Source organism: Haematobacter sp. (assembly GCF_032102465.1).
GTDB lineage: Bacteria > Pseudomonadota > Alphaproteobacteria > Rhodobacterales > Rhodobacteraceae > Haematobacter.
The window spans coordinates 149,955-206,471 of sequence record NZ_DAMDHB010000001.1 but is presented as its reverse complement, the minus strand read 5'-3'; the positions used below and the strand labels follow the sequence as shown (position 1 = coordinate 206,471).

The 56,517-nt window shown below is 65.1% G+C and carries 52 protein-coding genes (2 of these 52 running past the window's edge); 31 read left to right on the top strand and 21 right to left on the bottom strand.

What is annotated here, in order from left to right; all coding sequences use genetic code 11:
- Positions 1-725, bottom strand: partial view of a hypothetical protein gene (locus RT513_RS01000; protein ID WP_290689562.1) — the beginning only. The gene continues 814 nt to the left of window position 1, outside the view; 725 of the gene's 1,539 nt are visible here — the first part of the coding sequence; the start codon lies at positions 723-725; its stop codon lies off the left edge, out of view.
- Positions 715-852 (bottom strand): hypothetical protein, encoded by a 138-nt coding sequence (locus tag RT513_RS00995; protein WP_179209093.1) that lies wholly within the window; start codon positions 850-852, stop codon positions 715-717. The genes RT513_RS01000 and RT513_RS00995 overlap by 11 nt, the downstream gene beginning before the upstream one ends.
- 168 nt (positions 853-1,020) lie before the next feature.
- On the opposite strand from RT513_RS00995, the gene RT513_RS00990 reads away from it, so the two are divergent.
- Positions 1,021-1,569, top strand: a complete 549-nt coding sequence (locus tag RT513_RS00990; protein WP_290689560.1) for a shikimate kinase — start codon at positions 1,021-1,023, stop codon at positions 1,567-1,569.
- Positions 1,566-2,675 (top strand): 3-dehydroquinate synthase, encoded by a 1,110-nt coding sequence (aroB, locus tag RT513_RS00985; RefSeq protein ID WP_290689559.1) that lies wholly within the window; start codon positions 1,566-1,568, stop codon positions 2,673-2,675. Before RT513_RS00990 ends, aroB begins: the two co-directional genes overlap by 4 nt.
- A 109-nt stretch (positions 2,676-2,784) precedes the next feature.
- Here the strand turns inward: aroB and RT513_RS00980 are convergent, their stop codons facing one another.
- A complete protein-coding gene (locus tag RT513_RS00980) occupies positions 2,785-3,354 on the bottom strand; it encodes a YcbK family protein (RefSeq protein ID WP_290689557.1) in 570 nt (189 codons plus the stop codon).
- Between the two features lie 302 nt (positions 3,355-3,656).
- On the opposite strand from RT513_RS00980, the gene RT513_RS00975 reads away from it, so the two are divergent.
- The 4 genes from RT513_RS00975 to RT513_RS00960 are packed head-to-tail and all read left to right on the top strand — an operon-like array spanning position 3,657 to position 7,983.
- Positions 3,657-5,351, top strand: coding sequence for a murein L,D-transpeptidase (locus RT513_RS00975; protein WP_290689556.1), 1,695 nt, complete (start codon positions 3,657-3,659; stop codon positions 5,349-5,351).
- A gap of 38 nt (positions 5,352-5,389) precedes the next feature.
- Positions 5,390-6,481 carry a UDP-3-O-(3-hydroxymyristoyl)glucosamine N-acyltransferase gene (lpxD, locus tag RT513_RS00970; protein ID WP_088213881.1) on the top strand — a complete coding sequence of 364 codons (1,092 nt, stop codon included), beginning with the start codon at positions 5,390-5,392 and terminating at the stop codon, positions 6,479-6,481.
- 27 nt (positions 6,482-6,508) lie between these two features.
- Complete coding sequence (locus RT513_RS00965; protein ID WP_088213880.1) at positions 6,509-6,778, top strand: phosphopantetheine-binding protein; 270 nt, start codon at positions 6,509-6,511, stop codon at positions 6,776-6,778.
- The gene (locus RT513_RS00960) at positions 6,775-7,983 is read left to right on the top strand and encodes a beta-ketoacyl-[acyl-carrier-protein] synthase family protein (protein WP_290689554.1); all 1,209 of its coding nucleotides are present in this window, start codon (positions 6,775-6,777) and stop codon (positions 7,981-7,983) included. Before RT513_RS00965 ends, RT513_RS00960 begins: the two co-directional genes overlap by 4 nt.
- Positions 7,984-8,048: 65 nt before the next feature.
- On the opposite strand, the gene RT513_RS00955 is transcribed toward RT513_RS00960, so the two are convergent.
- On the bottom strand, positions 8,049-8,684 hold the full coding sequence (locus RT513_RS00955; RefSeq protein WP_088213878.1) for an invasion associated locus B family protein: 636 nt from the start codon (positions 8,682-8,684) through the stop codon (positions 8,049-8,051).
- A gap of 358 nt (positions 8,685-9,042) precedes the next feature.
- Between RT513_RS00955 and RT513_RS00950 the strand changes: the two genes are divergently transcribed.
- Positions 9,043-10,569 carry a helicase HerA-like domain-containing protein gene (locus tag RT513_RS00950; protein WP_290689553.1) on the top strand — a complete coding sequence of 509 codons (1,527 nt, stop codon included), beginning with the start codon at positions 9,043-9,045 and terminating at the stop codon, positions 10,567-10,569.
- 10 nt (positions 10,570-10,579) lie between these two features.
- Here the strand turns inward: RT513_RS00950 and RT513_RS00945 are convergent, their stop codons facing one another.
- From RT513_RS00945 to RT513_RS00930, 4 genes are all read right to left on the bottom strand, one after another.
- The gene (locus RT513_RS00945) at positions 10,580-11,416 is read right to left on the bottom strand and encodes an arginyltransferase (protein WP_088213876.1); all 837 of its coding nucleotides are present in this window, start codon (positions 11,414-11,416) and stop codon (positions 10,580-10,582) included.
- Between the two features lie 173 nt (positions 11,417-11,589).
- Entirely contained in the window at positions 11,590-12,054 is a 465-nt protein-coding gene (locus RT513_RS00940) for an RDD family protein (protein ID WP_290689551.1), read from the bottom strand.
- 110 nt (positions 12,055-12,164) lie between these two features.
- Positions 12,165-12,587: a DUF2852 domain-containing protein gene (locus tag RT513_RS00935; RefSeq protein WP_088213875.1), complete on the bottom strand. Its 423-nt coding sequence runs from the start codon at positions 12,585-12,587 to the stop codon at positions 12,165-12,167.
- A gap of 115 nt (positions 12,588-12,702) precedes the next feature.
- Positions 12,703-13,173, bottom strand: coding sequence for a YbaK/EbsC family protein (locus tag RT513_RS00930; RefSeq protein WP_290689550.1), 471 nt, complete (start codon positions 13,171-13,173; stop codon positions 12,703-12,705).
- Between the two features lie 93 nt (positions 13,174-13,266).
- On the opposite strand from RT513_RS00930, the gene RT513_RS00925 reads away from it, so the two are divergent.
- Together RT513_RS00925 and mazG are read left to right on the top strand one after the other, a co-directional pair.
- Complete coding sequence (locus RT513_RS00925; RefSeq protein WP_290689549.1) at positions 13,267-16,044, top strand: glutamine-synthetase adenylyltransferase; 2,778 nt, start codon at positions 13,267-13,269, stop codon at positions 16,042-16,044.
- A 54-nt stretch (positions 16,045-16,098) separates the two neighbouring features.
- Complete coding sequence (gene mazG / locus RT513_RS00920; RefSeq protein WP_088213872.1) at positions 16,099-16,923, top strand: nucleoside triphosphate pyrophosphohydrolase; 825 nt, start codon at positions 16,099-16,101, stop codon at positions 16,921-16,923.
- Positions 16,924-16,976: 53 nt separating this feature from the next.
- On the opposite strand, the gene RT513_RS00915 is transcribed toward mazG, so the two are convergent.
- Positions 16,977-18,359, bottom strand: coding sequence for a M20/M25/M40 family metallo-hydrolase (locus tag RT513_RS00915; RefSeq protein ID WP_290689547.1), 1,383 nt, complete (start codon positions 18,357-18,359; stop codon positions 16,977-16,979).
- 98 nt (positions 18,360-18,457) lie between these two features.
- Here RT513_RS00915 and RT513_RS00910 point away from each other — a divergent pair, with 98 nt between their 5' ends.
- From RT513_RS00910 to ispG, 4 genes are all read left to right on the top strand, one after another.
- Positions 18,458-19,036, top strand: a complete 579-nt coding sequence (locus RT513_RS00910) for a 5-aminolevulic acid synthase (RefSeq protein ID WP_290689546.1) — start codon at positions 18,458-18,460, stop codon at positions 19,034-19,036.
- Between the two features lie 160 nt (positions 19,037-19,196).
- Positions 19,197-20,420, top strand: a complete 1,224-nt coding sequence (gene hemA / locus RT513_RS00905; protein WP_290689545.1) for a 5-aminolevulinate synthase — start codon at positions 19,197-19,199, stop codon at positions 20,418-20,420.
- A 120-nt stretch (positions 20,421-20,540) separates the two neighbouring features.
- Positions 20,541-21,737 carry a helix-turn-helix domain-containing protein gene (locus tag RT513_RS00900; protein WP_179209092.1) on the top strand — a complete coding sequence of 399 codons (1,197 nt, stop codon included), beginning with the start codon at positions 20,541-20,543 and terminating at the stop codon, positions 21,735-21,737.
- Between the two features lie 50 nt (positions 21,738-21,787).
- Complete coding sequence (gene ispG / locus RT513_RS00895) at positions 21,788-22,930, top strand: flavodoxin-dependent (E)-4-hydroxy-3-methylbut-2-enyl-diphosphate synthase (protein WP_290689543.1); 1,143 nt, start codon at positions 21,788-21,790, stop codon at positions 22,928-22,930.
- Between the two features lie 51 nt (positions 22,931-22,981).
- Here the strand turns inward: ispG and RT513_RS00890 are convergent, their stop codons facing one another.
- Complete coding sequence (locus RT513_RS00890) at positions 22,982-23,737, bottom strand: DsbA family protein (RefSeq protein ID WP_088213867.1); 756 nt, start codon at positions 23,735-23,737, stop codon at positions 22,982-22,984.
- Between the two features lie 128 nt (positions 23,738-23,865).
- On the opposite strand from RT513_RS00890, the gene RT513_RS00885 reads away from it, so the two are divergent.
- The 4 genes from RT513_RS00885 to prfB all read left to right on the top strand — a co-directional run bounded on the left by RT513_RS00885 (position 23,866) and on the right by prfB (position 30,097).
- Complete coding sequence (locus tag RT513_RS00885; RefSeq protein WP_290689542.1) at positions 23,866-25,035, top strand: pyridoxal phosphate-dependent aminotransferase; 1,170 nt, start codon at positions 23,866-23,868, stop codon at positions 25,033-25,035.
- 43 nt (positions 25,036-25,078) lie between these two features.
- On the top strand, positions 25,079-26,257 hold the full coding sequence (locus RT513_RS00880) for an N-acetylmuramoyl-L-alanine amidase (protein WP_290689540.1): 1,179 nt from the start codon (positions 25,079-25,081) through the stop codon (positions 26,255-26,257).
- 118 nt (positions 26,258-26,375) lie between these two features.
- A complete protein-coding gene (locus tag RT513_RS00875) occupies positions 26,376-28,895 on the top strand; it encodes a penicillin-binding protein 1A (protein WP_290689538.1) in 2,520 nt (839 codons plus the stop codon).
- A 74-nt stretch (positions 28,896-28,969) separates the two neighbouring features.
- Positions 28,970-30,097 (top strand): peptide chain release factor 2, encoded by a 1,128-nt coding sequence (gene prfB, locus RT513_RS00870; protein WP_088213863.1) that lies wholly within the window; start codon positions 28,970-28,972, stop codon positions 30,095-30,097.
- 75 nt (positions 30,098-30,172) lie between these two features.
- On the opposite strand, the gene RT513_RS00865 is transcribed toward prfB, so the two are convergent.
- From RT513_RS00865 to trpS, 3 genes are all read right to left on the bottom strand, one after another.
- Positions 30,173-30,523: a RidA family protein gene (locus tag RT513_RS00865; protein ID WP_088213862.1), complete on the bottom strand. Its 351-nt coding sequence runs from the start codon at positions 30,521-30,523 to the stop codon at positions 30,173-30,175.
- 585 nt (positions 30,524-31,108) lie between these two features.
- On the bottom strand, positions 31,109-31,495 hold the full coding sequence (locus tag RT513_RS00860) for an ectoine synthase (protein ID WP_088213861.1): 387 nt from the start codon (positions 31,493-31,495) through the stop codon (positions 31,109-31,111).
- The gene (gene trpS / locus RT513_RS00855) at positions 31,492-32,532 is read right to left on the bottom strand and encodes a tryptophan--tRNA ligase (RefSeq protein WP_290689535.1); all 1,041 of its coding nucleotides are present in this window, start codon (positions 32,530-32,532) and stop codon (positions 31,492-31,494) included. The genes RT513_RS00860 and trpS overlap by 4 nt, the downstream gene beginning before the upstream one ends.
- A gap of 75 nt (positions 32,533-32,607) precedes the next feature.
- On the opposite strand from trpS, the gene RT513_RS00850 reads away from it, so the two are divergent.
- Entirely contained in the window at positions 32,608-33,291 is a 684-nt protein-coding gene (locus RT513_RS00850) for a rhomboid family intramembrane serine protease (RefSeq protein ID WP_088213859.1), read from the top strand.
- Here the strand turns inward: RT513_RS00850 and murJ are convergent.
- Genes murJ through RT513_RS00835 form a run of 3 tightly spaced genes read right to left on the bottom strand, consistent with a single transcriptional unit; the run spans position 33,282 to position 38,803 of the window.
- Entirely contained in the window at positions 33,282-34,826 is a 1,545-nt protein-coding gene (gene murJ / locus RT513_RS00845; RefSeq protein ID WP_290689532.1) for a murein biosynthesis integral membrane protein MurJ, read from the bottom strand. The genes RT513_RS00850 and murJ overlap by 10 nt on opposite strands.
- Before the next feature lies 1 nt (position 34,827).
- A complete protein-coding gene (locus tag RT513_RS00840) occupies positions 34,828-37,641 on the bottom strand; it encodes a [protein-PII] uridylyltransferase (protein WP_290689530.1) in 2,814 nt (937 codons plus the stop codon).
- Positions 37,607-38,803 (bottom strand): penicillin-binding protein activator, encoded by a 1,197-nt coding sequence (locus RT513_RS00835; protein WP_088213856.1) that lies wholly within the window; start codon positions 38,801-38,803, stop codon positions 37,607-37,609. The genes RT513_RS00840 and RT513_RS00835 overlap by 35 nt, the downstream gene beginning before the upstream one ends.
- 114 nt (positions 38,804-38,917) lie before the next feature.
- Between RT513_RS00835 and rsmI the strand changes: the two genes are divergently transcribed.
- The 5 genes from rsmI (at position 38,918) to RT513_RS00810 (ending at position 41,877) form a co-directional block, all read left to right on the top strand.
- Positions 38,918-39,790 (top strand): 16S rRNA (cytidine(1402)-2'-O)-methyltransferase, encoded by an 873-nt coding sequence (gene rsmI / locus RT513_RS00830; protein WP_290689527.1) that lies wholly within the window; start codon positions 38,918-38,920, stop codon positions 39,788-39,790.
- A gap of 1 nt (position 39,791) precedes the next feature.
- A complete protein-coding gene (locus RT513_RS00825) occupies positions 39,792-40,145 on the top strand; it encodes a YraN family protein (RefSeq protein ID WP_088213854.1) in 354 nt (117 codons plus the stop codon).
- A gap of 66 nt (positions 40,146-40,211) precedes the next feature.
- The gene (gene gshB, locus RT513_RS00820) at positions 40,212-41,156 is read left to right on the top strand and encodes a glutathione synthase (RefSeq protein ID WP_290689525.1); all 945 of its coding nucleotides are present in this window, start codon (positions 40,212-40,214) and stop codon (positions 41,154-41,156) included.
- Between the two features lie 78 nt (positions 41,157-41,234).
- A complete protein-coding gene (locus RT513_RS00815) occupies positions 41,235-41,525 on the top strand; it encodes a hypothetical protein (protein WP_088213852.1) in 291 nt (96 codons plus the stop codon).
- Positions 41,526-41,616: 91 nt separating this feature from the next.
- Positions 41,617-41,877, top strand: coding sequence for a GlsB/YeaQ/YmgE family stress response membrane protein (locus RT513_RS00810; RefSeq protein WP_088213851.1), 261 nt, complete (start codon positions 41,617-41,619; stop codon positions 41,875-41,877).
- A 47-nt stretch (positions 41,878-41,924) separates the two neighbouring features.
- On the opposite strand, the gene recJ is transcribed toward RT513_RS00810, so the two are convergent.
- The 4 genes from recJ to RT513_RS00790 form a co-directional block, all read right to left on the bottom strand.
- Positions 41,925-43,682, bottom strand: coding sequence for a single-stranded-DNA-specific exonuclease RecJ (gene recJ / locus RT513_RS00805; protein ID WP_290689519.1), 1,758 nt, complete (start codon positions 43,680-43,682; stop codon positions 41,925-41,927).
- Complete coding sequence (gene glpX / locus RT513_RS00800; protein ID WP_088213850.1) at positions 43,679-44,641, bottom strand: class II fructose-bisphosphatase; 963 nt, start codon at positions 44,639-44,641, stop codon at positions 43,679-43,681. Before glpX ends, recJ begins: the two co-directional genes overlap by 4 nt.
- A 124-nt stretch (positions 44,642-44,765) precedes the next feature.
- On the bottom strand, positions 44,766-46,052 hold the full coding sequence (locus tag RT513_RS00795; protein ID WP_290689516.1) for a homoserine dehydrogenase: 1,287 nt from the start codon (positions 46,050-46,052) through the stop codon (positions 44,766-44,768).
- Positions 46,053-46,172: 120 nt separating this feature from the next.
- A complete protein-coding gene (locus RT513_RS00790) occupies positions 46,173-46,436 on the bottom strand; it encodes a hypothetical protein (protein ID WP_290689514.1) in 264 nt (87 codons plus the stop codon).
- Positions 46,437-46,680: 244 nt separating this feature from the next.
- On the opposite strand from RT513_RS00790, the gene RT513_RS00785 reads away from it, so the two are divergent.
- Positions 46,681-47,289, top strand: a complete 609-nt coding sequence (locus RT513_RS00785) for a TetR/AcrR family transcriptional regulator (protein ID WP_290689512.1) — start codon at positions 46,681-46,683, stop codon at positions 47,287-47,289.
- Between the two features lie 18 nt (positions 47,290-47,307).
- Here RT513_RS00785 and RT513_RS00780 read toward each other — a convergent pair whose 3' ends face one another.
- Positions 47,308-48,738 carry a Glu/Leu/Phe/Val family dehydrogenase gene (locus tag RT513_RS00780; protein ID WP_088213846.1) on the bottom strand — a complete coding sequence of 477 codons (1,431 nt, stop codon included), beginning with the start codon at positions 48,736-48,738 and terminating at the stop codon, positions 47,308-47,310.
- 220 nt (positions 48,739-48,958) lie between these two features.
- Between RT513_RS00780 and dnaG the strand changes: the two genes are divergently transcribed.
- The 7 genes from dnaG to ribD form a co-directional block, all read left to right on the top strand.
- Entirely contained in the window at positions 48,959-50,899 is a 1,941-nt protein-coding gene (dnaG, locus tag RT513_RS00775) for a DNA primase (protein WP_290689510.1), read from the top strand.
- A gap of 70 nt (positions 50,900-50,969) precedes the next feature.
- Complete coding sequence (gene rpoD / locus RT513_RS00770; RefSeq protein WP_290689508.1) at positions 50,970-52,967, top strand: RNA polymerase sigma factor RpoD; 1,998 nt, start codon at positions 50,970-50,972, stop codon at positions 52,965-52,967.
- Positions 52,968-53,066: 99 nt separating this feature from the next.
- Complete coding sequence (locus RT513_RS00765) at positions 53,067-53,453, top strand: hypothetical protein (protein ID WP_290689506.1); 387 nt, start codon at positions 53,067-53,069, stop codon at positions 53,451-53,453.
- A gap of 63 nt (positions 53,454-53,516) precedes the next feature.
- Positions 53,517-55,010, top strand: a complete 1,494-nt coding sequence (gene rmuC, locus RT513_RS00760; protein WP_290689504.1) for a DNA recombination protein RmuC — start codon at positions 53,517-53,519, stop codon at positions 55,008-55,010.
- Entirely contained in the window at positions 55,010-55,417 is a 408-nt protein-coding gene (locus RT513_RS00755) for a secondary thiamine-phosphate synthase enzyme YjbQ (RefSeq protein ID WP_290689502.1), read from the top strand. The genes rmuC and RT513_RS00755 overlap by 1 nt, the downstream gene beginning before the upstream one ends.
- Before the next feature lie 119 nt (positions 55,418-55,536).
- Positions 55,537-56,004 (top strand): transcriptional regulator NrdR, encoded by a 468-nt coding sequence (gene nrdR, locus RT513_RS00750; RefSeq protein WP_035706100.1) that lies wholly within the window; start codon positions 55,537-55,539, stop codon positions 56,002-56,004.
- Positions 56,001-56,517 carry the 5' portion of a bifunctional diaminohydroxyphosphoribosylaminopyrimidine deaminase/5-amino-6-(5-phosphoribosylamino)uracil reductase RibD gene (gene ribD / locus RT513_RS00745; protein ID WP_290689499.1) on the top strand. 596 nt of this gene lie beyond the right edge of the window, so 517 of the gene's 1,113 nt are visible here — the first part of the coding sequence; its start codon is at positions 56,001-56,003; its stop codon lies off the right edge, out of view. The genes nrdR and ribD overlap by 4 nt, the downstream gene beginning before the upstream one ends.

The following is a 56,517-nucleotide window of genomic DNA, read 5'->3' as shown; positions in this document are numbered from 1 at the left end:
TCCGCCATTTCCGGCTCGAGGAAACGGGTCAGCAGCTCTCCGTCATAGGCGTCGATCTCCCCCAGCGCGAGGCCCGCCTGCAACGTGGTCATCGCTGCGGCCCAGTCCTCCCCGCGACCGAGGCAGAAGACACGCGCGGCCAGCCCCGGCGCGAGCGAAGGGTGGCTCAGCATCTCCGGGCAGGTACGGTCCTCCTGTCCTGCCAGCAACGAAAGGTAGAACCAGCGGCGGAAGCTCTGCGGCGTATCGGCGCCTTCGCGGTCGAGCAAGGCCAGCGCCTGCTCCGTCGCGCCAAGGTCCATCAGCTTGTCGATCCGGGCAAGGAACAGCGCCGCGTTGCCATCGGAATCGACCGGCGGGTTCAGCTCGGCCAGAAGGATGCGGAACAACGTCTCATTCGCGGCCGGCAGCGCATCGACCGGCTGGGCCGCGATCAACCGCGCGAGTTCGGCGGAGGGTGTGATCCCCCAGAAATCCCGCGGCAGTTCCGCCCGATCCGCATCGACCAGACCGGCGGCGTCGGCATTGGTGCCCGGCAGCGGCGCGACGCCGATCTCCACCGGAGCCGCGGGCCGGGGCTGATCGGTCACGGGCGGAGCCGGCGGACGCGAGACGCTCTGGGAGAGCCAGTCGATCGCCGAGAGCGGCTGCTCTGCCCGGGCGGGAAGCGCTGCCGTCAGGGCAAGCATGGCGATGAGCGGCAGGCGCCGTATCTCAATCGACATTCAGCGTCACCGGCTGTGTGACCTGTGCCTGCAACGGGGTCAGCGATCCCGGCAGGTAGGACCAGCCGACGAGGCCGAGAAAGCCGAGGATGAGGATGACCGCGACGGTCTTCAGAAGGATGGTCATGGGATTCTGTTCCTGCTCTCGTCCGGCGCCGATCCGGGGGCGGATCCGGCTATGCGCCCGGTCTTATGCCGGGTTGGTGCGGATTATAACTGGCTTTCCGCGCGAGTTCACGCCATTCAGGCGCAAAGATTTCGTGAGGCGGAATACGGGAACGCGGAAGGCGGGGGAGTGACCTGGCGGCTCAACAAGACGGTGGTGCTCGTCGGCATGATGGGCGCGGGGAAGACGGCGGTCGGCCAGTCTCTGGCGCGTGCGCTCGGGGTCCGGTTCCGCGATTCGGACGAGGAGATCGTGAAAGCGGCCGACCGGACCATCGCGGAGATATTCGAGCGTGACGGGGAGCCGTTCTTTCGCAGGAAGGAATCGCAGGTGATCGGCCGTCTCATAGATGAACGCCCGGCGGGTGTGCTTTCCACAGGGGGCGGGGCCTTTCTGTCGGAGGAGAATCGCCGGGTGATTGCGGAGCGCGCCGTGTCGGTCTGGCTGAAGGCGGACGCCGATCTGCTCTGGTCGCGCGTGCGGCATCGGACGCATCGTCCGCTGCTGCGGACCGCTGATCCGCGGGCCACCTTGGGTGAGATGCATCGCGCGCGCGAGCCGCATTACGCACAGGCGGAGCTGATGGTGGAAAGCGTGCAGGGCCGCTCCATCGAGGACATGACCGGACGGTTGATCGAAGCGCTTGCGACCCGTCCCGACGTTTTGCAGAGGAAATGATGGAAACCGTTCACGTCGATCTCGGTGATCGCGCCTATGAGGTGCGAATCGGAGGCGGTCTCATCGCTCGCGCGGGGGAGGAGATCTGGGATCTCCTCCGTCGCCCCCGCGTGGCGGTCATCACGGACGAAAACGTGGCGGCGCTGCATCTGGAGGCGCTGGGGCAGGGCTTGGCCAAAGCCGGGATCGAGATGACCTCGCTCATACTCCCTCCCGGCGAATCGACCAAGGGCTGGCCGCAGTTCACCCGCGCCGTGGAGTGGCTGCTTGAGGCGAAGGTGGAGCGGCGGGACATCGTCATCGCGCTTGGCGGTGGGGTCATCGGCGATCTGGCGGGCTTCGCCGCCGCCGTGCTGCGCCGGGGCGTGCGTTTCGTGCAGATCCCGACGTCGCTGCTGGCGCAGGTGGACAGCTCGGTGGGCGGCAAGACCGGGATCAACACGGTGCAGGGCAAGAACCTTGTCGGCGCCTTCCACCAGCCGAGCCTCGTCCTTGCCGATACCGGTGCGCTGGCGACGCTGCCTCCGCGGGACTTTCTGGCCGGCTATGGCGAGGTGGTGAAATACGGCCTTCTCGGCGATCCGATCTTCTTTGACTGGCTGGAGGTGGAGGGCACCCGTCTCGCCGCCGGTGATCGCGCCCTCCGGCAAAAGGCGGTCGTCCGGTCGGTGGAGATGAAAGCCCGCATCGTGGAGCGTGACGAGACGGAGGAGGGTGACCGTGCGCTGCTGAACCTCGGGCATACCTTCGCCCACGCGCTCGAGGCCGCGACCGGTTATTCCGACCGGCTGCTGCATGGAGAGGCGGTGGCCATCGGCTGTGCGCTGGCCTTCGACCTGTCTGCGCGGCTCGGCCTTTGCGCGCAGGAGCTGCCGGGGCGGGTGCGCGCCCATCTTCAGGCGATGGGGATGAAGGCTTCGATGTCCGACATTCCGGGTGAGTTGCCGAGGGCCGAACGGCTGGTCACTCTCATGGGGCAGGACAAGAAGGTGGTGGATGGTCGGCTGCGGTTCATCCTCGCTCACGATATCGGGCGGGCTTTCGTTGCCGACGATATAGATCCCGCGGTGGTCACGCGCCTCATCGCCGACGAACTGCCGCGCTGAACAGGGCGGGGCAGAGCGCAACAACGGGTGAGCCGAACAGGCGTCGAAAAAGACGATGCCGGCGCACCCGTGGGGCCGCCGGCGCATCGTTCTGTCGACAGGATCGGTGTCAGGCGCCCCAGGTGCGTACCGTTCCGCAATCCATATGGACGAAGTTGGAGCGGGAGTAGGTGCCGACGCCGCCAGCCGCACAGGCTTTCGCCGCGCGCGCCATCTGGGAGACGGAACGGGACTTGAGCCGCAGGTCCGCCGCCATTCCCTTGAGATGAAGGGAGTTCTTTGCCACGCCGCTGCTCTGCCGCCGCAACATGTTGTTGGTCTGCGGCGACCGGTAGCCGGAGAGCAGCATGTAGGGCTCTGACACGTCCATCAGCCGATGCGACGCGGCCATGATGTCCACGTTGCGCGGGTCGATGGTGATCTTCTGGTTGTTACGCCAGTCGCGCATGAAATGCGTGATTTCCGCCAGCGCTTCGGCAACATACTGACCCTCGACCCAGTAGATCGTGTCGATGCTTTCCCCGGTGCGGCCGGAATACATGCTGATTCGCCGCACGTCGCCCGCGCCCCGCAAAAAGCCGAAGGCGTTGGCGTAAGTAGGCGCCGCGACCAGCGTGGTCGCCGCGAAGACGCGCATAAGGCCGCGCCGCGAAATGCCTTTCGGCTCGATGTCGCTCATTGCCTGTCCCGTCGCTCGTTGTTGAATACCGCGGTCTTGCGCCGCTGCCGCCGGTCGTTGCCAGCCAGCGTTTTATGGCATCATCCGTGCTATCGACCAAGCTGTAGTTCCGCGAGCATGGGCGAGTTTTTCAACCATCGGCGGAATGCCGCCGGAATCCTCCCGTCGGTCGGCCAGAGGGCGCGCGGGGTCTGGCCTATGGCTTTTCCGTGACAGGTGCGGGGTTGGACGGGGCAGGCGGTGGACAGCGGCCGCGATTTCCCCGCATGTGGTTTCAAGAGCCGTATAACGAGGGGCCAGCCATGAACCGCGCAACCTGCTTCGCCCTGGTTCGCAGGGGGGCGTCGGGCCGCTCCGCGATGGTCGCGCTTTGGTTGTGCGCCGCGCTCTCGCCCGCATTCGCCCAGGAGGCAATGGTCACGCCCGTAGTCCTGCCCGGAGCGCCGGTGGCGATGTCGCCGCTCGAGCCTCCGGCTGAACTGCTGCCCGTGCCCTCGACCGTCTTTGCCCGCACCCTGTCCGATGCATTGGCGGGGGATGAGACGCTTGTCGGTTTCTACGCGCGGCGGGACTGGGCCCCGGTCTGGACGGGGGGAGAGGATGCACCGCGGCGGGCCGCCCTCTTCGACGCGCTGGCGGAGGCCGGGGCGCAGGGCCTGCCGGAGCGGCGCTATGATGCCGAAGGGCTGGTGCGGCAGTTCCACGAAGTGTTGGGCGAGCGTGACCGGGGTCTGCTTGAGGCCGCGATGACCCGCGCCTTCCTGTCCTATGCACGGGATGTGAACAGCGGGGTGCTGACGCCCGCGCGGATCGACCCCGGCATCGTCCGGCAGGTGCGCCGCCCCGAGGTGCTGGACCTGATGGAGGGGATCGCCGCAGAGGCACCCGCGCGGTTCCTTGCTTCGCTCCCGCCGCACAGTGCCGAATATGCCGCGCTGCTCCGGGAAAAAGCTCGTCTGGAGGCGATGCTTTTCCACCCATCCGGTCCCGTCATCACCGCGGATGTGCTGAAGCCCGGGCAGGCTGGGCCGGATGTCGTTGCGCTGGCGCACCGGTTGACGGTCCTGGGTTATCCGGCGGGCGACGGGCAGAGCTATGACGCGAGCCTTCGGGCGGCGGTGAAGCGCTTTCAGCAGGACCGCGGCCTCAACGCCGATGGTGTTGCCGGACGGGTCACGTTGCAGGAACTCAACCGGAATTCCACCGGCAAGCTTTCAGCCGTTCTCGCCGCGTTGGAGCGTGAAAGATGGTCGAACTTCGACCGGGGGCGGCGGCATATCTGGGTCAATATCGCCGACTTTCAGGTGAAGATCGTTGAGAATGGCCGCGTGACCTTCTCCACCCGTTCCGTGGTCGGCAAGGCCGAGCCGGATCATGAAACGCCGGAATTCTCCGACATGATGCAATTCATGGTGGTCAATCCGCGCTGGAACGTGCCGCGCTCCATCTCCATCAGGGAATATCTGCCGAAGTTGCAGAAGAACCCCAACGCTGTTGCGCATCTGGACGTGGTGGACAGGGCGGGCAATGTGATCCCGCGGGACGCCGTGGACTTCACCCAGTTCACACCCCAGAACTTCCCCTACCGCATCCGGCAAGCGCCGGGAGATGACAATGCGCTGGGATTGGTGAAGTTCATGTTCCCCAACAGGTATAACATCTATCTGCATGATACGCCTTCGAAATCCTTGTTCGGCAAGGATGTCAGGGCCTTTTCCCACGGTTGCATCCGGCTGGCCGATCCTTTCGACTTCGCCTATGCGCTTCTCTCCGTGCAGGAGAGCGACCCGGAGGGCCGGTTTCAGCGTGTGCTGGCCACCGGCAAGGAGACGACCATCCGCCTGAAGGAGCCCGTACCCATCCATCTCGACTATCGGACCGCCTTTTCGGATGAACAGGGCCACATCGTCTATCGCGCCGATGTTTACGGGCGGGATGGAAAGATCGCCGCGGCTCTGGAAAAGGCCGGGGTGGCACTGCCGGGCGTTCAGGGTTAGATCCCCACCGGGCGACCGGCGCCCGGGGAGACTTGCGCATGGACCACACCGTCACGGAAATCGCGGCTGCGCTGGACGCGCGGGTTGAGGGCGACGGGGAAATCCGTATCTCCGGCGTCGCCGAGCCGCAGGAGGCGCGGGCAGATCAGCTGGCCGTCGCGATGGACCCGAAATACGCCGACGGGCTGGTAAAGGGTCACGCGCGGGCCGCGATCCTCTGGGCGGATGCGGATTGGGAATCGCTGGGGCTCGACGCGGCGATTTTCGTCACGCGCCCGCGCTATGCTATGTCGCGGCTCACTGGCTATCTCGACCCCGGCCCGGGGATCGAGCCGGGCATCCACCCGCTTGCCTATGTTCACCCCGAGGCGGAGATCGGGGCTGACGCGGCCATCGGCCCGTTTGCATATATCGGGCGCGGGGTGCGTATCGGCGCGCGGGCGCGGATTGCCCCGCAGGTCTTTGTGGGTGAAGGCAGCACCATCGGGGATGATGCCCTGCTGCAGGCGGGTGTCCGGATCGCGCATCGGGTCACCATCGGCGACCGTTTCATCGGCAATCCGGGTTGCGTGATCGGCGGCGACGGTTTTTCCTTCGTCACGCCCGAGAAATCGGGAGTGGAGGAAGTACGCGAGACGCCCGGCCATCGCGGAGAGATCCATGCCCAGAAATGGACGCGCATCAGCTCCGTCGGCGGGGTGGAAATCGGCGATGACGTGGAGGTCGGCTGCAACGCCTGCGTGGATCGCGGCACCATCCGCGCCACGCGTGTCGGCAATGGCACGAAGATCGACAACCTCGTTCAGGTCGGCCACAATTGCCAGATCGGTGAGGATTGCCTGCTCTGCGGCATGGTGGGCGTGGCGGGATCGGTGAAGATCGGCAACCGTGTCGTGCTTGGCGGGGGCGTGGGCGTCAACGACAACATCTTCATCGGAGACGACGTGATCGCGGGCGGTGCCGCGCGGATCTTCACTAATGCGCCTGCGGGGCGCGTGCTGATGGGTACTCCGGCCGTCAAGATGGAGACGCAGCTCGAGATCAACAAGGCCGTCCGCCGGCTCCCCAGAATGGCTCAACAGTTTGCAGACCTTCAAAAACGGGTTTCAAAGCTGGACGGCAGCGAGTAGAAATTCCCGGCTTTGAGGAGGATGCGCATGTCTGACAATGTTCAGGATACGGTCGTCGCTATCCTTGCAGAACAGGCGGTGCTGGCGCCCTCGGAGGTCGCGCTGGAAAGTTCGCCCGCTGACCTGGGGATCGACAGCCTTGGGCTGGTTGAGGCCATCTTCGCCATAGAAGAAGCGTTCGATATCTCCGTTCCCTTCAACGCGAATGATCCGGCCTCCAGTGAATTCGATATCTCCTCCGTCGCTTCCGTGGTTGCGGCAGTGCGGGAGCTGGTTCGCACGCAGAAGACTGCATGAACCGCGTCGCGATCACCGGGGCGGGAACGATCAACGCGCTCGGCCATGATGTCGCCCAGACGCTGGGGGCCTTTCGGGAGGGACGTTCGGGCATCGGCCCGCTTTCCCTCCGGGACCAGGAGCGGTTGTCCATCCGTATCGGCGGGCAGGTGCACGACTGGGATCCCGAGACGATCTTCAATCGCCAGCAGATAGCGCTCTATGACCGCTTCACCCAGTTCACGCTGCTCGCGGCAAAGCAGGCCATAGGGCAGTCCGGGCTGGTGTTCGAGGGGCAGCTTTCCCATGAAGCCGGTGTCATCCTCGGCACTGCCGGCGGGGGTGTGAACACCTGGGACGAGAATTACCGGGCCGTCTATGAGGAGGGGAAGAACCGCGTTCATCCCTTCGTCGTACCGAAACTGATGAACAACGCAGCCGCCGCCCATGTATCGATGGAATGGAACCTGAAGGGACCGTCGTTCACGGTCGCCACGGCCTGTGCATCCTCCAACCATGCGATGGGCACGGCATTCTGGATGATCCGCTCCGGTGCCGCGCGCGCCATCGTCACGGGAGGGTCGGAATCCATGCTGTGCTTCGGCGGCATCAAGGCATGGGAGGGGTTGCGCGTGATGTCGAAGGACGCCTGCCGCCCGTTCTCCGCCAACCGCAGCGGCATGGTGCAGGGGGAGGGCGCGGCTGTCTTCGTCTTTGAAGACTATGAGCACGCGCGCCTGCGGGGTGCGGATATTCTTGCAGAAGTTATCGGATTTTCAATGACGTCCGACGCTGCGGATATTGTCATGCCCTCCAAGCACGGTGCGGAACGCGCGATGCTGGGTGCGCTGCGCGATGCGCGGCTGAACCCGGAGGAGGTGGGCTACATCAACGCCCATGGCACTGGAACGGCGGCGAATGACAAGACGGAATGCGCAGCGGTTGCCGATGTCTTTGGCCATCACGCGGATCGGCTGATGATCTCCTCCACCAAGTCCATGCACGGCCACCTTATCGGCGGCACGGGCGCCGTGGAACTGCTGGCCTGCATCATGGCGCTGCGCGACGGCATCATCGCCCCGACGATCGGCTATGAAGAGCCGGACCCGGAATGCGCGCTCGACGTGGTGCCGAATGTCGCGCGTGATGCACAGGTGGATGTGGTGCTGTCCAACGCCTTCGCTTTCGGGGGCATGAATGCCGTTCTGGCGCTGCGGCGGGTCTGAAATGCGGCAGGTCTGAATGGGACGGGCGCCCGAAGGCGCCCGCGGATCAGCGGATCGGGGGCCGATCACTGATTGTCGGCATTTGCCTTGCTCACCGCGTCATAGCCGGCGGTAAAGCCCTTCAGCGACACTTTCAGATTGACCTTGTGGTCGGGCGCGGCGACGGGGACGATGGTCATCATCGCGGCATTGCCTTTTTTCAGCGCATCGACTTCGGCAGAGGTGAAACCCACCCGCGCGATGCAGCCGACGGGTGCGCACCAGCCGAAGGGATAGTGCTTCACCGGGGCGCTGTCGATCTGGAAGCTGACCTGCTGGGTCAGGAGCGTTTCCAGCGGCGTGATGATCGTCGCGCCTGCGGCGGCCTGCTGGCCCGGAGGCAGCGCGAACAGGCTAAATTCGGCCACATTGTTGCCCTGCTCATCCTTCAGAAGCTGGTAGAGTTGGCAGGGATCCTTGCCGTTCTCCGTCTTGACGCAGCGCATCTGCCAGTCGCCATGCGTCGCGGCGATATAGGGCTGGTTGACAGCGGCATTCTCTGCGCCGGTCACCAGTTGGTTGCTGGGCGCGGCTTGCTGCGCCGGAGCCGGTGCGGCAGGAGCGGGGGTTTGCGGCTGGGTCGCCGTGTCCTGCGCGAAGACGATCGCCGGGGCTAGCGCCACGGCTGCGGCAAGGGCAAGGCGCTTGGGCAAGTTCGACATGAGACGTTCCGTTACTGGCTCGATCAGCGCGATCTACCACGGGCAGAGCGGTCTGTCAGGAAAAATCGGGATATCGGCGGGCTTCGCACGGTGTTGTTTATGAAAGAAAAGGGGCTCCCGCAGGAACCCCTCTCCTTTTCCCTGTCGGACCTCGGCCGACTTATTGCAACTGAAGCTACGAATTCGGCCGGGTAGCGTCAACGGCTTCATGATGATCAGGTGACGGATTTGAAGCATATGCATAAAATATACGCTCAATGCACAGCTCCTCCACAAAGATGAAATACACCCCCGCTGACGAGTGTTGAAGTAACGCGCGAACCCGGTAGGCTCGCGGCAGGCAGCGGGAGAAGCGGCAATGAGCGATGCGATCTTCGTCGGTGGCGGGGGGGAGGAGCATGACCAGCCCCAGAGCCTTCTTCTGAAGTACGGCAACCGTCACGGTCTGATCGCAGGCGCGACGGGAACGGGCAAGACGGTCACGCTCCAGATCCTTGCCGAAGGATTTTCCGATGCGGGCGTTCCCGTCATCATGGCCGATGTGAAGGGTGATCTTTCCGGCATCGCCTTTCCGGGGCGGGAGGACGCGCCCACACATGCCGCGTTCACCGCCCGCGCCGCGCAAATCGGCTACAGCGATTTCCACTACCGCGGCTATCCCGTGACCTTCTGGGATATTTTCGGCCGGAAGGGGCACCCTATCCGCACGACCGTGGCGGAGATGGGACCATTGCTGCTGTCGCGGCTGCTCGACCTCACCGAGGCGCAGGAGGGGGTGCTGAACATCGCCTTCCGTATCTCGGACGATGAGGGACTGGCGCTGCTCGATCTCGCCGACCTGAAGGCGATGCTTCAGTTCCTGTCCGAGAATGCAACGGAGATTTCCGGTCGCTACGGCAATGTCACCACGGCCTCCGTCGGAGCGATCCAGCGGCGTCTGTTGGTGCTGGACAATGAGGGCGGGACCAAACTGTTCGGGGAACCGGCCCTTCAGCTGGCGGATCTGATGACGACCGCACCGGACGGTCGGGGGCGGATCAACATATTGGCGGCGGATCAGCTCATGAACTCGCCGCGGCTCTACGCGACCTTCCTGCTGTGGCTGCTCTCTGAATTGTTCGAGGAACTGCCCGAGATCGGCGACCCTGACAAACCCCGGCTCGTGTTCTTCTTCGACGAGGCGCATCTGCTGTTCGACGGTGCGCCCAAGGCGCTTGTGGCCAAGGTGGAGCAGGTGTCGCGCCTGATCCGGTCCAAGGGCGTCGGCGTCTATTTCATCACGCAGAACCCCGACGACGTGCCGGAGACGATCCTCGGTCAGCTTGGCAACAGGGTGCAGCACGCGCTTCGCGCTTTCACCGCCCGCGATCAGAAGGCCCTGCGCCGCGCGGCGGAGACCTACCGTCCCAACCCGCGCTTCGACACCGAAAGCGCGATCAAGGAAGTCGCCACGGGCGAGGCCGTCACCTCCTTTCTGGAGGCGAAGGGCGCGCCGGGGATGGTGGAACGGACGTTGATCCGCCCGCCGGTTTCCCGTCTGGGCGCGATCACGGACGGGGAAAGGGCGGAGGTGCTGGCCGCTTCGCCGGTTGCGGGTAAATACGACCGCCTCATCGACCGGGAATCCGCGGCTGAAATTCTGGCGGCGCGCTCCGCCAAGGCGGCGGAGGCTCCCGCCCCGCAAGAGGATCGGGAGTTCAATTCGGGCCAGCGGTATGGCGGCTCGACCGCGGGACAGGGGCGGAAGCCCTCTCCCGCGCCGCGGCGGAGCAATAGCGATTCCGTCGTGGAGGCCTTTGCGAAATCCTTTGCGCGCCAACTGGGCGGACGCTCGGGGCAGGCGTTGGTGCGGGGCATTCTGGGAGGGCTGTTCAAGGGGCGCTGAAGAGCGCGCGCTAGCCGCGGGTGGGCCGGGTATCAGGCAGGCTGATCTTGGCCACCTGCTCTGCGATCGGATCGACAGAGAGCGGGTGGGTATCACTGCTGTAATCTTCGGGATCACCGATGGGCTGCCAGCGGCCGCCGATATAGACCTCGAGCGCGTCGAAGTTAGCCTTGTAGCCCATCTTCCGGCTGCCGGGCACCCAGTAGCCCAGATAGACATAGGGAAGACCCGCCTCCCGCGCGATCTCCACATGGTCGAGAATCACGTAAGTCCCCAGCGAATCGGAGATCCGCGCCGGTTCGTAGAAGGAATAGACCATCGACACCCCGTCATCGAGGATGTCGGTCAGGCAGACGGCGGTGAGCCTGCGGCGACGCTCGCCCGGCTCGGGATCGGCGGAATACTCCACCAGCCGGGAGCGGATCGGCGTCTCCTCGATCATTGCGGCGAATTCCAGCACGTCCATATCCGCCATACCGCCATCCGAATGACGACTGTCGAGATAACGGCGGAACAGGGCGAACTGCTCCTCCGTGGCCCAGGGGCTCGTGGCCTCCCGGCGCAGGTCGGCGTTGCGGCGGAGCGCGCGCTTCTGGCTTTTCGACGGGGTGAAGTCAGCGACCCTGATCCGCGCGGAGTAGCAGGCGGAGCATTCTGTACAGGAGGGGCGGTAAAGCACGTTCTGCGAGCGGCGGAAGCCCTGTTTCGACAAAGCGTCGTTCAGGCGTTCCGCCTGATCCCCTTGCAGCGCAGTGAACAACTTGCGCTCCATCCTGCCGTCCAGATACGGGCAGGGTTGCGGGGCAGTGACATAGAACTGCGGAACGATCGGAAGCGTGTGGCGCATCTATTTGTCCATCGTCGGCTGGCTCGGCAAGCGTCAGGGGGAGGGAGTGCTGGCGTCGGCATCCGCCGGTAGCTGAACTGGTCTGATATGGGCCTTGTTCCAACGTTAACAAGGCCCCCGGCAATCGCCAAGGGCCTTCATGACCATCTTGCGACAGTCTTTGGGGGGAGAGGTCAGAAGCGGGCGGCCCTGTTGATCGCCGCAGTGCCGAGCAGCATGTCCGTAAGGCTCTGGCCCTTGGGTGTTATCAACATCGTGGCGATGGAGATGAGCTGCGGAAGGCCGAAGCTCCATGACACTGTATAGCCGAGCACGTGCAGAAACGCCGTCAACGCATCGAGCCGTTCGCCGCGGAAGGTGCGAAACTCCAGAGAAACGAGTCGCTGCCCGATTGTCGCGGATTTACGTGTCAGCCCGATCCAGCGGTAGAGAAAGGCCACCACCATATAAAGCCCGACGAGATAGAAGAGCGCCGTGAAGGCAGTGAGCGGCACAATGATCGCCGTGATGAGCGCGATGATTGCCACATCGACACCCCAGGCGATGAAGCGCTTGACGGCCACGTCGCGGTAGAAGGCGCCCTCTGTCGCCGGGTCGGGAAGGCCCCGCGCGAAGAAGGTGTCGTCGGTGCTGGTCATGGTCATCTCGTCAATGGCTCCGGTTATGGGGTGGGGCCGCAGGAAGGGCCGTGCGATGAAGGTCGCGGACGACCTTCATCTGGGTATTCCCGCCCGGTGGGAAAAGAGGCTCAGACGTTCTCGTTCTGCTCATCCTCGCGCGGGGCGCGGGCGACACGGGCGCGTTCGTCCATGAACTGGTCGAACTCGGACTTGTCCTTGGCCTCGCGCAGGCGGGCGAGGAAGTCCTCGAACGCTTTCTGCTCATCCTCGAGCCGGCGCAGGGTATCTGCCTTGTAGGCGTCGAACGCCGTATTGCCCGAGGTGCGGAAGCCATAGCGATAGGCCGCATGCTTTTCGCGGATACGCTCACGGAAATTGTCGGCGCCAGAACATCTGAACATGCGTTTGCTCCATATCATGTAAGCGAGAAGGGCAAGGCCCGCGGGCCAGAACAGGATGAAGCCGAGGATCATCGCGGCGATCCACGCACCCTTGCCCCGTTGGTCGAGCCAGTCCCCGGCCGCGGAGGGCCAAGCGGTGATTGCCGTCATCTTCGGGTCTCCTGTCTTGATGTGAAGGCTTTTCACATTGGGAAAGATCGTCACTCCGCCCCGCCCGGTCAAGAGGAATGTGAAACTAATTTACATTCAGCTCTTCACGCTGCCGTCAAAAGACGAAATCCGCGATTTCCGCTCCCGTGACCTGCGCCAGTACCTCCGGGTTGATGGCGAAGATGTGGCGGGGCGTGCCGGCAGCGGCCCAGACCTGCTCGAACTCCATCAGGCGGGGGTCGAGGAAGCTCCGCACCGGCAGCAGATGCCCGACGGGCGAGACGCCGCCGATGGCGAAACCCGTCCGCTCCCGGATCAGCGCGGCATCGGCCTTGCCCAGCGGCTCACCGGCCAGAGAGGAGGCTTTCTCATCCGATACCCGGTTGCCGCCGGCGGTCAGGAACAGCAGCACCTCACCGCTTTCCTCGCCCCGGAAGATGATCGATTTGGCGATCTGGTCCGGTGTGCAGCCAGCGGCGGCAGCGGCCTGTTCGGCGGTGCGCGTCTCCGCCGCCATCTCCTTGACCTCCGTCGCCACTCCGGCGGCTTCGAGGGCGGCCACCACCCGTGCGAGGCTCTTGCTCATGACTGTCTCCCTTCTTGTCGCGCGACTATCGCGGCTCCTCCCCGCTCCCACAAGCCGGTTGACCCGGACCGGTTGCCGAAGCACCTTCGCGCCATGAGCATCGCCGACCGCATAACCCGCTTCCCCTTGCCCTATGACCCTGATCGCGGAGCTGATGTGGCCGCCGGTTTCGCGGGCCTGCCGGAACCGCTGTCCCGCCTGATCGAAGGCACGGCGGGGTGCAGTCCCTACCTGGCGGGATTGCTAAAGCGGGAGGCCCTCTGGTTCGACACGGTCGCCCCTGCGGAGCCGGAGGAAGTGCTGGCGGCAGAACTTTCCGCCGTCGAAGCCGCGGGCATTGCGGGTGGAGCGGGGCTGGCGGCGGCGTTGCGGCAAGCGAAACGGCGGGTGGCCCTGCTGGTTGCGCTGTGCGATCTGGGCGGTGTCTGGACGCTCGCCGAAGTCACGGGCGCGCTCACCGCGCTTTCCGACCATGCCGTGCAGGCCTCGGTCCGCAGCGCCGTGGCGGACGAGATCCGCCGGGGCCGCATTCCGGGCGCCACGCCGGGCGACGAGGCCTCGGGCGCGGGCATGTTCGTGCTCGCCATGGGGAAGACCGGGGCGGGGGAACTCAATTATTCCTCCGATATCGACCTCATATGTCTGTTCGACGATGACCGCTTCCCCGGCGCCGAGGCGGCGGAGGCGCGCATGGCCTTCATCCGCGCCACACGTCGGATGACCTCGCTGCTTTCCGATGCCACACAGGACGGCTACGTGTTCCGCACCGACCTCAGGCTCCGCCCGGATGCCTCGGTGACGCCGGTCTGCATCTCTGCCGGAGCGGCGCTGGGATATTACGAAAGCGTGGGCCGCACATGGGAGCGGGCGGCCCATATCAAGGCCCGCCCCTGCGCCGGCGACATCGCGGCAGGCGAGCGGTATCTGGAGGCGCTTCGGCCCTTCGTCTGGCGCAAGAGCCTCGACTTCGCGGCGGTGCAGGACATTCAGGAGATGCGCCAGCGCATCCGGGATCACCGGGGCCTCGGCGGGCCGCTGGCGCTGGAGGGGCGGAACCTGAAGCTCGGGACGGGTGGCATCCGGGAGATCGAGTTCTTTGCCCAGACGCGCCAGCTCATCGCCGGGGGGCGTGACCCGGATCTGCGTGTGCGCGGCACGGAAGCCGCGCTGGCCGCACTGGCCGCGAAAGGCTGGATACCGGAGACGGCGGCCGACCGGCTGTGCGCGCTCTATCGCGATCACCGGGAAGTGGAGCACCGGCTCCAGATGATCAACGACGCGCAGACCCATGATCTGCCCGCCACGGCGGAGGGGTTCGACCGGCTGGCCCGCTTCTGCGGATCGGGCGATACGGAAGAATTTCGGGCGGGACTCTCCGCCCGGCTGAACGAGGTTGTGGACCTGACGGGCGATTTCTTCACCCCTTCCGCCCCGGCGAGCGGCCCCGCCCTCAGCCCGCAGGCGCAAGCGGTCGTGGATGGCTGGCCTGCCTATCCTGCCCTCCGCTCCACCCGCGCGCGTGAGCTTTTCGCCCGGATTCGGCCCGAGATCCTCTCCCGCATGCAGCGGGCCGCCCATCCCGAGGAGGCGTTGGGCCGGTTCGACGGTTTCCTGCGGGGTCTGCCCGCCGGGGTTCAGGTCTTCTCCCTCTTTGAGGCGAATCCGACGCTGGTCGATCTGATCGTGGACATCTGCGCGACGGCCCCGCGTCTGGCGGCATACCTTTCGAGGAACGCGACGGTACTGGACGCGGTGATCGGCGGCAGCTTCTTCTCTCCCTGGCCGGGGGTGGCGGCGCTCCGCGCGGATCTGGTGGCGCGGGTGGGCACGGAGACCGACTATGAGCGGCAGCTGGATGCCGCCCGCCGCTGGATGAAGGAATGGCATTTCCGCATCGGCGTTCATCACCTTCGCGCCCTGATCGACGCCTTTGAATCGGGGCGGCAATACGCCGAACTGGCGGAGGCGGTCGTTTCGGCCGTCTGGGAGTTCGGAACGGCGGAATTCGCCCGCCGCCACGGCCCGATGCCGGGCAGGGGGGCTGTCCTGATGGGCATGGGTTCCCTCGGCGCGGGGCGGCTCAATGCGGCCTCCGATCTCGACCTTATCGTCATTTATGACGCGGCGGGGGTGGAGATGTCGGAGGGGCCGAAGCCGCTTGCCGCCCGCACCTACTACGCCCGCCTGACGCAGGCGCTGCTCACCGCGCATTCCGCGCCCACGGCGGAGGGGCATCTCTACGAGGTGGACATGCGGCTTCGCCCGTCCGGGCGGGCGGGGCCTGTCGCGACCTCCCTCGGCGCCTTCCGCGACTATCAGCGGACGGAGGCATGGACATGGGAACACCTCGCCCAGACCCGCGCCCGCGTTCTGGCGGGCGCGGAGGAACTGGCGCTGGATGTCGAGAACTTCCGCCGGGAGCTGCTGGTGGAGAAGTCGGGCGGCGAGACCGTGCGGGCCGATGTGCAGGCCATGCGTATCCGGTTGCAGGAAGCCAAGCCCGGCAGCATGTGGGACGGGAAGCTCGGCCGGGGGCGGTTGCAGGACATGGAGCTTCTGGCCCAGACCTGCGCCCTGCTTGCCGGTGATCCGGCGCGGCGGGTGGAAACGCAGGTCCTTGCCGGACGGCGCACCGGCGTTCTGTCGCGGGACGAGGCGGAGGCGGTGCTCGCCTCCTACCGGCTGTGCTGGCGGCTGGTCGCGGCGGCGCGGCTGCTGACGGACGGGCCGCTTGATCCGACGACCGTCGGAGCCGGCGGGATGGAATTCCTGCTGCGCGAAACCGGCGCCGAATCGCTGGAGGCGCTGGCAGGGGAGCTTCAGCATCGGGCGGCGGAGGCCGCTGCCGTTGCCGATCGCGTGCTGGGTTGAGAGGCCCTGCCGTTCTGGCTATGCCCGGTGCATCAGCGTTACCGGAGGGTCAGGATGGACCGTGAAGCGAGCAACCGGCTGGTGGCAGACCCGAAAGGGGGCATGCCGCGACTGCTGGAAATCATGCGGCGGCTGCGCGACCCGGAGACGGGCTGTGCCTGGGATCTGGAGCAGGATTTCGCCACCATCGCCCCTTATACCATAGAGGAAGCCTACGAGGTCGCCGATGCGATCGAACGGCAGGCGTGGGGGGAGTTGAAGGGAGAGCTGGGGGATCTGCTCTTTCAATCCGTGTTTCATGCGCAGATGGCCGGGGAGCGGGGTCTTTTCGATTTCGGCGACGTGGTGACATCCATCGCTGACAAGATGGTCGCCCGCCATCCGCATGTCTTCGACACGCCCGACCCGGAAAGGACGGCGGATGCCCAGACCGTTGAATGGGAGCGCGTGAAGGCCGCCGAACGCAGCGCCCGTGCGGAGACGGGGGTGCTGGACGGTGTGGCACTCGGCCTGCCTGCGCTGCTCCGCGCGGTGAAGCTGCAAAAGCGCGCGGCCCGCGTCGGCTTCGACTGGACATCGGCGGAGGACGTTCTGGCGAAGCTGGCGGAGGAATCGCGCGAGCTGGTGGAGGCGCGGGCCGAACTCGGCCAGCGTGAGGTGGAGGAGGAGTTCGGCGACCTGCTCTTCGTCATGGCCAATCTCGCCCGTCACCTGAAGGTGGACCCGGAGGCGGCGCTGCGGGCGGCGAATGCCAAGTTCACCCGGCGCTTCGCCGCGATAGAGGCGGGCCTCGCGCGCGACGGCCGCCGCCCGGAGGACGCGACGCTGGAGGAGATGGAAGCCCTCTGGACCGAAGCCAAACGCGCGGAAAAATCGTAGCATCGGATTGGCGAAGGTGAGGTGCGACTTCACCTTCGCCACGTAAGTTCCTGTCAGGTAAGGGCTGAAAGTATTCTCACCCAGCTTCTGATGCCCTTGTGATAGCTCTCAAGGTCATATTTCTCATTCGGCGAATGGATCTGGTCGTCATCCTTGCCAAAGCCGATGAGCATTGGATCGGTGTGCAGGATGTGCTGGAAATATCCCGCAATCGGAATGGACCCGCCCGCGCCGATATAGGCGGCAGGGATTTCCCATTCGTCCGACAGGGCACGGCGCGCCTTCTCGAACGCGGGGTTGGAGATCTGCACCTGGCTCGCGGCAGAGGCGGAGTGATCCTTGAACTCCACCTTCACATCCGCTGGAAGGCGGGAGCGGACGTAATCCTGAAACGCCGCTGCGATCTTCTTCGGATCCTGCGTGCCGACCAGACGGAAGCTGATCTTGGCGGAGGCCTTTGACGGCAGGACCGTCTTGAAACCGGCGCCTTCGTAACCGCCGGAGATGCCGTTGACCTCGCAGGTGGGGCGGGACCAGATCATCTCCAGCGGGGTTCGGTCCGTCTCGCCCGCGGGCACCGACAGGCCGACCTGTCCCAGAAAGTCCGCACTGTCGAAGGCGAGCCGCTGCCACTGGGCCCGCATCTCGTCCGACAGTTCCGGCACGCCGTCATAGAAGCCGGGCAGGGTGATGCTGCCGCTTTCGTCATGCAGTCCGGCGATGATACCCGCCAGAACCCGGATCGGGTTGATCGCGATACCGCCGAAGGAGCCGGAGTGGAGATCCTTGTCCGCGCCGGTCAGGATCACCTCCTGCCCGACCAGCCCGCGAAGCTGGGTCACGATGGCGGGCGTGTCGCCGAACATGCCCGTGTCGCAGATGAGCGCGATGTCCGCCTTCAGCTCCTCCGCGTTCTCCTTCATGAACGGAACGAGAGAGGGGGAGCCGGATTCCTCCTCCCCCTCGAAGAAGATCGTCAGGCGACCCGGCAGCGTTCCCGTCACCGCCTTCCAGGCGCGGCAGGCCTCGACAAAGGTCATGAGCTGCCCCTTGTCATCCGCCGAACCGCGCCCGCGGATAACCTTGCCTGCAGGCGTATCCTCAAGCTGGGGGTCGAAGGGATCCCTGTCCCACAGGTTCAGCGGATCAACGGGTTGCACGTCGTAATGACCGTAGAACAGCAGGTGCGGACCTGTGCTCCCCGAATGCGCCACGACCATGGGATGCTTGGGCGTGGACCGCTTGGACGCCTCGAAGCCGATCGCTGTCAACTCATCCACCAGCCAGTCCGCCGCGCGGTTGCAATCGCCCGCGAAGGCCGGGTCGGTGGAGATCGACGGGATGCGCAGCAGCTCCATGAGGCGGTCGAGCGAATCCGGCAACTGCGCGTCCACGCGGGCGAGCACCTCGTCCAGCCTGTCCTGATCGAGTGACATGGGAGTATCTCCTTCCGATTGCGGACGGAGCCTATCAGGCATATCAGCCCTGTCCAGAGACGACCCCGGCAGAGTTTCCCCAAGGATGGAGAAGGCGGATGCGGATCTGGATCACGGCGGCGGCCCTGACGCTCGTTGCCGGTGCTGCTGCGGCAGGGCCGGTGGATGGCGCGGTCGCAAAGGGGGCGCTGTTCTCCCCGAAAGGGGCTCAGGCGTCCATCGGCGCGCAACCTTTCCTTTCTTCCAGCGACATCAAGGTGTTGGAGCAAGTTGCTGCCACGCAGAAATATTATGGTGCGGTGGCCTTGTCGCCGGACGAAGGGTTGATGTCGGAAGCGACCTTCGCCGCTGCGAATTATCACGCGGTCGAGCCTGCGCGGGAGGCCGCGCTGGCCGCCTGCAACGCGCGGCGCAAGAAGGGTTCGAAGCCCTGCGTCCTTGTGGGAGACATCCTTCCAGTGGGCTGGACGAAGGGTCGGCCGGTACAGCTTTCCACCGATGCGACGGCGGGATTCGAACAGGATTATCTGCCCGCCAAGGCGCCGAAGGCGCTGGCCGGGTCGCTTGAGACCGGGCACTGGGCCATTGCAACCGGAGCCGGAGCGCGCGAAAAGGCCGTTCAGGACTGTGCCGCAAAAGGCGGTGCGGGGGACTGCCGCGTGCTTCTGGCAGATTGAGCCTCTCCGACCAAAGTCTGGCCGCCGGCAAGCCACCGGCGGTTGACAGGAGGCGAGTCGGGGATTTTGGTGGAAGACGGTCCGGCGCACCCGGATCGTTCTGAGAAAGAGACGGGCGGCCCCGGCCGCCCTGCCCAAGCAAGCCGCCAGGGAGCGACGGATGAATTACGAACTGGCCCTCGACGAAGCCCTCGGCCATCTGCACACCGAAGGCCGCTACCGGACCTTCATCGACATCGAGCGTCGGAAGGGTCAGTTCCCGAAAGCGGTCTGGACGCGGCCGGACGGGTCGAAGAAGGATATCACCGTTTGGTGCGGCAACGACTACCTCGGCATGGGGGAACATCCCGCCGTGCTGGATGCGATGCATGCGGCGCTTGAGGAGACCGGGGCGGGTTCGGGCGGCACACGCAACATCTCGGGATCCACGGTCTATCACCGAATGCTGGAAGCCGAGCTTGCCGATCTGCACGGCAAGGAAGCGGCGCTGGTATTCTCCTCTGCCTATGTGGCCAACGACACGACGCTTTCCACGCTTTCCACGCTGTTTCCGGGCCTGGTCATCCTGTCGGACGAGCTGAACCATGCCTCCATGATCCAGGGCATCCGCAATGCCCGGTGCGAGCGTCACGTGTTCCGTCATAATGATCTGGCCCATCTGCGTGCGTTGCTGGAGAAGGTCGAGAAGGGGCGGCCCGTCCTGATCGCCTTTGAATCCGTCTATTCGATGGATGGCGACTTCGGTCCTATCGGCGAGATCTGTGATCTGGCGGAGGAATTCGGCGCGCTGACCTATATCGATGAGGTCCATGCGGTCGGCATGTATGGCCGCCGCGGCGGCGGCGTGACGGAGCGTGACGGGCTCGCGCATCGGATCGACATCATCAACGGCACTCTCGGCAAGGCTTTCGGCGTCTTTGGCGGGTATATCGCGACCTCTGCGAAGATGGCCGACGCGGTGCGGTCCTATGCGCCGGGGTTCATCTTCACCACTTCGCTGCCCCCCGTCGTCGCGGCGGGGGCCGCGGCTTCCGTGCGGCACCTGAAGGGCGATCAGGCACGGCGCGATCTCCATCAGGCGAAAGCGGCGGCGCTGAAGCTGCGCCTGCGCGGGCTGGGCATGCCGGTGATGGACAACGGCTCCCACATCGTGCCGGTGCTGGTCGGCGATCCGCGGCACTGCAAGATGCTGTCGGATCATCTGCTGGAGGATTTCGGCATTTACGTTCAGCCAATCAACTTCCCCACCGTTCCACGCGGGACGGAGCGGCTGCGCTTCACGCCATCCCCGGTCCATTCCGCGGCGGATATGGATCAGCTTGTTCGTGCGATGGATGCGCTCTGGTCCCATTGCGCGCTGAATCGCGCCGAACTTTCTGCCTGAAGATGTTCCCTTAATGCAAAACCCCTTGTCCTGTGTTAAGAGATAATCAAAAGGTCGAAGTCATCCTGTGCGAGGCGAATCGACCTGGGGCAGCAGGTTTTAGGGCATGGGGCAGAGCGCATGATCGGGCGGAGGTCTTCACTCCCGGTGGGGGACGTGGGCAGACCCAAAGGTTTTGACGACTTCGATCTGAAGCTCGGCGACATCATGCGCGGAGAGCGCGCGACGCTGGGCAAATCGCTGTTGGATGTCCAACGTGAATTGCGGATCAAGGCGACATATATCGCGGCAATAGAGAATACAGACGCATCCGCGTTCGAGGCGCCGAGCTTCATCGCCGGCTACGTCCGTTCCTATGCGCGCTATCTGGGAATGGACCCGGATCAGACCTTTCAGCGATTCTGCACCGAGGCGAACTTCACCGTGGCGCATGGCATGTCGGCGGAAGCGTCGAGCCTCCGCGGCCCGGCCCCGCTTCCCCTGCGGAAGGCTCGCAAGGAATATCGCGATCCGCTGGCCGATCCGAACCCCAAATTCCTGCCGCGCAAGCAGAGCGTTTTCAGCCATGTCGAACCGCGGGCGATCGGCTCCGTTCTGGTGCTGGTCGGGCTCATCGCCGGGTTGGGGTATGGTGGCTGGTCCGTACTCCAGCAGATCCAGCGCGTGCAGCTTTCTCCGGTGGACCAGTCGCCCGGTGTGACGGCGGAGCTTGACCCGCTGGCGGGCGTTGAGCCGCTGGTGACGGCCGATTCCGCCGTGCTTGATCCGGTGAGGCCATCGCCCGAAGCCTTCGACCGGCTCTACCGTCCGCAGGCGCTGGACGTTCCGGTTATCGAAAGTCGGGACGGGCCGATTGCAGCCATCGATCCCGCGACCACCGGCATTCTTGCGCACAGCGCTCCCGTGGAACTTGCGGAAGCCGCGCTCCCCTTGCCCATCCCGATGCAAATGCCCGAAGTCGCCTTGCCGCAGGTCGTTGCCGCAGCAGCGCCGGAGGTGGCGATCATTGCCGTACGTCCGGCCTGGGTTCGCGTGCAGGCGTCGAATGGCACGATCATCCTTGAGAAGATACTGGACGCAGGCGAACGCTTCCCGCTTCCCCAAAGCGAAGAACCGGCGACGCTCCGTGCCGGTAATTCCGGGGCCGTCTATTTCGCGGTGAACGGTGAGACTTATGGACCTGCCGCCCCCGGCGCGCAGGTTGTCAAGAATGTGAAGCTCTCTCCCGATGCGTTGAAAACCAGCTTCCAGGTGGCCGATCTTGCAAAGGATCCCGCGCTTGCGAAGGTCGTCGCCATGGCGGAGGCGACCGAGTAGTTGCCGACCCATCCTGGTGCAGCTATCTAGGGGTGCGAGAGGAGAGCAGAATGTCGCTCAACCATGTGCGCCCCTGGCGCAACATCTACCGCCGCAAATCACGCCAGATCCGCGTGGGCTCCGTCCTCGTCGGAGGGGATGCACCGATCTCGGTGCAGACAATGACGAATACGCTGACGACCGATGTCGCCGGAACGCTCGACCAGATCAACCGTGCTGCCGCCGTGGGTGCGGACATCGTGCGCGTCTCCACCCCGGATGCCGAGTCGACCGCGGCGCTGCGGGACATTGTGCGTGAAAGCCCGGTGCCGATCGTTGCGGACATCCATTTCCACTACAAGCGTGCCATCGAAGCGGCGGAGGCGGGGGCCGCCTGTCTGCGCATCAATCCCGGCAATATCGGTTCGGCCGAGCGGGTGCGGGAGGTGGTGCGGGCGGCCCGCGATCATGGGTGCTCCATTCGCATCGGTGTGAACGCCGGCTCGCTCGAGCGGCATCTGCTGGAGAAGTACGGCGAGCCGTGCCCGGATGCGATGGTCGAATCCGGCATGGATCACATCAAGCTTCTTCAGGACAACGACTTCCACGAATTCAAGATCTCGGTGAAGGCGTCGGACGTGTTCCTTGCCGCCGCCGCCTATCAGGCGATCGGTGAGGTGACGGATTGCCCGATCCACCTCGGCATTACCGAAGCGGGCGGGCTGATGTCCGGCACGATCAAATCCGCGATCGGGTTGGGAAACCTGCTCTGGATGGGGATCGGCGATACGATCCGGGTGTCGCTCTCCGCCGATCCGGTCGAGGAGGTGAAGGTCGGTTACGACATCCTGAAATCGCTGGGGCTGCGCCACCGGGGCGTCACGATCATCTCGTGCCCTTCATGTGCGCGTCAGGGATTCAACGTGATCGAAACCGTGGCGAAGTTGGAGGAGCGGCTGGCCCATGTGACCACCTCCATGTCGCTCTCCATCATCGGCTGTGTCGTCAATGGTCCGGGTGAGGCGCTGATGACCGACATCGGTTTTACCGGGGGTGGGGCCGGAAACGGCATGGTCTATATGGCGGGCAAGCAGTCCCACCGCATGTCGAACGATGAAATGGTGGACCATATCGTCGGACTTGTGGAGCAGCGCGCAGAAGAGATCAGAGCGCGTGAGGATGAGGAAGCTGCCACGGCCACTGCCGCGGAATAGCCGCCTGCCGCAGCTCGGCGCTCTTGCCCGAACCACGGCCATCGCGAGAGCTTAGCCGCGGGCGTCAGCCACGATCTTCCGCATTCCATCAATCGGAACATAGCCGCGGACGAGCGTGTCGCCGATCACGAACATCGGGGTGCCCTGAATTTGCAGGGCTTCCGCCAGATCGTGGTTCTTCTGGATGACGGCCGTCACTTCCGGCGACTCCATTTCGGCCTTTACCTTGGCCGCATCGAGGCCGAGCTTCTTGGCAAGATCGGCCAGCGTCGCTTCCGTCGGCTCGCCCCTGAGCTCCATGAGGGTGTCATGCGCCGTCTTGTAGGCGGCATCCCCCCCGAGGTTCTTGACCGCGATCGCGAATTTGGAAGAGGTGAGGGACGCCTCGCCCAGAATGGGAAATTCCTTCAGGATGAAACGGATGTTTCCATCGGCGCGGATCAGTTCCTCCACCTCTGGATTGGCTTTCCGGCAGTAGCCGCACCGGTAGTCCATGAATTCGACCACAGTGACATCGCCCGCTGGATTGCCACCGACCCAGGAGTAGCCGTCGTCGTAGATTGCGTCGTGGTTGTCCTTCAGCATCTTGATATCCGCCTGTGCCTGCTGGGCGTATTGCTGGGATTCGAGCGCCTGCGACATGTCGATCAGCACATCCGGGTGCTCCATCAGATAGTCACGGACGGCGGCGCCGAAGGCGGCTTTCTCCTCTGCCGTCATTGACTTGATGTCGAACGCGGCGGCTGGCATCGCGGTTCCGAGGGCGAGCAGCGCACCGAGCGCGAGGCGGCGAAGGGGCAGGGGCATCTGGGGTTCCTTGAACAGCGGAAATAGGGTCTCGGGCGGCTCTCTTCACGGCGGAACGGGCCTTGACCCACCCAATGCCGCGGCGGACAACGACGCCGTCGGTATGCGGCCATCATAAGGAGGGAGCGATGCGGAGTTCAAGGCGGGGACAGGTGGATCCCTTCATCGTGATGGATGTGATGGAAGCCGCGCGGCGGGCCGAAGCGGCGGGCCGCCACATCATCCACATGGAAGTGGGCCAGCCGGGAACGCCCGCCCCGCGTGGCGCAAGGGATGCGCTGCGCGGCGCCCTGGAGAGCGACGCATTGGGATATACGGTGGCGCTGGGGCTGCCGGCTCTCCGCGCGGGCATCGCAGGGCTTTATCACGATTGGTACGGCATCGAGCTTGACCCCGAGCGGGTCGTGGTGACGGCGGGCTCCTCGGGCGCGTTCCTGCTGGCCTTCTCCGCGCTCTTCGATGCGGGGGAGCGCGTCGGCGTGACGGAGCCCGGCTACCCCTCCTACCGTCAGATCCTCCGCGCGCTGTCACTGGAGCCTGTGGGCGTTCAGACCGCGCTGGAAAACCGCTATCAGCCGGTGCCGGAGGATATCCGCCGTGCAGGCGATCTGGCGGGGATGATCGTGGCCTCTCCCGGCAACCCTTCGGGCACCATGCTGGACCGCGACTCGCTGGCGCGGCTGATAGACATCTGCGCCCGCTCCGGCACCGCCTTCATTTCCGACGAGATCTATCACGGGATCCAGTACGAAGCGCCGGCGGTCAGCGCGCTGGAGATTTCGGATGATGTCTATGTCATCAACTCCTTCTCCAAATACTTCTCCATGACCGGCTGGCGGATTGGCTGGATGGTGGTTCCGCCGGACCATGTGCGGCTGGTGGAGCGGCTGGCCCAGAACATGTTCATCTGCCCGTCTCACGCCAGTCAGGTGGCGGCTCTGGGCGCTCTCGGGTGCCGGACGGAACTGGACGGAAATCTCGCCGTCTATGCCGAGAACCGGAGACTGCTGCTGGAGGGATTGCCGAGGGCAGGGTTCACCCGGATCGCCCCGCCGGATGGCGCCTTCTACATCTATGCCGATGTGTCGGAGATGACATCGGACAGCCTGGCCTTTGCTGCCGAAATTCTGGAAAAGGCAGGCGTCGCCGTGACGCCGGGTCTGGACTTCGATCCGGTGCGCGGCGCGCAGACGCTGCGGTTTTCCTATGCCCGCGCCACGGAGGATATTCGGGAGGGCCTGCGCCGTCTTGTGGTTTTCATGGCGGAAAGAGAGGGATTTCCGACGCCTGTGCGATAGGTTAGCCTTGGGTCGAGGGCGCGCGAGACGCCCGGAGAGCCATATGCATCACCCCCTCGTCCGCGCGCTGGCCGCGCTGTTGTTCCTGTTTTGCCTGCCGTCCCTCCCGGTTGCAGCGGCGCCTGCCCGTATCGACGCGAGCCGGTCCCATGCGCAGGCCGGGTGGTGGGAACTGCGGCTGGCGCTGGCGCTGGACAGGGCGGTGCCCTATCGGCTCACGCTGCGCGCCGATCCCCCCCGACTGGTCGTGGAGTTGAACGATGCCGATCTCTCTGCCTTCGATCCGCAAGGGCTGATCGCGGGCGGGCTGCGGGATGCACGCGTGGAAAAGGCGGGGAACGGATGGGCGCGGCTGGTGCTCACGCTCGATCGTCCGCGGGTGGTGACGGGGGCAGTCCTTTCACCTGCCGATCCGGTGCTTCGGCTGCGCCTTTCACCGGCGGGGGCGGACGTCTTTGCCGCCGCCGCGCGACCGGATGCGGTCGGGCCCACGCAAACGGCCCCGCTGCCCCGCGGCCCCGGCGCTGCCTACGTGATGCTGGACCCCGGCCACGGCGGCATTGACCCCGGCGCGGAGCATGGTGGCACGAACGAGGCGCGTCTTATGCTTGCCTTTGCGATGGAACTTCGCGAGGTGCTGGAGGCCGCGGGTTTCACCGTCGGCCTCACGCGGGAGGAAGATGTCTTCGTGCCGCTGGAGACACGCATCAGCCACGCCCATGCGGCGGGAGCGGATGTGTTCCTGTCTCTTCATGCCGATGCGCTGGCAGAGGGGCAGGCGAGCGGTGCAACCGTATATACCCTTTCAAGCGCGGCCTCGGACCGGGCCTCGGCCGCGCTTGCGGAGCGGCACGACCGGACGGACATTCTCGCAGGGGTGAACCTGAATGGCCACGACGACCGTATCGCGCGGGTGCTGGTCGATCTGGCGCGGACCGATACCGGGCCACGGGCGGAGCATCTGGCCGACGCGCTGGTTGCCGCTATCGGGTCGGGGGCGGGGCCGCTTTACAAGACGCCCCGGCGCGCGGCGGGCTTCTCCGTGCTGAAATCGCCAAGCATGCCCTCGGTGCTCATCGAATTGGGCTATCTCTCCAACCCCGCCGATTTCGCGCGCATCGCCAACCCGGATTGGCGGGCGCGGATGGCGGAGGCCATAGCCACGGGGCTCGCGGTCTGGCAGCAGGATGATGCGGTTGCGGCGGTTCTTCGCCGCAGGTGACACGGACCCCCTCGCGGCAAAGTGACGCCCGGTCGCCATGGTTGGGGGCCTGTGCTATTTTGACCCTAGGGCCCCGGCGACATATAAGAGCCCGTTCAGGCAGCGAGGGACGAACCGAGTGCTCAGGGCGATATTCTCATTCTTCGGGACGGTGTTCAGTCTTATCACGCTGGCGCTGGTCTTTGGTGCGCTCCTTATCGGGGGGGTGTTCTGGAGCTATTCCCGCGATCTGCCGAACCATGAGCAGCTTGCCCAGTATACACCGCCGACCATCAGCCGCGTCTATTCCGGCGAAGGCCGCATGATCGACGAATTCGCCGAGGAGCGCCGCATCTTCGCCCCGATCGACGAGATTCCGGATATCGTCAAGCAGGCGTTCATCTCCGCCGAGGACAAGAACTTCTACCATCACCACGGGTTCGACACCCGGGGCATCGTCGCCGCCGCCTGGCAGGCCATCGCCTCGCGTGGCCAGAACGTGCGGGGGGCGTCCACCATCACCCAGCAGGTGATGAAGAACTTCCTGCTCTCGGGCGACCGGACGGGGGAGCGGAAGATCAAGGAACTGATCCTCGCCACCCGGCTGGAGGAAACGCTGTCGAAGGACAAGATCCTCGAACTCTACCTGAACGAGATTTTCCTGGGCCAGAATGCCTATGGGGTTGCCGCCGCCGCCCAGACCTATTTCAACAAGACGCTGGGCCAGCTTTCGGTGGACGAGGCGGCTTTTCTCGCGTCGCTGCCGCAGGCTCCGTCCTCCTACCATCCTGTCCGTGCGAAGGAACGGCTGACCCAGCGGCGGAATTACGTTATCCGGGAGATGTTCCAGAACGGCTATATCGACGCGGCCACCCGCGACGCCGCTCTGGCGGAGCCGCTCAGGTCCGTGCAGAACGGCGACTATCCCGCGTTCCGGGAGAGCCTGCCGCCGCGCGACTACTTCACCGACGAAATCCGCCGCCAGCTGTCCTCCACCTTCGGGACGCAGGAGTTCTTCGGCGGCGGTCTCGCCATCCGGGCGACGATCGACCCGCCGCTTCAGCATCTTGCCGCCGAGTCGCTGCGCGAGGGGCTGGAGAAGTTCGACCGCAGCCGCGGTGTCTGGCGGGGCACGGGCAAGACCCTTCCCGCCGAGGCGCTGAAGGATGAGAAGAGCTGGCGCGCCGCGCTGGCCTCCACCGACGTGCCGCGCGACATCGACGGCTGGTATCCGGCGGTGGTGCTCTCGCTCGACAAATCCGCCGCGACCATCGGGATTCAGGGTGAGGAGAGCACCGGGACGGTTCCGGCCAGCGATGTCACGTGGGCGCGGAAGCTCATCTCGAACGGCAGGCTGGCCCAGAAGGCCAAGGTGCCCGCCGATCTCGTCGAGGTGGGTGACGTGGTTCTGGTCCGCAAGGGAAGCAGCGGAGACTGGTCGCTCCGGCAGGTGCCGGAGGTGCAAGGCGCCTTCATGGCGATGGATGTGAGCACGGGCCGCGTGCTGGCCATGCAGGGCGGCTTCTCCTATCAGGATTCGGTTTTCAACCGCGCCACGCAGGCGATGCGCCAGCCGGGCTCCTCCTTCAAGCCGTTCGTCTATGCCGCCGCGCTGGACGAGGGTTACACCCCTGCCACGATCATCGTGGACGCTCCCATCGAGGTGAACACGCCGCAGGGCATCTGGCGACCCAAGAACTCGTCCAACAAATACTATGGCCCGACGCCCATGCGGACGGGGATCGAACAGTCGCGCAACCTGATGACCGTCCGGCTCGCGCAGGAGATCGGCATGGCGCGGGTTGCGGAATATGCCGACCGCTTCGGCATCTACGCCCCGCTGCAACCCCTGCTGGCCAACGCGCTCGGCGCGCAGGAGACCACGCTTTTCAAGATGATCTCCGCCTATGCGATGCTTGCCAACGGGGGCGAGCGGGTGGAACCGACGCTGGTGGACCGGGTGCAGGATCGGTTCGGCAAGACGATCTACCGCCATGACCAGCGCGATTGTGCGGATTGCGACAGCCCCTATCTTGCGCCCGGCGTCGCCCCGAACGTCGTCTCGCACAATGAGCAGGTGATGGACCCGGTGACGGCCTATCAGGTCACGTCGATGCTGCAGGGGGTCATCCAGCGCGGCTCCGGCTCCGGCGTGCGGCTGCGGGTGCCCGTGGCGGGCAAGACGGGGACGACGAACGACGCAAAGGACGTGTGGTTCATCGGCTATACCTCCAACATCGTGGCGGGCTGTTACATGGGCTACGACCAGCCACGGACGCTTGGCTCCTCCGCCTATGGCGGAACGCTGTGCGTGCCGGTGTTCCAGGCGTTCATGGAGGAGGCGGTCAAACGTTTCGGCGGCTCTGATTTCGCGGTGCCGCCGGGCGGGCATTTCGTCAAGATCGACCGCTTTTCGGGTGCCCCGCTTCCTGCCGATGCGACGGGCGACAACGTGATCGCCGAATACTTCCGCGACGGGACAGAGAGCATGGGGATCGGCGTCTATGTGGACGGCGGCTTTGCCATGGGTCAGAACCTGCCGCTCTTCGGGCGTGGCGAGACGGATGAGGGCACACAGGTCCGCACCTCGACGGGAGAGATTCGCGTCATTCCGAAAAAGGCGGATTTCGGCACCATGTCCTCGGGCGGGCTTTACTGAGCGCTGCTGGCGCCCGCTTGCCCTGAGCCGAGCAAGAGGGTATCACCCCGGCCTGATCCGAAGGAGGCAGACCCATGCGCGCTGAGGCCCAGAACCTTGTCGAGAGCATCCGCAAGAGCCTGAAGCTGCTGTGGCAGCGCATGGACGGCGAAACCGCGAAGCACCGGCTTGAAGAATTCAACGCCATCATCGAGGATCCCGAGCTGTGGGGCGATCCCGCGCGTGCGCAGAAGCTGATGCGGGAGCGGCAGTCGCTGCTGGACGCGGTGTCCAATTACGACAGCATCGACCGCGATCTGAACGACAATGTCGAACTGATCGAACTCGGTGAGGCCGAGGGCGACGATGAGGTCGTGCGCGAAGCCGAAGCCGCGCTCCGCTCCCTGAAGGAGACTGCGGCGGAGAAGGAGCTGGAGGCGCTGCTGGACGGAGAAGCCGACGGCAACGACACCTTCCTTGAGATCAACGCGGGGGCGGGCGGAACGGAAAGCTGCGACTGGGCCTCCATGCTCGCGCGGATGTATGTCCGCTGGGCGGAGAAGAAGGGTTATACCGTCGAAATGATCGCCGAGACGCCGGGGGAGGAGGCGGGCATCCGCTCCGTCGCCTACAGGATTTCCGGCCACAATGCCTATGGCTGGCTGAAGTCCGAGTCCGGCGTGCATCGCCTCGTGCGGATTTCGCCCTATGACTCCGCCGCCCGGCGGCATACCTCGTTCAGCTCCGTCTGGGTCTATCCGGTCGTGGACGAGAATATCGAGATCGACATCCCCGACCGTGATATCCGCATCGATACCTATCGTTCCTCCGGCGCGGGCGGCCAGCACGTCAACACCACCGATTCCGCCGTGCGCATCACCCACCTGCCCACCAATATCGTCGTGACTTCCTCCATGAAGTCGCAGCACCAGAACCGGGAAGCGGCGATGAACGCCCTTCGCGCGCGCCTCTATCAGCTCGAACTCGACAAGCGGAACGCGGCCATCAACGCCGCGCATGAAAACAAGGGCGATGCCGGTTGGGGCAACCAGATCCGTTCCTATGTGCTGCAACCCTACCAGATGGTGAAGGATCTGCGCACAGGGGTGGAAACCTCGGACACGCAGGGCGTTCTGGATGGGGATCTGGATCAGTTCATGGCGGCGACGCTCGCGATGGACGTGGCTGGCAAGAGCCGTGCGGAAGCCAACGCCGAGGTCTGAACCCCGCCGTAGAGACCGCTCCTGCGCGGGCTCGGGCGTCACGTTCTGCGGCACCCGAGCCGGTTCATGCGACAGTTACTTCGCGGCGGCAACCACGATGACCTCGACCTTGTAATCCGGCGCGGCCAGTTTCGACTCGCCCGTCGCACGAGCAGGCGTATGGCCGGGCGCGACCCAGGCATCCCAAACTGCGTTCATCTCGGCGAAATCGGCGATGTCCGCGAGCCAGATCTGCGCGGAGAGGATGCGGGTCTTGTCCGAACCCGCGGCGGCCAGAAGGCGGTCAACCTCGGCGAGAGCGGCCTCCGTCTGTTCACGGACGCTGGTTCCCGGCGCGCCGATCTGCCCGGCAAGGAAGATCAGGCCGTTGTAGACGACCGCCTCGCTCATGCGGGCGCCGGTTTCGAGACGGGTGATGTCGGACATGGATGTCTCCTTCTGTAAGGCAGGATGCCGCCAGCCTCCTAGCGCGGCGCGCGTCCTGTCGCCAGCAGGAAGGGGAAGAGGCGGCCTCATATCTACCGAAGGGTTTGCAACCGGTGCGACCGATCTTGGTCCTGTCGGGGAATGGAGGTGGAAGGGCCTTCCATCGTGGGCCTACGCGGAGCAATGTCGGGCCAGACGGCATCCAGATCAGGGATGCATCCTATGGCGGCGGCGTTGGGATGGCCGCGCAGCATGCGACAGTCAGTGCCAGGACTCGCGTTTGACCGTGGCGGAGGGGAGGCAGCCCCTGACCAAATGCCGGGAGCGGAGATTCCCTTCGATTCCCGAGCGATCAAAATGCTCACACGCATCCCGCAATCGAGGACCGCGGAAGACGGTGACCGTCCCCTCACCAGGTGAAGGCGGTTAGAAAGCGCATCCCTACAGCAGCGATGTAGAGAAGATCTCCATCCTGAGGCCAGCTTCAGGCCATCAGCGCGTGCCGAGGAGGCGGTTGGTCACGGAGGAAGACAGCATTCCCTTGCACGTCGCGTCGTAACCGGGTTGCGACACGACCCAAGCGGGCTATTCCTCCGGCGCGTAGCTTCCGTCCTCGCGGTGGCGCTCATTGCCGGAGAGAGGAGGGTTGAACACGCAGACCAGCCGCAGATCGCCCTTTGTCGCCCGCAGCACATGCGCGTCATTCCGGTCGAGGGCATAGAGCGTGCCGGGCCGTATAGGCCAGGTCCGCCCGGTTGCCACCTCCGTCACCTCGCCCTCCCCGGCGATGCAATAGTTGGCTTCCAGGTGGTGCTTGTATTCCAGATGCAACTCCTCCCCCTCCTTCACCAGCGTGTCGTGGAGGGAGAAGCCCATGCCGTCCGGTTTCAGCAGGATGCGCCGGCTTTCCCAGCCCGGACCAGTTGCATGGTTCGGGCCGGAGATCACGTCGTCCAGAGACCTGACGATCATCGCACGCCCCGGATCATGCCGACGATATCATAGGTTTGGTCGATGACGGGCGCGGCGATGGCGTTGGCGCGTTCCGCCCCGCGGGCGAGGATCCGGTCGATCTCCGCCGGGTCGGAGGTGAGACGCCGCATCTCGCCCGAGATCGGGGTGAGTTGCGCGACGGCCAGATCCGCGAGCGCCGGCTTGAACGCGCCGAAGCCCTGACCCGAGAACTCCGCCACCACGGCCTCCGGGCTGGTGCCGGCGAGGGCGGCATAGATATTGACGAGGTTGCGCGCCTCCGGCCGGTCCTTCAGCCCCTCCAGCGTTTCGGGCAGCGGCTCGGCATCCGTGCGGGCCTTGCGGATCTTGCTGGCGATGGTGTCGGCATCGTCCGTCAGGTTGATGCGGCTCATGTCGGACGGGTCGGATTTCGACATCTTCTTCGACCCGTCACGCAGGCTCATCACCCGCGTCGCGGCGCCCTCGATCACCGGTTCCGGCATCGGGAAGAAATCGACGCCGTAGTCATGGTTGAACTTGGCCGCGATGTCCCGGGTCAGTTCCACATGCTGCTTCTGATCCTCGCCGACGGGAACATGCGTGGCGTGGTAGAGCAGGATGTCGGCGGCCATCAGCGCGGGATAGGCGAACAGCCCGAGCGACACGGCTTCGGCATTCTTGCCGGCCTTGTCCTTGAACTGGGTCATCCGGTTCATCCAGCCGAGCCGTGCGACGCAATCGAAGATCCAGGCGAGCTGCGCATGGCCGACAACCTGGCTCTGGTTGAACAGGATGGAACGCTCCGGGTCTACGCCGGAGGCGATGAACCCCGCCGCCAGTTCCCGCGTCGCGCGGGTGAGGTCGGCCGGATCCTGCCAGACGGTGATCGCATGCATGTCCACGATGCAATAGATCGTCTCGATCCCGTTGTCCTGAGCGGCGGCGAAGCGTTTCAACGCGCCGAGATAGTTGCCCAGTTGCAGGTTGCCCGAGGGTTGGATCCCCGAGAACACCCGTTGCGGGAAGACACGAGGCGTTTGGACCGGCTCGGTCATGATTTTTCTCCGTCTGGATTATATGGTCCGGTCGGCTTATCGCTGGCCCATCATCGCGTCAACAGAATGCCGGACATGCACGATCCAGACCGCTCCCCGCTCAATCCCCTGCCATTCGTCGTCTGGGTGCTTGCAGGCCCCGTCGCCGCCATAGAACTGCTGCTCAGCCTCGCGGATCGGGGGATCGTCGGCGGCGGGCTGGGTTTTACCTGGCGGGTGGAAGCGATCCAGCGGTTCGGGTTCTCGGGCCAGATCTTCGACTGGATGGTGGCAAACCACTTCTATCCGGCCGAGCAGATGATCCGGTTCGTGACCTATCCGTTCTTCCACGCGTCGTTCACGCATATGATGTTCGTGTTCGTCTTCATCCTCGCGCTTGGCAAGATGGTGGGGGAGGTATTCTCCACAGTCGCGGTGCTGGCTGTGTTCTTTGGCTCCGCCATCATGGGGGCGCTGGTCTTCGGGCTGCTGCTTGACGATCCGGCCTGGCTTGTAGGCGGATATCCGGCGGTTTACGGGCTGATCGGAGCATTCACCTTCCTGCTCTGGGTGCGGGCAGCGGGGCAGGGGTCGGGGCGCCTGCGGGCATTCGGGCTGATCGGGACGCTGCTGGGTATCCAGCTCCTCTTTGGGGCGCTGTTCGGCGGCTCCAACGAATGGGTGGCGGACCTGTCGGGTTTTGCCACGGGATTCGGACTGTCCTTCGTGGTTTGCCCCGGCGGCTGGCGCCGGGCGCTCGCCCTTATCCGTCAGCGCTGACGGCGAACCATCCTGAGCAGGTCGGCGAGCTTCATGACGCCGAACACGATGGCGGTGACGAAGTAGACCGCCATTCCCGCGCCGCAAAGGATGAACAGCGCGAGCACCCGCGTACCCTTCTGCGTGAGCATGCCATCCAGCACCTGCGCCGCCCCCCAAAGGAACAGGCCCATCACCGCCGAGGCGATCAGGATACGCACAAGGTTCTTCAGGAACCGCGGGTCGAAGCGGACGGCCTCGCCCATGCTGCGGGATCCCCACCAGAGCTGGAACACCATCGCCCATGAGGCGATCGTCGTGCCGATGGCCGCCGCGATGAAGCCCAGCCAGTAGGACAGGCCAAAGGCGAGCAGCGCGTTCACGACCATGGCCACGATGGCGTAATGGAAGGGGCGGCGCGTATCTTCCCGCGCGTAAAACACCGGCTGGAGCACCTTCTGAAGCGTGAAGGCCGGCAGTCCGGCACCATAGACGATCAGGGCCAGCGCGGTATTTGCCGAGTCCGCAGCCGTATATTGCCCCCGCTCGAAGATCACGCTGATGATCGGCCCGGCGATGACGATGAGTGCCACGGCGGCGGGCAGGGTCAGGAACAGCGAAAATTCCCATGCGCGGTTATAGGCGGTACGGCTGCCGCCGATATCACCGGCGCGGAGCCTGCGCGAAAGCTCCGCCGTCAACACCACGCCGACCGCCGCCGCGACGACGCCGAGCGGAAGCTGATAGATGCGGTCGGCATTGGACAGCCACGCGATAGCCCCATCGTAATAGGAGGCGACCTGCCGCCCGACGACGAGGTTGATTTGCACGATCCCGCCCGCGAACACGGCGGGCATCGCCACACGCACCAGCCGCCGCATGTCGGGCGACAGCCGCGGCCATGAGAGACGCATGGAATACCCTTCCTTCCGCGCTGCATGCCAGACCAGCAGGAGTTGCAGCACCCCCCCGACCGGCGTGGCCCAGCTCTGCGTCAGGCCCATCTCCCAGCCGTAGTGGATGGACAGGCCGAAAGCGATCAGGAAGACGATGTTCAGCACCGCCGGCGCCATGGACGCGACGGCGAAGCGCCCCGTCGCATTCAGCACGCCCGACAGCATCGCGGTGAGCGAGATCAGCAGGATATAGGGGAAGCAGATGCGCCCGAAGGTCACGGCGATATCGAACCGCTCATCGCCCTTGAAACCGGATGCCATCGCCAGCACCAGCCACGGCATCGCCACATGAGCGATCATCGTGAGCACGATCAGAATGGAGGCAAGGCCGGAGAAGGCGTCCTGTGCGAACCCCTTCGCATCCTCCCCCGCCTCGATCTTCTTGGCGAAGATCGGCACGAAGGCGGTATTGAACGCGCCCTCGGCAAAGATGCGGCGAAACATGTTGGGCAGGGAGAAGGCGACCAGAAACGCCTCCGCCACCGGGCCGGAACCCAGATAGGCGGCGATGATCACGTCGCGGATGAAGCCGAGCAACCGGCTGGCGAAGGTCCAGAATCCGACGGTCAGGAAGCCGTGCAGCAGGCGTATCTGCCGCATTCTAGCTGCGCGCCCTCTCTGCCCCTTCGTCCACCGCCTGGCGGAGTTTCTTTTCCAGCGCCTCGGCGCGCTGCCGAGAATGGATTTTCAGACCGAACATGTCTTTCACGTAGAAGGTGTCCACGACCTGCGCGCCATAGGTCGCGATCTGCGCCGAGGCGATGTAGATGTTGTTGGAGGCGAAGGTCCGCGCGAGATCGTAGAGCAGGCCCGGACGGTCGCGCGTATCCACCTCCACGATGATGTAGATTTCCGATCCGTCGTTGTCGATGGTGATCGCGGTCGGGAAATGAAATCCGCGTTCCCGCTTCTTCACCTTGTCGCGATCCTTCAGTGCCTCGCGGGCGACGACCTCACCCTTCAGCGTCCGCTCGATCATGTTGCGCAGGCGCGGCAGCTTGCCGGGATCATAGGGCGCGCCTTCGGCATCCTGCACCCAGAAGGCCGCAGTGGCGTAACCGTCCTTGGAGGTGAAGGTGCGGGCATCGACCACATTCGCCCCGACAAGCGCCAGCGCCCCCGCCAGCCGGGCGAAGATGCCGGGATGATCGGCGAGGGCAAAGCAGACACGGGTCGCGTCCCGGTCCTGATCCGGGGTGAGGTCGATGCGAATCTCGTCATCCCGGATACCGCGGAGCAGGTGGGCGAACACCACCTGTGTGTCGAGCGGCAGTCCCTGCCAGTAGGGTCCGTAGTGCCTCTGCGTCTCTGCCCGCAGGTCCTTCCGGTCCCAGTCGGAGAGCGCGGCACGGAGCGCCCGTTTCGCCTCCGCCTCCCGGTGGGGGCGGTGCGCGGCCTCCAGCCCCATGTCCAGCACGGTCGCCGTCTCCCGGTAGAGCCGGTCGAGCAGCATGGCCTTCCAGTTGTTCCAAGTGCCGGGACCTACGCCGATGATGTCGCAGCAGGTGAGCAGGTAGAGCAGGTCGAGCCGCCGCCGGGACCGCACTGTCCGGGCAAAATCCCGCACCGTGCGCGGATCGGAAAGGTCGCGTTTCTGCGCTGCGTCCGACATGACGAGGTGGTTGCGGACCAGCCATTCGACCAGCTCCGACTCCTCCGCGTTCAGCCCCAGCCGCGGCGCCACGCGCCGGGCGATCTGCGCGCCGAGGATGGAGTGATCCTCCGGCCGCCCCTTGCCGATGTCGTGCAGCAGCAGCGCCACATAAATCACCCGGCGGTTCACGGTGCCTTCGGCCATGATATGCGTGGCGAGCGGCAGTTCGCGCGCCAGCTCCCCCCGCTCTATCATCGCGAGGGTGGAGATGCATTGGATGGTGTGCTCGTCCACCGTGTAATGGTGATAGACGTTGAACTGCATCATCGCCACGATCGGCTCGAACTCCGGCATGAAGGCCGCCACGACGCCGAGTTCGTTCATCCGGCGCAGGCTCCGCTCCGGGTTGCCGTGCTTCAGCAGAAGGTCGAGGAAGATGCGGTTCGCCTCCCTGTCCTGACGCATGTCCTCGTCGATCAGGTCGAGATGCGCGGCGACAAGCCGCATGGCGTCGGGGTGGATCAGGTGGCCCGTCCGCAGGCCTTCCTCGAAAATCCGCAGCAGGTTCAGCTTGTCCGACAGGAACGCCTTCTCATCGGCGACGGCGATGCGGTTGTGGCGGAGGACATAGCCCTCATGCAGCCGTTTCGGACGTCGGAACAGCCCTACGGTGACGGGCGTCGTCTTGACATGCCGTGCCTCGAGCGCCGTCAGAAAGATACGCGTGAGTTCGCCCACCTTGGTCGCGTGGCGGAAGTAGTCCTGCATGAAGAACTCGACCGCCCGCCGCCCCGCGCCGTCCTGATAGCCCATGCGGGGGGCCACCTCCAGTTGCAGGTCGAACGTCAACTGGTCCGTCGCGCGGCCCGTCAGGTAGTGCAGGTGGCAGCGCACCGCCCACAGAAACCGCTCCGCCCGGTCGAACGCCGCGAACTCATCCGCCGTGATGAGGCCCAGCCCGACGAGATCGGACACTTCCTCCACGCCCGTCACGTATTTCGCGATCCAGTAGAGCGTCTGGAGGTCACGCAGGCCGCCCTTGCCCTCCTTCACATTGGGCTCCAGCATGTAGCGCTGGCCCTGCCGCTTGTGCCGCTCCGCCCGTTCGGCGAGCTTGGCTTCCACGAATTCTGCGGCTGTGCGGGAGAAAAGCTCCTTGCGCAACCGGCTGTGGAGCGTCTTGGCCTGCCCCTTGTCGCCGGTGATGTAGCGCTCCTCCAGCAGGGCGGTCCGGACGGTGATGTCCTCCCGCGCCTGGCTCAGACATTCGGCGATGGAGCGGCTGGCGTGCCCGACCTTCAGCTTCAGATCCCACAGGATGTAGAGCATGGATTCGATCAAGGTCTTGACCGGCCCATTCTCCGCATCGGGTGTCAGGAACAGCAGGTCCACATCCGAGAAGGGGGCCATCTCCCCCCGTCCATAGCCCCCCACCGCAAGCAGCGTGACCTTCCGATAATCCAGACTTTCGGCGGGCAGAAGGTGGCGCCGCACCACCTCCAGGACTGTCCGTACGACCTGATCGGTCAGCCAGCTTATGGAAGCGACAGTAATGTCGGAATCCAGCGGTTTCGCCAGAAATGCTTCCCTGATCGCGTTGAAGCCGCGCTGACGTTCCGCGCCGATCCGGGCGACAGCGACGGCGCGAAGCGCCCGCGCATCGGGCGCCTCCAGACCGGCGATCTCGGTATCGATCTGCTCCAGCACCGCCTCGGCGTCGAACAGAGCGGCGTCCGGCAGGATCAGCGCCGCAGCCGTGGTATCGTTTTCCGGCGTCGCCGCCGCATCAGGAACCGGCACCGCTGAAGCTTCTGGGGGCATTTTCCACCACCTCGACCCTGTTGTCGCGGAGTTGCGCAACAGCCAATGCCCTTTGGTTACTGCCGTCTGCGGTGAATCGGAAGACGCCATTCGCACCGACGAAGCCGGAAGGCTGGGTCAGAGAGGCCCGGCCCAGCGGATCCGCCCGGCCCGAACGAACAGCGGCACCGATGGCGGCGATCCCGTCATAGGCCAGTGCGGCCAGCGGATGAGGTGCGGCGCCATAGGCCCCGGCATAACGGGCATTGAACTGCGCCGTGATGGCGGGATCGGGTACGGCGAAATAGCCACCCTGAAGCGATGGCGTGGTAACCGCACTTGCCGGAACGTCCCAACGCGTCAGGCCATAGAAAGCGGTGACATTGGGGTCGATGCCGTTGTCGCGCAGAAGCTGCGTCAGCATGGGCAGGGCGCCCGCCGTCCCCGCGGTAAAGAACACGCCGCTCGCACCGGTATTGCGCACGGTGGTGGCGATATTCGGCGCGGCGGCCGTCACGCCCTGCTGCGACAGTTCATAGCTCTCAGCGCCGGCGACGCGGATGCCATTGGCGGCGGCGGCCGTTTCGATCGCCCGACGCCCCACCTGACCGGAGGCGTCAGGATCGCTCACCACGACGATGTCGCGACGGCCCTGACCGGCCGCGAACCGCATCAGCCGATCGGCGGAATTGGCGAATGTCTGGCCCAGAACGAAGACGTTTCCGCCCGCGATATCGGAATTGTTGGAGAAGCTGAGCACGTTTATCCCGCGAGAGGCAACGGCGCTTCCCGCAGCGTTGGCATCCTGCGCATGGATCGGCCCCAGAATGATCTTCGCGCCTTCATCCGCGGCCCGGAGCGCCATGGCGGAGGCCTGCGTCGGGCTGCCCGCCGTGTCATAGACCCGCAGATCGATACTTACCCCCTGAAGATCCGCGATGGCCAGACGCGCCGCGTTTTCGAGGTTCTGTGCAACCAGACGGTCGCTCGCATTCGCGCTCTGCGGCAAAAGGAGGGCGACCTGCACAGGCTGAGAGGGGTTGATGGTGCCGCGACTCACATTGCCGGTCGGCGCGCAGGCCGCAAGCGCTCCTGCCGCCAGAAGTCCGGTTGCGCTGCGGAAGAGGTTGCGGATACCGATCGGGCGGGTGAAAAACGGGCGACGTGTCACGGCGTCGGTCATGCGGCTATCCCTCTGGCTGACGGCCCGTTGGACCGGGCGTTCAAGCGAAGTCTAGGGCGACCTCACGGAAATGCTAGGTGGGGCCGGCGCATAAGTAAACAGAAGGCGGCAAAGATGCATTCCATCGGCGAAAGGGGGCCGCTCGCCCCCGGCCTGTATTTCATCGCGACGCCGATCGGTGCCGCGCGGGATATCACCTTGCGCGCGCTCGATATTCTGGCCACGGCGGATGTTCTGGCGGCGGAGGATACCCGGACCCTGCGGCACCTGATGGAGATCCATGGCATCCCGCTGGGCGACAGGCCGCTCGTCGCCTATCACGACCACAACGGAGAGGTTGCGCGGCCGCGCCTGCTTCGGGCGCTGGGGGAGGGGAAATCGGTGGCGTATGCTTCGGAAGCAGGGACACCGCTGGTTGCCGATCCGGGCTTCCAGCTTGGCCGTGCCGCGATTGCGGAGGGATTCACCGTCACCTCTGCACCCGGCCCGTCGGCAGTGCTCGCGGCGCTGACCGTCTCCGGCCTGCCCAGCGACCGGTTCCTGTTTGCAGGTTTTCTTCCCCAGCAGGGGGGCCCGCGGCAGAGAGCGCTGGCAGGCCTCTCCGACATCGCCGCGACGGTGATTTTCTATGAATCTCCCAAGCGCGTTCACCGATTGTTAGGGGAACTGAGCGCATCATGGGGAGGAGATCGGCAGGCGGTCGTCTGTCGCGAACTCACCAAGAGGTTCGAGGAGGTGAGCCGGGGCACGTTGGAGGAGCTGGAGGCGGCTTTCGCCGGGCGGGATGTAAAGGGGGAAGTCGTGGTTCTGGTCGACCGGCCCGGCGAGGGGCAGGCAGACCCAGCGGCGGTGGAGGAAGCATTGCGGGAGGCTTTGGGGCGTCTGCGGGTGAAGGATGCCGCTGCGGAAGTTGCCGCGAGATTCGATCTGCCGCGACGCGATGTCTATCAGACGGCGCTCACACTGCAGGGAGAGAGCAAGGATTAGCATGGACGGCGCAACGCGATATCACTCGGGGCTGGCGGCGGAGGCTTCCGTCCTTCGGCATTATAGTCAGCTGGGCGCACGCTGCCTTGCAGAACGCTGGCGCGGGCGTGCGGGAGAGATCGACCTTATCTTCCAGCAGGGGGAGGACGTGATTTTCGTCGAGGTGAAAAGGGCGGCGACCATCGCGCGCGCAGCCGAACGTCTTGGCCCCCGGCAGAGCATGCGGCTGCTGCGCGCGGCGGAGGAATACCTTTCGCATTTGCCAGCGGGCCTGTCCTCTCCTTCCCGCTTCGACGTTGCGCTCGTGGATGCCACGGGTCGTGTCGAAACGCTGCAAAACGCGCTGATGGCCTGAGGCGGGCCGATTGCATCGCAGCCGGGCTTGCGTCATTCAAGGGCAGAAGCTTCTCGGGAGACAGGCATGACCCTGAACGTCGCCATCCAGATGGACCCGATCGGTCCGGTCAACATCGATGCGGACAGCACCTTCCGCATTGCGGAGGAGGCGCAGAAGCGCGGTCACCGGCTGTTCTATTATACCCCGGACAAACTCTACTTCCGGGAGGGAGAGGTCAGGGCGAAGGGGTATCCCCTTACGGTTCGCCGCGTGAAGGGTGATCACTTCACGCTGGGCGATCTGGAGGATGTGCGGCTTTCCGACTTCGACGTGGTCTGGCTCCGGCAGGATCCGCCCTTCGACATGGCCTATATCACCACGACCCATCTGCTCGACCTCATCCATCCCGGAACGCTGGTGGTCAACGATCCCTTCTGGGTGCGGAATGCGCCCGAAAAGCTGCTGGTGCTCCAGTTTCCCGACCTGACGCCGCCGACCGCCATTGCCCGCGATCTGGACACGATCCGGGCCTTCAAGGCAGACCATGGGGATGTCATCCTGAAGCCGCTCTACGGCAATGGCGGCGCGGGGGTGTTCCGGCTGGACGAGAATGACCGGAACCTCTCCTCGCTCTATGAGCTGTTCACGGGGTTCTCGCGGGAGCCACTGATCGTCCAAAAATTCCTCCCCGCCGTGGTGAAGGGTGACAAGAGGATCATTCTTGTGGACGGAGAGCCGGTCGGCGCGATCAACCGGGTGCCGCAGGCGGGGGAAACACGTTCCAACATGCATGTCGGCGGCAGGCCGGAGAAAGTCGCCCTGACGGAGCGGGACAGGGAGATTTGCGCGGCCATCGGGCCGACCCTGCATGAGAAGGGGCAGATCTTCGTGGGAATAGATGTCATCGGCGACTGGCTCACGGAAATCAATCTGACCTCGCCGACAGGGATCCAGGAACTTGAGCGATTCGACGGCACGAATACGGCGGAGGCGATCTGGAAGGTGATCGAGGCGCGCGTCCGCCGCTGAAATCGCTCTAAGGGACGGGAACCGTCTTCGGTGTTCTGCGTTGGCCCCGCAGAACAAATGCTCCCTCAGGAGAAGCCGATGACCAAGACCGATGATATCCGCCGCTCGATCGAGAGCCAGATTTCCGACCTGCAGCAGCAGCTGCAAAGCCTGCGCGGCGATCTGTCAGAGCGTGGGCACGAGTTTTATGATGTGGCGCAGGATCATGCGCAGGTGGCGGCGAAGCAATTCCGCACCCAGGCGCGCGTCATGGGTGACGTGGCCCGCGAGAACCCGGGCAGCGCCGCGACGGTTCTGTCGGTCGTGGCGCTGACCTGCCTTGGCCTTGGGTATCTTGCAGGCCGTTCCTCCGCCGAAGATCACTGGTAAGCTCCGATCAGGCTCTTCCGATCTGCGTGGCGGCCAGATCGGTCTTTGTGAAAGACCGCCGAATTCTCGCCCTTCAGGCTAGGAGGAATGGATGGAAGGTTCTGCTCAGGTCGGCTGGATCGCAGCGATCATCATAGGCGGCATCGCCGGTTGGGCCGCATCTGCCCTTATGAAAAGCGATACAGGCGTTTTTCTGAACGTCATTCTCGGTATCGTCGGCGCGGCAGTTGCCAGTTTCTTGCTCGGCTTCCTGGGTGTCGGTTTTGGCGGATGGCTGGGCTATCTCGTTGCTGGCGTGATTGGCGCATGCATTCTTATCGCGCTGGCGCGAATGTTTCGTGGAGCACGATAGGATCACCTCTTTGGAGAAGCTGGCGCGGGCTTGGTCCCGCGCCTTTTTCATGGCTGGGCCACATCTTCGAGGCGAAGTTGCACCCGCTGCCGCCCCTGCCATTCATCCACTTCGACACGCCCCGCAACATGCAGGCGGGAGCCCTCCTTCAGCGCATCTCCCAGAGCAGTTCCCGCGGCGCTGAAGGCGATACCCTCCACCGTTCCCGTTCCGTCAGAAAACCGCACGCGCATGTGGCCGTTGCCGAAGACTTTCACCGATGACACCCTCTGGTCGGGAAAAGCGAATCTCGGGGCCCGGGCGCCCGCGCCAAAGGGCCCTGCGGTTTCCATCTCCCCGATCATCTGGATCGTCGCCGCGCCGGAGGTCAGAAGGCCATCCAGCTTCAGATCTGCCGGCCCCATCGTTCCTGCACCCTGACGGGCCAGCAACTCCCCCAGCCGCGCCATCGCCTCTTCCATGCGGGAGGGATCCACCGTCAGGCCAGCGGCCATTTTGTGCCCACCGCCGCGCAGCAGCAGCCCTTCCGAGGCGACACGATGAATCGCTGCACCCAGATCGACGCCCGCGATGGACCGCCCCGATCCCTTGCCTTCTCCCGCACTCAGCCCGATCACGACGGCAGGGCGGTTGGTCGCCTCCTTCAGGCGGGCTGCCACGATACCGACCACGCCGGGATGCCAGCCTTCGCCCGCGGCCCAGACGAGCGGCCCGTCAAGTCCTCGCGCCTCGGCCTGGGCAAGGGCGGCTTCCCTCACCCGGGCTTCGATGTCCCGCCGCTCGGTATTGAGCGCGTCGAGCCGCGCGGCAAGCGCCTCTGCCTCATGCGGGTCATCCGTCGCAAGCAGCCGCGCCCCCAGATCGGCCGCGCCGATCCGCCCGCCCGCATTCACGCGCGGACCGAGCAGGAAGCCGAGGTGATAGGGGGTCGGGGCGCGGTCCATCCGCGCGACATCGGCGAGCGCGGTGAGCCCCGTCCGCTCCCGCCGCCCCATGACTTTCAACCCCTGTCGAACAAAGGCCCGGTTCACGCCGACAAGCGGCGCCACGTCGGCAACCGTCGCAAGTGCCACGAGATCGAGCAGGGCTATCAGGTCCGGCCCGCTGACGCCCTCGCCTCGGAGCTGGCGATTGGCCTCCACCAGCATCAGGAACACGACGGAAGCCGCACAGAGGTGGCTGAGATCGCCACTCTCATCCTGCCGGTTCGGGTTCACGACGGCCAGCGCGTCGGGCAGCGTCTCACCGCCGAGATGGTGATCGAGCACCACGACATCCGTCCCGGCGGCGGCAGAGATCGCCTCATGCGACAGCGTCCCGCAATCCACGCAGACGATGAGATCGTGCCCCTCCGCCAATTTCCGCATCGCGGGCGGATTGGGGCCATAGCCTTCCTCGATCCGGTCGGGAATGTAGAGCGTGGCGGGATGGCCGAAATGCCGCAGCCATGTGATGAGCAGCGCGGCGGAGGAGCCGCCATCCACATCATAATCGGCAAAGACGGCGATCCGCTCCCGTCGTTTCAGCGCGGCGAGAAAGCGCCGCGCGGCCAGCTCCATATCGCGGAGGCTGAGCGGATCGGGGAGCAGGTCGCGGAGTGCGGGGGCGCAGTAAAGCGCGGCATCCTGGGCCGTCACCCCTTGCCGGACAAGCACCCGGCAGAGGGGTAGAGGCAGGCGCGTGGCCTGCGTCATCGCTTCGGCGAGGCGGTCCTCCTCTATCCCGGGACCGACCCAGCGCCGCCCGGTCGCGGACCGCTCGACGCCAAGGAAGGCGGGGCGGAGGAGGGCCGCCGCGTCGGTCACTTCACCGGGTTGCGGTAGCTCATCCGGCGGACGGAGCCGGTCTTGGACCGCATGAGGATGGTTTCGGTGGTGATGAAGCCGATTTCGCGCTTGATCCCGTGGACGAGGTTGCCATCCGTCACGCCGGTCGCGGCGAAGATCACGTCGGCCGTGACAAGGTCGTCGCGCTGATAGACGCGGTCGAGGTCGTCGATCCCGGCCTTCCGCGCCCGTCCGATTTCGTCGTCATTGCGGAACAGCAGCCGCCCGTAGAACTGACCGCCCAGGCATTTGAGCGCAGAGGCGGCGAGAACCCCTTCCGGTGCGCCGCCCGAGCCCATGTAGATGTCGATCCCGCTGCCGGGCGTCGCACAATGGATCACCCCCGCAACGTCGCCGTCCGTGATGAGCCGGATCGCCGCGCCCGTCGCACGAACCTCGGCGATGAGATCCTGATGGCGGTCGCGCTCAAGGATGCAGGCGGTGATGTCGGAGGGCTTGCCGCCCTTCGCCTTCGCCAGCCGCTCGATCCGTTCGGTGGGCGACATGGCGAGCGTGACGATGTTCGTCTCATAGCCCGGGCCTATGGCGAGCTTCTCCATATAGGTGTCCGGCGCGTGCAGAAGCGTGCCCGCGGGCGCCATGGAGATCACGGTGAGCGCGTTGGGCATGTCCTTTGCCGTCAGCGTCGTGCCTTCGAGCGGGTCGAGCGCGATGTCAACTGCCGGCCCTTTGCCGGTGCCGACTTTCTCGCCGATATAGAGCATCGGGGCTTCGTCCCGCTCCCCCTCGCCGATCACCACCGTCCCGGCGATGTCGAGCATGTTGAGCTGGTTCCGCATGGCGTTGACGGCGGCCTGGTCCGCGGCCTTCTCATCCCCCCTGCCGACGAGATGGGCGGACGCGATGGCCGCCGCCTCCGACACGCGGGCGAGGCCCAGAGAAAGCATGCGGTCGTGGAACTCAACATCATTCGCCATTCGGCCTGTCCCCTTGCGGTTCGTTGTTCGGTGCCATTGGTTTATCCCCGTGCAGGCGCAGAAACAAGGCTGCCTCGGGGGAGAGGCAGCCTTGCCGGCAGGACATGGCGGCGGAAGGCGTCTTTCAGACCGCCTCGATCCGGATGGCCACGGGCTCGCCCACGACGACGCCGGTATCGCGGAATCCTGCGAGCGCCACGTCGATGGAATCGCGCATGGTGCGATGGGTGACGATGACGACCGGCGCGGTCGGCTCGCTATGCCCATACTGGCGCATCCGGTCGATGGAGATCCCCGCGTCGCCCAGTTGCGTGGCAATCCGGGCCAGCGCGCCGGGTTTGTCCAGAAGCGTCATGCGCAGGTAGTAGGGCGCAGGCACGGCGGCCTTGGCCGGAATGGCGTGTGTCAGGCTGCTTGCCGGGCGGCCGAAAGGCGGGATCCGCACGCCGCGGGCAATGTCGATCACGTCGCCCATGACCGCGGAGGCGGTCGGCCCTTCGCCGGCGCCGGGGCCACGGAGCACGATCTGGCCCACGGCATCGCCCTCCAGCACAACCATGTTGGTGCCGCCCTCGAGCTGGCCCAGCGGGCTTTGCGCGGGGACGAGGCAGGGCGTCATCCGCTGCTCCAGCCCGCGGCCCGTCATCTGCGCCACGCCCAGAAGCTTGATACGGAAGCCGAGGTTTCCGGCATGCCGGATGTCGTCGATGGAGATCTGGCCGATGCCTTCCAGCTCCACCGAATCAAAGTCCACCTCGGTTCCGAATGCGATGGCGGAGAGGAGCGAGAGCTTGTGCCCCGCGTCGATCCCATCCACGTCGAGGCTCGGATCCGCCTCCAGATAGCCGAGCGCGCGGGCCTCCTCGAACACCGTCTCATAGGGGAGTCCCGCGCTTTCCATCCGGGTCAGGATGTAGTTGCAGGTGCCGTTCATCACGCCCATCACGCGCTTGATCTCGTTGCCCGCAAGGCCTTCGGTCAGTGCCTTGATGACGGGGATGCCGCCAGCGACGGCCGCTTCGAACCGGAGCGCCGTTCCCGCGGCTTCCACCTGCCTGGCCAGTTCCTGACCATGATGGGCGAGCAGAGCCTTGTTTGCGGTCACGACATCCTTGCCCGCGGCGATGGCGGCTTCGGTCGCGGCCTTCGCGGGGCCATCGGATCCGCCCATCACTTCCACCACGACATCCACATCGTCCCGGCGGGCCAGCGCCACGGGATCATCCTCCCAAGCGTAACCCGAGAGATCGACGCCCCGGTTGCGCTTGCGGTCGCGCGCCGAAACGGCGGAGATCGTGACGGGGCGCCCCGCGCGCGCCGTAATGAGGTCGGGATGCGTCTGAATAATGCGGATCACGCCGGTGCCGACGGTGCCGAGTCCGGCGAGGCCGAGGCGCAGGGGCGTGGTCATGGTATCCTCCAGTGCAAAATCCAGCCCGCGTCTGTTAGCGGCTTGCAGAGGCTACCGCAACGCCCGCTTTATGCGCAGGCGGAGGCGTGGCGTCGCTGCACATCCACCTCACGCATCGGGCTATTGGTCGAGGTTGCGGTTTTGCAGCAGTCGCGCCCGGCGCGCAGTCTCCGCTCCGGCCGCCTGCACCTGAGCGGTATCGTCCGTGGTGACGCGCGTTGTTGCCTGCGCAAGCAGCGGGCCTGTGGGCACGATCTCCGGGTAGGGCTCGCGCCTGGCCTCCGCGCTTCCCAATGTGCGGATCTCGGGCGCATCCGGCGGGCTGCACGCGGAAAGCAGGCCTGCGGCGAGTGCAACCAGCAGAAGGGGCGGGCGGATTGGCAAGGCGTTCTCCGGGAAGGTTTCACATGCGCCGGTGTCAGAGTCGCATGGGCCGCAAGGCTGTGCAAGCCGAAGGGCGAGCGCGCTTCCAGCGCATCGGTCTGCCATCCCGCCGGCCAGACAGCGAATTGGCGTGTCATCGCGCCGGCCTGACCACGCACCGGCCCGACATCGCGAAGACCTGCCCGCGCAGACCTGGCACAGCATCGGCTTGGAACTGAACGATTGTTCAGTTAAGGCTGAACGCATGGCGCGCACGACAGGTTCCCGATCCGATATCACCCGCCAGCGTTTGCAGGATGCCGCGCTGCGTCTTTTCGCGGCCGAAGGCTATGCCGCCGTCTCCATGCGGCGGATCGCGGCGGAGGTGGGTGTGCAGGCGGGCGCACTCTATCTCTACACTCCTGACAAGCAGACCCTGCTGTTCGACCTCATGCATACGCATATGCAGGACATCCTCTCCGCCTGGGAGGGGGAAGCGCCCTTTGGGAGTGATCCCCGCGCGCGACTCGATGCCTTCGTCGCGTTCCACCTGCGTTTCAACCTCGACCGCCCGGAAGCGGTTTTCGTCTCCTACATGGAACTCCGCAGTCTGGAGCCGGCGAACTTCGCTCTGATAGAGGGCCTGCGCCGCCGATATGAGGATGCCCTGGAAGCGATCCTGTCCGAAGGCGTAAGGGCCGGGGTCTTTCGTATCGCTGATACGCGTGTCACCACGCTTGCGCTCATCGCGATGCTGACAGGGGTCAACACTTGGTATCGCTCTGGCGGACGGTTGAGCAGGGAAGGCGTCACCCGGCTTTACACCGGGCTGGCCCATGGAACAGTGGGGGCGATGAACGCCCCCAACTCCTGAACTACCGGCCTTGCAGGATCACAGACCCTTGGAGCGATAGGCCGTCGCGACCCGCCCGATCGCGACCATGTAGGCCGCCATGCGGAGATCATGCACATCGCCGCGCCCGTTCCAGATCTCGCGCATGGACTGGTAAGCCTCGCGCATCGTGTCATCGAGACCCGAGCGCACATGCTCGATCTCTCCCGCGCCGCGGAGATACTGCTCCTTGAAGCCGGGCGACAGCGTCCAGTCCAGGCCCTTGTCCGCGGCGAGCCGCTCAAGCTCATCGACGAGCAGACGGTGACGCGCCTCCTCCTGCCGCCGTTCCATCCGGCCGAACTTGATGTGCGAGAGGTTCCCGACCCATTCGAAATAGGACACCGTGACCCCGCCGGCATTGGCATACATGTCGGGCAGGATCACGACGCCCTTCTGCCTGAGGATTTCGTCCGCCCCCGCGGTGATCGGCCCGTTCGCAGCCTCGACGATCAGGGGCGCCTTCACCTGCGCGGCATTGTCGAGATTGATGACGCCCTCCATCGCGGCGGGGATCAGGATATCGCACTCCGTCTCCAGAAGCTTGGACCCGTCACTGATGAAGGTCGCGAAGGGATAGCCCTTCACGCCGCCCTGCCGGCTGATCCACTCCTTGACGGAAAGCACGTCCAGCCCGTCTTCCGAATAGATCGCGCCGTCCCGCTCGATGATGCCGGTGATCTTCGCGCCGTCTTCCAGCGACAGGAACTGCGCGGCGTGAAAGCCGACGTTGCCGAGGCCCTGGACGATGATCCGCTTGCCGTCCAGCCCGCCGGAGAGATGCGCGCGCCGCACATCCTCCGGGTAGCGGAAGAATTCACGGAGCGCGTATTGCACGCCGCGCCCTGTCGCCTCCACCCGCCCGGCGATACCGCCCGCATGGACAGGCTTGCCGGTGACACAGGCGGCGGCGTTGATGTCGGTGGTATGCATCCGCGCATACTGGTCGGCGATCCACGCCATCTCCCGCTCTCCCGTGCCCATGTCGGGGGCGGGGACGTTCTGGGACGGGTTGATGAGGTCGCGCTTGATGAGTTCGTAGGCGAAGCGGCGGGTGATCCGCTCCAGCTCGTGCTCCTCCCATTCGCGGGGGTCGATGCAGAGCCCGCCCTTGGAGCCGCCAAAGGGGATCTGCACCAGCGCGCATTTGTAGGTCATCAGCGCGGCCAGCGCCTCCACCTCGTCCTGATTGACGGTGGGGGCATATCGGATGCCGCCCTTCACCGGCTCCATATGCTCCGAATGCACCGACCTGTAGCCGGTGAAGGTGTGGATCTGCCCCCGCAGGCGCACGCCGAAGCGGACGACATAAGTGGAGTTGCAGACCCTGATCTTCTCCTCCAGCCCGGGGGAGAGATCGAGAAGCTTCACGGCGCGCCCATACATGAGATCGACGGAATCGCGGAAGCTCGGTTCGACTGCGGTCGCCATTGGAATTCCTTCTGATTTCGCAGCGAGTCCATGCGGATCTAGCATGGCGTGACGTAGCGTCGATAGCGGCAGAATGGCACGCCGGGCATACTGTGGCTTTTGCCGCCTCCCGGGCGTTGCCCCACCCCGTTCGGGTTGCGCGCGCCACACGGTCGTTACCCTCCGGCGCGATCGGGTCTGAGGCATGGACAGAGACGACGGTTCACCGGATAATCGGCGGATGAGTCTTCCCCCCGGTTTCCTTGATGAACTGCGCTCGCGTCTTTCGCTGACCCAGGTGGTCGGGCGCAAGGTGTCGTGGGATCTGCGCAAGTCCAACCAGGGGAAGGGTGACATGTGGGCGCCCTGTCCTTTCCATCAGGAGAAGTCCGCCTCCTTCCACGTCGATGACCGCAAGGGCTTCTACTACTGTTTCGGCTGCCACGCGAAAGGCGATGTGATCACCTTCGTCAAGGAGACGGAGAACGTTGGCTTTATCGAAGCCGTCGAAATCCTTGCGCGCGAAGCTGGCATGCCCATGCCCCAGCGCACCGCCGGAGAGCAGGAGCGCGCGGATCTCCGCTCCGGGCTGGTAGAGGTGATGGAGGCGTCCGTACGCTTTTACCGGCTGCAGCTTGCGGGCGGGGCAGGGGCTGCGGCCCGGGACTATCTGGATCGGCGCGGGCTCGACATGGCGGGGCGGGAGCGGTTCGGCATCGGTTATGCGCCGGACAGCCGGACGGCGCTCTGGTCGCATCTGACGGGCGCGGGCATCGCGCCGCAGCGGATCGTGGAGGCCGGGCTGGCCATCGCGCCGGATGACGGGGGCACCCCCTACGACCGGTTCCGGGGGCGCATCATGTTCCCGATCAGGGATGCACGGGGGCGGTGCATCGCCTTCGGCGGAAGGGCGTTGGATCCGAACGCGCGGGCGAAATACCTGAACTCGCCGGAAACGCCGCTCTTCGACAAGGGGCGGACGCTCTACAACATCGGGCCGGCGCGGGAGGCGGCGGGGAAGGGCAACACCCTTCTGGTCGCCGAAGGCTACATGGATGTCATCGCGCTGTCGGAGGCGGGTTTCGGCGCGGCGGTGGCGCCGCTGGGAACGGCAGTGACGGAGGAGCAGCTCCGCCTTCTGTGGCGGATTGCCGATGAGCCGGTGGTGGCGCTGGACGGCGACAAGGCCGGGATTCGCGCGGCGCTTCGTGTGGTGGACTTGGCCCTGCCGCTTCTGGAGGCAGGCAAGAGCCTGCGGTTCGCCCTGCTTCCCGAAGGACGTGATCCCGACGACCTGATCCGCGCCGAGGGCCGCGGCGCGATGCAGCGGGTCATCGACCGGGCCGAACCGATGGTGAGCCTGCTGTGGCGGCGGGAAACCGAAGGCCACGTCTTCGACAGCCCCGAGCGCCGCGCCGCACTGGACAAGCGTCTGCGCGAAGTGCTGCGCACGATTCGCGACCCTTCGCTCCGCCGCCATTATGGCGAGGAGATCGCCCGCCTCCGACAGGACCTGTTCGGGCGCGGGGCCGCTGCTCCGCGCAGCCGATTCGGCGGGCAGAGCCGCCGGGGCAAACCGGCAGTGCCCGTCGGTCCGGCGCCGGCCACCCGCCGCTCCCTGCTGGCGACGGCGGACGGGGTGGAGGATTCGCTGCGGGAAGCGGTGATTCTCGCAACGCTCCTCACACATCCTGCACTTATCGAGCGATTCGAGGCGGATCTGGAAGCGACGGAGATGATCTCTCCTGATCATCGTGCCCTGAGGATAGCAATCCTGCGCAACAGTCAGGCAGAACCGGAAGGGATACAGGCAAAAATAGCCTCCGAGGCCGCGCCCGCCCTTGAAAAACTGTGGAGTTCAAGCCATGTGACCATCGCACCCCCGATCCGCAATCAGGGCGATATTGAACTGGCCGAGATGTGTCTGGCCGAGGAATTCGCCAAACTAGACGCGCGACGCGGGGCCAGGAAAGAGATCGAGGACGCTGTGGAGGACCTCGGCGGAGTGGTTGACGAGGGGCTGACATGGCGACTCGGTCGCGCCGCTGAGGCGGTCGAACGCGCCGGAAGAAGACATCACGAGGATGCCAGTGACCTGGGAGAGGACCGCTCGGCCCTGTCGCGGCATCTTCAGACACTGATTGATAGGGAGATCTGGGTGAAGAACAGGAAGCCTCGATGACGTATCGGCTGTGATTCGGCTGAACGATTCGATAAACCGCACCCATGATTCGGACCCCCGAGGAGAGCGCATGGCCATCAAGGAAACCGACGACGGCAAGACGGACGATCAGGATGCTGAAATCACGCTCGACATGAGCCAGACCGCGGTCAAGAAAATGATCGCGGATGCGCGCGAGCGGGGGTTCATCACCTACGACCAACTGAACGCCGTCCTGCCCCCTGAGCAGGTTTCCTCCGAGCAGATCGAGGATGTGATGGCGATGCTGTCCGAGATGGGCATCAACGTCATCGAGGACGATGAAGCCGAGGAAACGGAGAGCGAGGGCGGAGCGGTGGTGGAAACCTCCGGCTCCCGTGAAGTTGCCATCGCCGGTGTCCAGTCCGAGACGCTCGACCGTACCGACGATCCGGTACGGATGTATCTGCGCGAGATGGGCTCTGTCGAACTGCTGTCGCGCGAGGGCGAGATCGCCATCGCCAAGCGGATCGAGGCCGGTCGCAACACGATGATTGCCGGGCTCTGCGAAAGCCCGCTGACCTTCCAGGCCATCACCATCTGGCGGGACGAGCTTCTGTCGGAAGACATCCTGCTGCGCGACGTCATCGATCTGGAGGCGACCTTCGGCCGCTCCATGGATGATGACGACATGGAAGGCCCTGTGGTTGATGGGCTCGACATGGAGCAGGGAGCCGATGCCGCCCCCCGCCGCGCTTCCTCCGCAGAGCCGGAGCTGGACGCCGATGGCAACCCCATCATGCGGTCCGACGACGATGACGAGGATGAAGACGGCTCCAACATGTCGCTGGCCGCGATGGAGACCGCGCTGAAGCCGCGCGTGCTGGAAACGCTCGACGCCATCGCTTCCGACTATGAACGTCTTGCCGAGATGCAGGATCTGCGCATGTCGGCCACGCTGAACGAGGACAATACCTTCTCTCTGGAAGCGGAGACGGCTTACCAGAAGCTGCGCAGCCAGATGGTCCATCAGGTGAACTCGCTTCATCTGCACAACAACCGGATCGAGGCGCTGATCGACCAGCTCTACGGCATCAACCGCAAGATCATGTCGATCGACTCGAACATGGTGAAGCTGGCCGATGCCGCGCGGATCAACCGGCGCGAGTTCATCGACGAGTATCGCGGCTATGAACTCGACCCCACGTGGCTTGAACGCATGGCGGGCAAGCAGGGCCGGGGCTGGCAGGTGCTGATCGAAAAGTCGCGCGCCAAGGTGGAAGGGCTGCGGGCCGAAATGGCGCAGGTCGGCCAGTATGTCGGCGTCGATATCCAGGAATTCCGCCGCATCGTCTCCCAGGTACAGAAGGGTGAGAAGGAAGCCCGGCAGGCCAAGAAGGAGATGGTGGAGGCGAACCTCCGGCTCGTGATCTCCATCGCGAAGAAATACACGAACCGTGGTCTGCAATTCCTTGATCTCATTCAGGAAGGCAACATCGGCCTGATGAAGGCGGTGGACAAGTTCGAGTATCGGCGCGGCTACAAGTTCTCCACCTATGCGACCTGGTGGATCCGGCAGGCGATTACCCGCTCCATCGCCGATCAGGCCCGCACGATCCGTATCCCGGTCCACATGATCGAGACGATCAACAAGCTGGTCCGCACCGGCCGGCAGATGCTGCATGAGATCGGCCGCGAACCCACGCCGGAGGAACTGGCCGAGAAGCTCCAGATGCCGCTGGAGAAGGTTCGCAAGGTGATGAAGATCGCCAAGGAGCCGATCTCCCTCGAAACCCCGATCGGGGACGAGGAGGACAGCCAGCTCGGCGATTTCATCGAGGACAAGAACGCCGTCCTGCCGCTCGACAGCGCCATTCAAGAAAACCTGAAGGAGACGACGACGCGGGTTCTGGCCTCCCTCACCCCGCGGGAGGAGCGGGTTCTGCGGATGCGTTTCGGCATCGGCATGAACACCGATCACACGCTGGAGGAGGTGGGTCAGCAGTTCTCCGTTACCCGCGAGCGGATCCGGCAGATCGAGGCCAAGGCGCTTCGGAAGCTCAAGCATCCCAGCCGCAGCCGCAAGCTCCGCTCGTTCCTCGACCAGTAAACCGTTCGTCGTCCTCGGCAGACGGTCGGATTGATCTCTGGGCGCATTCCCCTCCGCGGGAATGCGCCCTATATGTTTGCGGGAAGAAGGAGGCCCTCCATGACGCTGATAAAACTCCTCTCCGGTGCTGCCCTCGCGGCGCTCCTCTCCGGCCCCGCGGCGGCGGCTGTCACACGGAGCGGATTGCGCGTGGATCCGGTCGATGCGAACCGGTTCGTCGTTCAGCCGAGAGGGGCGGTCGGAGAGTCCGACCTGTGGTGCGCCGCTGCACAATTCGCCCGACGTCAAGGTCTCCCTGCTGCGGGGCGAATCTGGCGGGTCACGCCCCCTCCGATGCGTGGCGGGCGCGGCGTGATGTTCTCCCTGTCGCCGGAGGACAGCGGCGGGAGAACCGGCGTCATTACCCTTGGCGGACGGCAGGACGGCTCCTTCAACCGTAGCTTTGCGGAGCAGTTCTGCTGGAATCCGTCGGAAGATCGGGACTGAAATTTTCGCTTGCACGACCCGGCTGAGAGCGGAACAATGGGTGAACCCTAATCGGAGACACTCATGACGCCCTTGGAGAGCCTACCGCAGGACATACAATATCTGCTGGGTGGCCTTGGTCTGCTCTCCCTGATCTTGTTTTTGGGGCTGCTGCGCGCCCGCCGGATGAGGCGCGATGCGGCAGACGCTTTCGATGCGTCCGAACGGGAGATGCGGGAGCTTCGCACCCGCCTTGCGGAGCGGGAGGACAAGCTTGCGGAGCGCACTGCGACCCTTGCCCGGTCCGAGGAGCGCGCGACGGAGGCGCATGTCCGCGCCGAGCGGCTGGAGGAGACGGTAGCGGGTCTTCGCGACCGGCTGGGTGCCCTCCGGCAGGAGGCGGGGCAGGTCCAGTCGGCCCTCGAACTGGCGCGGCGCGAGGGAGAGAAGCTCCGGGTCGAGGCGCGCGGTCGCGAAATGGCCATGGAGAAGGACAGGGAAGCCGCCGCGCGTGAGATAGCGCTCCTGAAGGAGCTGCGCGAGGAGATGACCACGCGGTTCCGCGACATGTCGGATGAAACCCTGCGCCGCCAGAATGCCGATTTCTCCAAGGCGCAGACAGACCGGCTCACGGCGCTCCTGAACCCGTTCCGCGAGCATGTCGTCCGGTTCGAGGAGGAACTGCGCAACGTTCATCGCGCAGCCGATCTGGAGCGGGCACGGCTCGGCGAACAGATCTCGCTGCTTCACCGCCGGTCCGAGGAGATCAGTCAGGAGGCCGTCGCCCTCACCCGTGCGCTGAAAGGGGACAAGCAGCGGCAGGGTGCCTGGGGGGAGATGATTCTGGAACGGATTCTGGAGGAATCCGGGCTGGAACGCGACATTCACTATGAGGTGCAGGCCGTCCGTCGCGACGATGCGGGCAAGACGTTCCGGCCGGACGTGATCGTGCGGATGCCGCGCGGTAAAGTCGTCATCATCGACTCCAAGGTTTCGCTGGTCGCCTATGAGGCCGCCGTGAACGCCGGTAGCCCGGAGGAGCGGGTGCTGCACATCCGGGACCATGTTGCTGCAATCCGCTCGCATATCGACCGATTGGGGGCCAAGGACTACGCGGGCACGGATGCCGAGGCCGTCGATTACGTATTGATGTTCGTGCCGATAGAGGGCGCGCTGTCGGAAGCGCTGCGCGAGCAGGGCGATCTGACCTCCTATGCGCTGGCGCGTGGGATCGGTCTGATGACGCCGACGACCCTGATGGTCGCCCTCCGCACGATCGAGCATGTCTGGACGGTGGACAGGCGGGAGAAGAATGCCGAGGAAATCGCCCGCCGCGCGGGGCTTCTTTATGACAAGGTGGCAGGTTTCGTGGACGACCTCGCTTCGGTGAGCACGCATCTAGGGCGCGCGGCTTCGGCGCATGAAGCGGCTGTCTCCAAGCTTTCGCGGGGCAGCGGGAACGTTCTTGGGCAGGTGGACAAGCTCAAGAAGCTGGGCGCGCGCAGCAACCGCAGCATGGCGCTCGACTTCGATGAGGAGGAGGACACGCCGCTCCTTCCCAGTCACGCGGCCGAGTGATGTTGGCTGAGCTGGGTATCATGACGCGCGGACGGGGGATGTACGAGATTACCGGAAGGGTGGCGGAGCTGCTGCCCGAGCAGGACGGCCTTCTGACGCTCTTTGTCCGGCATACGTCCTGCTCCCTGCTGATTCAGGAAAATGCCGACCCGGATGTGCAACGGGATCTCGCGGCCTTCTTCGCGCGGTTTGTCCCGGATGCCGACGACCCCCGCATGGATTATCTGGTTCACCGCGCCGAGGGGCCGGACGACATGCCCGCCCATATCAAGGCGGCCGTGTTGCCCGTTTCGCTCTCCATTCCCGTATCGCGGGGGCGTATGCTGCTCGGAACCTGGCAGGGGATCTACCTCATGGAGCACCGTGCAGCCCCGCATTCCCGGAAGATCGCGCTGCATTTCATGTGACGCAGCCCAGCCACAGCCGTCACCCAACATCTGGGGGCTGAAATGGGCACTACCCAAGGGGTGGGAGTGTTCCTATAGTCACTGTGGATAAGTCATGAAATGCGACAAGGGGAAGGCGGATGCGCTGCCCGTTCTGCGGAAACATAGATACGCAGGTCAAGGATTCCCGGCCTGCGGAGGATCATGTCTCGATCCGTCGACGCCGGTTCTGCCCGGCCTGCGGTGGGCGGTTCACCACTTATGAACGGGTGCAGCTTCGCGATCTGGTCGTCATCAAATCCTCCGGACGGCGGGAGGATTTCGACCGGGGCAAGCTGGAACGCTCCATCCGCATCGCCATGCAGAAGCGGCCCATCAATCCCGAACGCATCGACCAGATGATCTCCGGCATCGTGCGGCGGCTGGAAAGCCTTGGCGATACGGACATCCCCTCAAAGGTGATCGGCGAGATCGTGATGGAGACCCTGGCCCGCATCGATACCGTCTCCTACGTGCGTTTTGCCAGCGTTTACAAGAATTTCCAGGCTGCGGACGATTTCGACAAGTTCGTGTCGGAGCTTCGTCCCACCAGTCCGGCAGAAGAGTGAAGAGGCTCAGCGACAGCGACGCCCGCTATCTGACAATGGCCATCGCGCTCGGCGAACGCGGATGGGGATGCGTGTGGCCGAACCCGGCGGTGGGCTGCGTGATCGTGCGGGACGGACGCATCGTCGGGCGCGGCTGGACCCAGCCCGGTGGCAGGCCCCATGCGGAGATCATGGCGCTTCGCGATGCTGGCGATGCCGCGAGGGGAGCCACCGCATATGTCAGCCTCGAGCCCTGCTCGCATCACGGGAAGACACCCCCTTGTGCGGAGGCGCTGATTGCCGCCGGTATCGCACGGGTGGTGAGCGCGCTTGAGGATCCCGATCCTCGCGTTGCGGGGCGGGGGCACCGAATGCTGGCGGAGGCGGGGCTGGCGGTGTTTGCCAATGCCTTGCCGGATATGGCGGAACGGTCTCACCGGGGGTTCCTGAGCCGTGTGCGCAAAGGGCGTCCCATGCTCACGCTCAAGCTTGCGACAACGCTCGACGGCCGTATCGCAACGGCAACAGGGGAAA

Excerpts from the sequence above, each read along its gene's own strand:
- RT513_RS00785 (WP_290689512.1), top strand. The coding sequence starts at position 46,681 with ATGGCGCGCACGACAGGTTCCCGATCCGATATCACCCGCCAGCGTTTG.
- RT513_RS00865 (WP_088213862.1), bottom strand. The coding sequence starts at position 30,523 with ATGTCCGACATCACCCGTCTCGAAACCGGCGCCCGCATGAGCGAGGCG.
- RT513_RS00960 (WP_290689554.1), top strand. The coding sequence starts at position 6,775 with ATGAACCGCGTCGCGATCACCGGGGCGGGAACGATCAACGCGCTCGGC.
- RT513_RS00955 (WP_088213878.1), bottom strand. The coding sequence starts at position 8,684 with ATGTCGAACTTGCCCAAGCGCCTTGCCCTTGCCGCAGCCGTGGCGCTA.
- RT513_RS00860 (WP_088213861.1), bottom strand. The coding sequence starts at position 31,495 with ATGATCGTCAGGTCTCTGGACGACGTGATCTCCGGCCCGAACCATGCA.
- RT513_RS00795 (WP_290689516.1), bottom strand. The coding sequence starts at position 46,052 with ATGACCACGCCCCTGCGCCTCGGCCTCGCCGGACTCGGCACCGTCGGC.
- RT513_RS00755 (WP_290689502.1), top strand. The coding sequence starts at position 55,010 with ATGTTGGCTGAGCTGGGTATCATGACGCGCGGACGGGGGATGTACGAG.
- nrdR (WP_035706100.1), top strand. The coding sequence starts at position 55,537 with ATGCGCTGCCCGTTCTGCGGAAACATAGATACGCAGGTCAAGGATTCC.
- RT513_RS00825 (WP_088213854.1), top strand. The coding sequence starts at position 39,792 with ATGGACGGCGCAACGCGATATCACTCGGGGCTGGCGGCGGAGGCTTCC.
- RT513_RS00950 (WP_290689553.1), top strand. The coding sequence starts at position 9,043 with ATGAGCGATGCGATCTTCGTCGGTGGCGGGGGGGAGGAGCATGACCAG.
- RT513_RS00940 (WP_290689551.1), bottom strand. The coding sequence starts at position 12,054 with ATGACCAGCACCGACGACACCTTCTTCGCGCGGGGCCTTCCCGACCCG.
- trpS (WP_290689535.1), bottom strand. The coding sequence starts at position 32,532 with ATGACCGAGCCGGTCCAAACGCCTCGTGTCTTCCCGCAACGGGTGTTC.
- RT513_RS00810 (WP_088213851.1), top strand. The coding sequence starts at position 41,617 with ATGGAAGGTTCTGCTCAGGTCGGCTGGATCGCAGCGATCATCATAGGC.
- hemA (WP_290689545.1), top strand. The coding sequence starts at position 19,197 with ATGAATTACGAACTGGCCCTCGACGAAGCCCTCGGCCATCTGCACACC.
- RT513_RS00915 (WP_290689547.1), bottom strand. The coding sequence starts at position 18,359 with ATGTCACTCGATCAGGACAGGCTGGACGAGGTGCTCGCCCGCGTGGAC.
- RT513_RS00815 (WP_088213852.1), top strand. The coding sequence starts at position 41,235 with ATGACCAAGACCGATGATATCCGCCGCTCGATCGAGAGCCAGATTTCC.
- RT513_RS00910 (WP_290689546.1), top strand. The coding sequence starts at position 18,458 with ATGCGGATCTGGATCACGGCGGCGGCCCTGACGCTCGTTGCCGGTGCT.
- murJ (WP_290689532.1), bottom strand. The coding sequence starts at position 34,826 with ATGCGGCAGATACGCCTGCTGCACGGCTTCCTGACCGTCGGATTCTGG.
- dnaG (WP_290689510.1), top strand. The coding sequence starts at position 48,959 with ATGAGTCTTCCCCCCGGTTTCCTTGATGAACTGCGCTCGCGTCTTTCG.
- gshB (WP_290689525.1), top strand. The coding sequence starts at position 40,212 with ATGACCCTGAACGTCGCCATCCAGATGGACCCGATCGGTCCGGTCAAC.
- RT513_RS00930 (WP_290689550.1), bottom strand. The coding sequence starts at position 13,173 with ATGAGCAAGAGCCTCGCACGGGTGGTGGCCGCCCTCGAAGCCGCCGGA.
- RT513_RS00880 (WP_290689540.1), top strand. The coding sequence starts at position 25,079 with ATGCATCACCCCCTCGTCCGCGCGCTGGCCGCGCTGTTGTTCCTGTTT.
- RT513_RS00965 (WP_088213880.1), top strand. The coding sequence starts at position 6,509 with ATGTCTGACAATGTTCAGGATACGGTCGTCGCTATCCTTGCAGAACAG.
- glpX (WP_088213850.1), bottom strand. The coding sequence starts at position 44,641 with ATGGCGAATGATGTTGAGTTCCACGACCGCATGCTTTCTCTGGGCCTC.
- RT513_RS00885 (WP_290689542.1), top strand. The coding sequence starts at position 23,866 with ATGCGGAGTTCAAGGCGGGGACAGGTGGATCCCTTCATCGTGATGGAT.
- RT513_RS00900 (WP_179209092.1), top strand. The coding sequence starts at position 20,541 with ATGATCGGGCGGAGGTCTTCACTCCCGGTGGGGGACGTGGGCAGACCC.
- RT513_RS00850 (WP_088213859.1), top strand. The coding sequence starts at position 32,608 with ATGCACGATCCAGACCGCTCCCCGCTCAATCCCCTGCCATTCGTCGTC.
- rpoD (WP_290689508.1), top strand. The coding sequence starts at position 50,970 with ATGGCCATCAAGGAAACCGACGACGGCAAGACGGACGATCAGGATGCT.
- aroB (WP_290689559.1), top strand. The coding sequence starts at position 1,566 with ATGATGGAAACCGTTCACGTCGATCTCGGTGATCGCGCCTATGAGGTG.
- RT513_RS00765 (WP_290689506.1), top strand. The coding sequence starts at position 53,067 with ATGACGCTGATAAAACTCCTCTCCGGTGCTGCCCTCGCGGCGCTCCTC.
- RT513_RS00890 (WP_088213867.1), bottom strand. The coding sequence starts at position 23,737 with ATGCCCCTGCCCCTTCGCCGCCTCGCGCTCGGTGCGCTGCTCGCCCTC.
- rsmI (WP_290689527.1), top strand. The coding sequence starts at position 38,918 with ATGCATTCCATCGGCGAAAGGGGGCCGCTCGCCCCCGGCCTGTATTTC.
- RT513_RS00780 (WP_088213846.1), bottom strand. The coding sequence starts at position 48,738 with ATGGCGACCGCAGTCGAACCGAGCTTCCGCGATTCCGTCGATCTCATG.
- RT513_RS00925 (WP_290689549.1), top strand. The coding sequence starts at position 13,267 with ATGAGCATCGCCGACCGCATAACCCGCTTCCCCTTGCCCTATGACCCT.
- RT513_RS00840 (WP_290689530.1), bottom strand. The coding sequence starts at position 37,641 with ATGCCCCCAGAAGCTTCAGCGGTGCCGGTTCCTGATGCGGCGGCGACG.
- RT513_RS00975 (WP_290689556.1), top strand. The coding sequence starts at position 3,657 with ATGAACCGCGCAACCTGCTTCGCCCTGGTTCGCAGGGGGGCGTCGGGC.
- RT513_RS00935 (WP_088213875.1), bottom strand. The coding sequence starts at position 12,587 with ATGACGGCAATCACCGCTTGGCCCTCCGCGGCCGGGGACTGGCTCGAC.
- prfB (WP_088213863.1), top strand. The coding sequence starts at position 28,970 with ATGCGCGCTGAGGCCCAGAACCTTGTCGAGAGCATCCGCAAGAGCCTG.
- mazG (WP_088213872.1), top strand. The coding sequence starts at position 16,099 with ATGGACCGTGAAGCGAGCAACCGGCTGGTGGCAGACCCGAAAGGGGGC.
- RT513_RS00980 (WP_290689557.1), bottom strand. The coding sequence starts at position 3,354 with ATGAGCGACATCGAGCCGAAAGGCATTTCGCGGCGCGGCCTTATGCGC.
- RT513_RS00945 (WP_088213876.1), bottom strand. The coding sequence starts at position 11,416 with ATGCGCCACACGCTTCCGATCGTTCCGCAGTTCTATGTCACTGCCCCG.
- lpxD (WP_088213881.1), top strand. The coding sequence starts at position 5,390 with ATGGACCACACCGTCACGGAAATCGCGGCTGCGCTGGACGCGCGGGTT.
- rmuC (WP_290689504.1), top strand. The coding sequence starts at position 53,517 with ATGACGCCCTTGGAGAGCCTACCGCAGGACATACAATATCTGCTGGGT.
- RT513_RS00995 (WP_179209093.1), bottom strand. The coding sequence starts at position 852 with ATGACCATCCTTCTGAAGACCGTCGCGGTCATCCTCATCCTCGGCTTT.
- RT513_RS00835 (WP_088213856.1), bottom strand. The coding sequence starts at position 38,803 with ATGACCGACGCCGTGACACGTCGCCCGTTTTTCACCCGCCCGATCGGT.
- ispG (WP_290689543.1), top strand. The coding sequence starts at position 21,788 with ATGTCGCTCAACCATGTGCGCCCCTGGCGCAACATCTACCGCCGCAAA.